Raw genomic sequence first — 44,279 nt, 5'->3', positions numbered from 1 at the left:
GCGTGCTTAATATTGCGTGGTTCGACAGGCTGGGATTAGTGCGTCTCTCATAACCTCAATCTCTCGAACCGCCCGGTGCGGACCCGCATGCCGGGTGGTGTGGCAGGGGAGCGGCCTGTGAAGGCCGTCCCCTATGCCGATGGGCACTGTCCCGCGGAACCGACTCTGTAGGGCGTACATGCCGCAGGCTTGTACGCCGTTGGGCAGTGGGGTGGACAAGGCTTGGCCATGTCCACCCTACTGCTTTGTACCGCGCGTCTTACGGTGTCTGGCGCATACGCCGGCGAAAGGCCCCAGGCGTTTCCCCGCACAACTGCTTGAACAGCTTGGCGAAGGTGGCGCGGTCGGCGTAGCCCACCTGGGCGGCGATCTGTTCCAGGGAGTTGGCAGGGTTGAGCAGGGCCTGTTGCGCGCTGCTGATGCGCAGGCGTTGCAGGTAGTCGTTGGGTGTCAGCCCGGTGCCGGCCTTGAAACGGCGCAACAGGGTACGTGGCGAGCAACTGGCCTGGTCGGCCAGGCGCTTGAGATCGATGCTCTGGCCCTGGTGGCGCTGCATCCATTGCAGCAAGGCGGCCAGCTGGCTGTCCTGCACGGGCTGGGTGGGCAGCAGCGGCGCATAGCGCGCCTGGCTGCCGCGCTGGCTATCGAAGACCAGGGCGTTGGCCACCTGCTGGGCCAGTTCGGCCCCCGCCTGCTGGCCGATCAGGTACAAACACAGGTCCAGCCCGGCCTGAGCTCCGCCCGAGCTGAGCAGGTTGCCGTCATGACAGAGCAGTTGCTCGATCTGCAGTTCCACCTGCGGGAAGCGCCGGCGGAACTGCCCGGCCAGGGCCCAGTGGGTGGTGGCGCGGCGGCCGTCGAGCAGGCCGGTGGCAGCGAGCAGAAAGGCGCTGCTGCACAGGCTGGCGAGCTGTTGGCTGGGCGGGCGCTGGGCCAGCCAGGGTAGCAGCGCGGCATTGCTGCTCAGGGTGCTATCGATGGCGCTGCCAGTGGCCGGCAGCAACAGGCAGTCGGCCGTGGCGGCCAGGCTCAGGTCGCCGTCGACGCGAACCCGGGCGAAGCCGAGATCGACCGCCTGGCCATCCAGGCTAAAGCGCTGTAGCTCGAACTGGGCTTGCCCGGACAGGCTGTTAGCCAAGGCAAAGGCATCCATGGCCATGCTCAGGCTGGAGCAGCGGGTTTGCGGGCAGACGTACAGGGCGATCTTCGGCATGGAAGTGGGCCGGGCAAAGAGTTTGGCGATTATTGACACAAAATTGTCTTTAGCGCCAATCGCACGCAGGCGCTTTTAGCGCAATACTCAACCCAGTCCCAACCTGGAGCCATACCCCATGCGCCATGCCAACGCCGAACTGATCACGCGTTTCTATCAAGCCTTCCAGCAACTGGATGCCGAGACCATGGCCAGCTGTTATGCCGAGGATGTGCGTTTCAGCGATCCGGTATTTACCGATCTGCGTGGTACGGACGCCGGTGATATGTGGCGCATGCTCTGCGCCAAGGCCCAGGGCTTTTCCCTGACCTTTGAGGGCGTGGCGGCGGACGAGTACTCTGGCCGGGCGCGCTGGGTCGCCACCTATGTGTTCAGCCAGACCGGCAAGACGGTGGTCAACCATATCGAGGCCAGTTTCGTGTTTCGCGACGGCAAGATAGTCGAGCATCACGACCGTTTTAACCTGTGGCGCTGGGCCGCCCAGGCCTTGGGTACTAAAGGCCGCCTGCTGGGCTGGTTGCCGCCGGTGCAGAACGCCATTCGCCAGCAGGCGGCCAAGGGTTTGGCGGCCTTTCAGAAGAATCGCTGAGGGCGTCTCTGTTAAGCTCGGCGGTCTTTCTTGCTGGCTGCGGATCTGCGTGATGCCCGACGTAATCTGTGTCGATACCCCTGCTGCTGCCAAACCCTGGTTTGTCTACTTGGTGCGGGCGGCCAATGGCGCGTTGTACTGCGGCATCAGCGACGATCCGCACAAACGTTTTGCCAAGCACCAGAGCGGCAAGGGCGCGCGCTTTTTCCATTCCAGTCCAGCGCAGGCGCTGGTCTACACCGAGGTCTGCGCCGGCAAGGGCGATGCCCTGCGCCGCGAGCGGGCGATCAAGGCCCTGGGCAAGGCGGCCAAGGAAGCGCTGGTTGCTGGCTGCACTGTGTTCACTCCAACGTAAAACCTTTCATTGCCTGAACACGTGACTGGCTGCCAAGCCTCATGCTGCTGGCCGTAAGTCGCTTTCCTTACGCTGAGTCCGCGCAAAAGAATCACACAAGGTCCTGTGGTGGTAGGGACGGTTCTCTCCTCGGTTTCCTTCTTGAGTGGTTTTTGTTGGTTTGCGGGGCCGTGTGTGTCGTGCGGTGATAGGTGGACGATCATCTATTCAGTGTGTACTGTACACATTATGTGTGTGCGAAAAGGACAGCCGGATGCGAAGCAGGGAGGTGATTGAGTTGCTAGAGGCGGATGGGTGGTACGAGGTGGCGGTAAAGGGGAGTCACCACCAGTTCAAACATCTAACCAAGCCTGGGCGGGTGACGGTTCCACACCCTAAGTCGGAGATACCCAAAGGGACGCTGCATAGCATATTGAAAACCGCTGGTCTCAAGTGAGGCCAGCAGCCCCTCTCAAGTGTTCGGCCCGTTGTGTTATCTGGGGCTGCTACGGCGCAGCCCCTTAGTTAAATCGTTAGAGGTTCAGGAAATGAAATTTCCAGTCGTACTGCACAAAGACGCTGATTCGGATTACGGGGTGGTCGTGCCCGATGTGCCGGGCTGTTTTTCGGCAGGAGCTACTGTTTCGCAGGCACTGGAAAATGCGCAGGAGGCGTTAGCCCTGCACTTTGAAGGGTTGGTGGCTGACGGTGATGCATTACCCCAGGCGCAAGAAGTAGACGTGCATCTGGCTGATCCAGACTATGCAGGAGGGGTATGGGCTGTCATCGATTTTGACGTGACGCCCTACCTGGGTAAGTCGGTTAGATTCAACGCCACCCTGCCGGAAAACCTGTTGCAGCGCATTGATGATGTGGTGAAAAAAGATCACCGCTATGCGTCCCGCTCTGGTTTTCTGGCTACAGCTGCATTGCGAGAGCTGTCGGTAGGGTGAGCTTATCTACGCTGTGTAGAGACCGCCTGGCGACTGCTGTTATCGCTGCGGCTGATAACGCGCCATCAGCCTAGGCAGGTAGGCCGCAGCGCTGTGCAGGGTTAAGCTGGGGTCTTACCTACAGTGGCGGAGCCCGTTATGCATGAGTTGATCCTGCACCATTACCCGACTTCACCCTTTGCCGAAAAGGCCCGCCTGATGCTGGGCTTCAAGCAGCTGTCTTGGCGCTCGGTGATGATCCCGCCGATCATGCCCAAGCCGGACCTGACCGCCCTGACCGGCGGTTACCGCAAGACCCCGGTGCTGCAGGTGGGTGCCGATATCTATTGCGACACCGCGCTGATCGCCCGCCGCCTGGAGGCGGAGAAATCCACCCCGGCGCTGTTCCCGGAAGGCCAGGAATTCAACGTTGCCAGCTTCGCCCTGTGGGCCGATACCCAGGTATTTCTGCACGCGGTAAGCCTGGTGTTCCAGCCAGAATCCATCGCGGCGCGCTTCGGCAAGCTGCCGCCGGAGTTTCTCAAAACCTTTGTGGCTGATCGTTCGTCGTTGTTCAGTGGTGGCCTGGCCACGCGTATTCCGCTGGAAGTGGCCAAGCACCAGTGGCCGACCCTGATGACGCGGCTGCAACAGCAGCTTGAGCGCGAGGCGGGAGACTTTTTGTTCGGCGAGCCGTCGCTTGCCGATATATCCATGGCCCATCCGCTCTGGTTCCTGCGTGGCACTCCAGTAACCGCAGGGCTGGTCGATGACTACCCGGCAGTGGCCACCTGGCTGGCCAGGGTGCTGGATTTCGGTCACGGTTCGTTCAGCGACATGAGTGGCGAAGAGGCTGTGGCCATTGCCCGCGACGCCAGCCCGGCGGCTCTGCCGGAGCAGGCTCTGGTCGACCCCAATGGCTTTGCCGTCGGCCAGCAGGTGGCAATTTCCGCCATTGATTACGGCGTCGATGCGGTGGAAGGGGAGCTGGTATTCAGCGGCGCTGAAGAGCTGATCCTGCGCCGCGAGGATCCCCGCGCTGGCACCGTGCATGTGCACTTCCCGCGTATGGGTTTTGCCATCAGGGCGTTGTAAGCGCCAACAACAGGCGGCGTGCCGGGCTGGTGGGCGCGCCGGGCTTTCAGTAAGCGGCGCGCATAGCCTGCGGGTTGTAGCCGTGAATAAGGGTGCCCTTGATATTCAGCAGGGGCACGCCGCGCCCGCCCAGGGCCTTGAAGCGCGCATGGCCGGCGGCATCCTTCTCGATATCGACTTCGCGGTAGGCCACCCGGTCGGCCGCCAGCTGCTCGCGCGCCTTGGCGCAGTAACCGCACCACTGGGTGGCGTACAGCACCACCTCGCCTGGTCGATTGGCCTGCGCCGGCTGCAGCCAGTTCTGCAGTTTGTCCCAGTTCTGATAGAGCGCCAGACAGGCCAGCAACAGGGTGATTTTCTTCATGGACGTTCCTTGGTCTCTGGGCTCGTGGGGCTGTTACGTCAGCTGCGCGCGTTGCAGTTCTGCCAGGCTGAACGGGGCCGGGCTGTCCGGCCAGTCCAGCTGTAGGTTTTCCAGCTCGCGGGCCAGCAGGCTCGCCACCAGCCAGTCGCGCAACCAGCGATGATCCGCCGGGATCACATACCAGGGCGCTGCCGGGCTGTGGCTGGCGCTTAGCTGTTCGACCCAGCGCTGCTGGCGCAGGTCATATTCACGGTAGCTCTGCAAATCGCTGACATGCAGCTTCCAGCGCTTGTGGGGTTTCTCAATCCGCTCGCTGAGACGCTGATGCTGCTCAGCCCTGGAAATATGCAGGAAGCATTTCAGCGGATGCAGCCGTTGCTCTGGCCACTGGTTTTCCAGGGCGGCAATCGCCTGTTGCCGCGCCGGCAAGTCGGCGGCGCTGCACAGCCCATCCAGCGGGTCGCTGATCAGGCCTTCGTAATAACTGCGGTTGAACACCCCGAGCAGGCCGAGGGCTGGCAGGCGGCGTTGGTAGCGCCAGAGAAAGTCATGGCGCAGCTCGCAGGCATCGGGTTGCACAAAACTGTGAATGCGCAGCCCTTGCGGGTCGAAGCTGCTGATCACCCGGCGAATGACGCCGTCCTTGCCCGAGCTGTCGGTGCCTTGCAGGATCAGCAGCAGGGCGTCGCGGCGATTGGCCCAGAGCATGCGCTGCTGGCGGTTAAGCCAGGGCCGCAGCTCGGCCATGGCCTGCTGGGCGCGGCATTTGTCCAGGCCGAAATCCCGCGCCGGATCTTCCCCGAAGGGGGCCGCCGGGTCACACAGGCAGGCGTCCAGCAGGGTGTCGGGCAGACGGGCCATGGCTGTTGCCTCAGCCCTTGCGGCGCTTAAGTTGATCGGTCAACTGCGTCGGCAGGTTGCGAATAACCAGGGTGTCGCTGCTTTCGTCATATTCGATCTTCGAACCCAGCAGGTGTGCCTCGAAGCTGATCGACAGGCCTTCGGCGCGCCCGGTAAAGCGCTGGAACTGGCTAAGGGTGCGCTTGTCCGCCGGAATCTCCGGCGACAGGCCGTAGTCCTTGTTGCGGATATGGTCGTAGAAGGCCTTGGGCCGCTCTTCATCGATCAGCCCCGAGAGTTCGGTGAGGGTCATGGGCTCGCCCAGCTTGGCCTGGCTGCTGGCGTAGCCGACCAGGGTCTTGGTCTTCTCGCGGGCCTGTTCTTCCGGCAGGTCTTCGCTTTCGACGAAGTCGCTGAAGGCCTTGAGCAGGGTGCGGGTTTCGCCCGGGCCGTCGACGCCTTCCTGGCAGCCGATAAAGTCGCGGAAGTATTCCGAGACCTTCTTGCCGTTCTTGCCCTTGATAAAGGAGATGTACTGTTTGGAGTTGGCATTGTTCTGCCACTCGGAAATATTGATCCGCGCCGCCAGGTGCAGCTGGCCCAGATCCAGGTGCTTGGCCGGGGTCACGTCCAGCGCCTCGTTCACCGCCACGCCTTCGCTGTGGTGCAGCAGGGCGATAACCAGGTAGTCGGTCATGCCTTGCTGGTAATGGGCGAACAGCACATGGCCGCCGGTGGACAGGTTGGATTCCTCCATCAGCTTCTGCAGCTGCTCCACCGCCTGACGGCTAAAGGCGGCGAAATCCTGACCGCCGTCGAGGTAATGCTTTAACCAGCCGCTGAAGGGGTAGGCCCCGGACTCTGCGTGGAAAAAGCCCCAGGCCTTGCCCTGCTTGGCGTTATAGCTCTCGTTGAGGTCGGCGAGCATATTCTCGATGGCCTGGGACGCGCCCAGCTCGGTGTCCCGGGCATGCAACACAGCGGGCGTGCCATCGGGCTTCTTGTCGATCAGGTGGACGATGCAGTGGCGGATCGGCATGGAGTACCTGGAAAGCAGATAGGGGAAAGGGTGACAGAGTTTACCTGAGCTGCCTTGCTAAGGTGGAGCGCCGCTTCGGTTCTGTTTCTGGCTTGAAACGCTGGAAATTGCTACATAGAGTGGAGTGAGTGATTTCTACGACCAAGGATGGGCCGATGTCTTCTATTGCTTCCAGTGTCACCCTTCTGGAACCCGCACAACTCGCGCAGCTTGAGTCCTTGATTGATCAAGGGCTCTTCCAGCAGGCGCATGCGCTCGCAGCTGTTCATGGGGACTACCGTCATTGGCGGGGCCCTGCTGCCATGGTGATGGCTTCGCGTCTATCCGCTCACCTTGGCGCTCCACGGCTGGGCGATATCCTGGCCTATCTTGGTTATCGACGTTATCCAGAAGCCGCTGAAACGCGTCTGCGTTACGCGCGTTATCTGCTCGCACGCCGCGGCCAGTTTCGCGCGTGGAGCTTTCTTCAACAGTTCGGCAACTGGATGCCAGAGCCCCCAGCGTTGCGTGCCGAGTGGCTTTCCTTTTCTGCCTACCTGTTTGCCCTGTTGCGCGACTTCACCCGCAGCGCTGCATGTAGCGAGCAAGCCATTGCCCTGTCACCGGAGGATCCATGGCTGTTAGTGGAGCGTGCTTATTGTCTGGAGCAGGAGGACCGTTTTACTGAGGCGCTTGGTTGTTGCGAGCAGGCCCTGCGCCTGGCACCTGGCTTACGGTCAGCGATCATCCAGGCGGCGCAGCTGGAGTGGCAGCTCAACCGTGAGGAGCAGGCGCTGGCTCGCTTGCGTAGTGGGGCTCAGGAATGTGAAAGCAGTGGCCTGTGCGCTCAACTGGTAGACCTGTTGATTGAGTGCGGTGAGTTGAACGAAGCCGAGCATTGGCTGGCACGTTCTGAGGCGCAATCACCCCTGTTGGAAAAAGGCTTGAGCCGTTGGTACGCCGGCAGACGCTGCGATATCGCTAGCCTGCGTGGTGCTTACGCATTGGCGGGCCAGTTGGCGTTGGAGGCCGGTGGACCTTTCTATAGTAAGGTCGCTGAGTATCTGGAAAACCCACAAGGGCGGCGATGTTTACTGCCAGTGAGTTTTGTTCGGCAGCACCATATGACCTGCGCCCCGGCGACGCTTACTGCACTCTCGGTATTCTGGGGCCGGCCGGTGACTCACTTGGAGGTTGCCGAGGAAATCTGCTACGACGGCACCTCTTACCAGGCTGAACGTGCTTGGGCTGAACGAAATGGTTGGTTGGTGCGTGAATTTACTGCTGATTGGGCCACCAGCTGCGCACTGATTGACCGTGGTCTGCCCTTCACCCTTTCTGTGCAATACACCGGCAGCGGTCACTTGCAAGCAGTGGTTGGCTACGACCAGCCGCGGGGAACCCTGCTTATTCGCGACCCTGGGTTACCGCAGTTCGGCGAGTGCCTGGGCGAGAGTCTGTTTACTGCGCAGCGTGCCTCGGGACCCCGTGGCATGTTGCTGCTGCCCGTTGAGCAGGCCAGTCGATTGGAGGGGCTGGAGCTTGCGGAGAGTCAGCTATGGGATATTTATTACCGGCTGCTCAGTGCCCTGGAGGTGCATCGTCGAGACGAAGCCTTGAGTGCATTCGAAGAATTGCGCGCCATTGCCGCAGAGCACCGTCTATGCCTCCAGGCACAGCGTGCCTTGGGCTGGTATGACGGTCGCGAGATGCAAGTGCTTGAAGCCACTGAAGCGTTATTGCAGCGCTTCCCAGATGATTCCAATCTGATTCTTTCCAAGGCCAGTTCACTGAGCCTACTGCAGTCGCGAGGTGTGCAGCTGGCATGGTTGGCACAGCACTGCCAGGCGCGATGGAGCGATCCGTTGATCCTTGTCCGGTATGCCAATTTACTGGGTGATGACGGCAGTCAGGGCGCCACTGTGCAGTATCTGCTGAGCCATGCTTTGCGCCAGGCTCCAGGGCAGGCCCCGGCATGGAACGCTTTGGCCAGCTTGCGCTGGGGTGAGGGGATGCGCGAGCAATCCTGCGAGCTGTATCGCTTTGCTGCCTGCCTGCACGCTACCAACGAGGGTTACAGCAACCAATACCTTCGTGCCCTGCGTTGCCTGGGGCGCACAGAGGAGGGGCTGCACTTCTTGCGCCAGCGTCAGCAGCAGCTAGGCGCTTTGGCTGCTGGCCCCAGCCTTACTCTGAGCGAATGCCTTGAAGAGTTGGGGGATGCTTATGCGGCTCGCCAGGTGCTGGAACAGGCCCTCACGCTGCGCCCGCGTGACCCGGATCTATTGCTTGGTCTGGCAGATTTTTATGGGCGTAATGGTGAACTTGAACTGAACCACCAGCTGCTGTTGCGGGCCGAGTCGTTGAGCCGGCGTGGTGCTTGGTTGCGTGCTGCCGTTATCTACAGCCAGCGCAGTGCAGGGGATCTTCAGCAGGCGCTGGTCTGGTGCCAGGAGGCGGCTGAACTTGAGCCATTGAATCTATCAGTGCATCGCCTTTATGCGCAGTTATTGAGGCAGTCGGCTGGCGAGGACGCCGTCGATACGTATGTGGATGCGCTTGCCATGCGCTTTGAACATCATGCCGGCATTGCTGAGTTTGCTGTTGAGCGGGCGCGGCGGCGCTCTCTCGAAGCCGCCGAGTCTGCTTTGCGCCGCCTTCTCCAAAGCCACCCGCAGAATGCCTGGGCGTTGCGCGAGTTAGCTGTGGTTTTGGCTCGGATGGGGCGTAGTGATGAGGCGCTGAGCATGTGCGTGCGGGCATTGGCTATTGATCCACAGGATACCTACTGCCACTCCACTCACGGTTTCGTTCTGTTGCAGGCTGGGCAGCGTGAGACGGCTCAGGAGGCCTTTCGCCAAGCGCTACAGCGCAGTGCGGACAATGATTACGCCAGCAATATGCTGCTCGATACCTGTGCTAGCCAGGACGATGCTGTGCAGTGTTTGGACTTCGTCCACGTCGAGCTAACTCGCCAAGTGACCTTTGGCGATGGTTGGCTGGCTTATCAGCAGCAGGCGCAAAAGCTCTTGGAACCGCAGGCAGTGTTAGACCAGCTTGGCGAGGCCTTGCGGCAACGCCCTGATCTTTGGCAGCTGTGGGTGGTGGTGGCTCGTCAACAGGTCCTTCAGGGGCATATCGAACAAGCCGAGGCGCTCTTGCAGTCTGCCGTTGAGCGCTTTCCACTGATGCCTCGTCTTGCACTGGAGCGCGCCCAACTGCAGAAAAGCCAGGGGCAACTCATCGAGTGCCGCGCGACGTTGCAAGATAGTTTCCGTATCAATCCCTTGTGGACACCGACTGTTCGCCTCTATGTGGAAAGCCTGCTGGATGAAGGAAATAACCTGGGCGAGGCCGAGGCTCTCTTACGCAGTGTGCTTAGCCGGGCACCAGACAACAGCGAGTTGCGCGCTTATCTGAGCTATGTACAAGGCGAGCGCGAGGCATACGGCGAAGCTGTTCTGGAGGCCGAACGTATTCTGCGCGATGAGCCAGGTAACGCCTGGGTGTGGAATCAGTTAAGGCGTTACAGCGCAGCATTAGACGATGCAGGGCACCCTTTGCGGCTTGCTTGCGAACTGGTCGTGTCGCGCGCCGGTGATGCGGATGCCTGGTTGGCATTGGCTGAGCATGAAGAGGACAGTTCCGGGCGCGAGCGCGCCTTGCGTGAAGCGTTGAAATTCAATCCACGCCACCGTGACGTACACGAAAAACTGTTGGATTTGCTGCTGAAAGCCGAGCGTTACGAGGAGTTGCATGAGCTGCTGGTGGCGCCCTGCTGGGGCGGCGCGACTCCGGTCGAGTTAGCGCTTTTCGGGCCGCGGGCCCTCTATAACAGCGGTAAACACGATGCCGCGATGGCAGACTTGCGGCAGTTACTTGCTCGCCACAGAAACAGTTTTGATGCATGGCGTGAGCTGGCTGATTGGCAAGATAACGCCGGTCATTACTCCGACTATGTCTCCTCGGCCAGGGAGATGGTGCGCCTGGAGCCTAAATTAGCCATTTCCCATGGTTTTCTTGGCCATGCGTTGTTGCTTAATGATCATGGCGAGCAGGCGTTACTGTCGTTCTCACAGGCTTTTAGCCTTGATCCCGGTTATAGCTTTGCCGGCCTTAATGAGTTCGACTTGCTGTTGAAGTACGGCCGTCGCGATGACTGTCGTTCTGTATTGGAGCGCCTGCTGGAGGTATCCAATCCTGCTCCGCCCTCGGTACTTTTAAGGGGCCTGGATTTCGCTCAGGCTTATGACGATCAACAACTTAAGCGGCGGGCTCTTGATCCGTTATGCCGGGATGCGATTAACGCCGAGGCTTGGGCTGATGTGCTCAAGAGGTTTGCCTCAGCAGATCGCGACCCTGAGTTGTGGGGCATTGTGGACCAGGCGGCTTCTGAAGGCGCTTTGCATCATGCTGCAGCGCTGTTCTGGTTAAAGCGCGAAGATGCTCGTTGGTGGCCTGGATCGCTGTGGAAAGGGTTTTGCAGGCTGCTGCTTAACGATTCCAGGCATGCGGCAAAGCATGCCATGTTGGATTTGCTGGCTGAGCGTGAAAATGCCAGCCACCTGCTGGTTCGCACACTGCGGGCCTGCCGTGAGGGGATGTGCAACGATGGCATGATTTGGGGCATGGCCAGCTACGCATTGGCTAATCAGGCTCAGTATTCTTCGATGCTTTATTGGTTATCGGATTGGGCGCAGCGTTCGGATATCCCCGAATGGGGGCTGAATAATCTGGCCTTGGGTTTGCGTGCGCTTGGGCGCGATGAACTGGCCGCGAGCGTATCCCATCGCTCGCTTGAGCATATGCCTGATAACTACGAAGCCATGGTCTGGCTCGCTACGGATGCTGCAAAAAAACAAGATATGGAGGCTTTGCGGGAGTGGCAATTGCGCTACCAGAGTGCACAGTTACGCCCTTATTTTGCGTGCATGCAGCATATTCTGGATGGCTATACCGAGGCCGTGACTCAAGGTGATAGCGCCCAGGCGGTCCGACACTTTGCGAATGCCAAAACAGTTGCTCAAGGTGGTAGACATAGCGCTTATCGGCGCTTGCGTCGTCATTTGGCGTACCGCTTGGCATTTGGTCGGTGTACCCCTGTCTTGCTGGCACCCTGGCGTTATGTGCAACTGCGTTTCGAGTAACTTGCTCCGTAGTAATGGCTTTTACTCAGGTGCTGCGCTGTTTTTCGCTTTAAGGCCGTGAAGCCGCTCAACGACATAGCGCAGATGTATATGCAGTTCGTACAGCTCACTGGAGTAGGACAGTGGCACTTCGACCTGCGCCAGCTCGTCTTCCAGGCGCTCCAGGCGGGCGATTTCGGTGTCCAGATCGTTTGGCAGCATGCCCTTGTACAGTTGCTGGTCGATCTCGCGCAGGTGCTTGTACCAGCGGTAGATGCGTGCGCGGATGCGCCACTGGTAGATCGGCCCCACGGCCTTGAACAGCGGGAACAACAACACCAACAGCGGAATGGCCAGGATGATATAGCGGTCGGCCAGCGAAGCGATGCGGAACGGCAGATAGCGCTGCAGGATCGGCAGACCCTTGTCGTAGTAGTAATCGGCCTCGCCGAGGGTGTTCAGCGACAGCGGCGGTTTGGCCGGATAACTGCCGGCCGGATCAAGCAGGCTGCCGTTTTTCAGCACGATTTTCGCTGCTTCGAGAATCAGCGGTGTGAGTGACGGGTGGAACTCCTCGCCGGCTACCAGGGTGGCAACCGGGCCGAGGGTGACGATGTCGCGGTCCGGGGTGTTGTGCGCCATGTCGAGCATGCCTTCGCCAACCTGCAGCTGGCTCAGGTACGGCAAGCGCGCCAGATAGGCTTCAGCGCGGCGCAGGCTGACCAAGTGCACCTTGGGTTCAGCCGCCAGACGTTGAATCAGCGCATTTTCCGCCGGGCCGATAAAAAAGGCCGCGTCCAGCTTGCCGGCAATCAGCGCATCGGCGGCGCGGTTGCCGCCCAGCTGTTGCCAGCGCTTGGGGTACTGCGCCGGTTCAATACGATTGGCGGCGAACAATGCCGCGGTCACCGCCTGGGTACCGCTGCCCTGGGAGCCGACAGCCAGGCGCAGTTTCATCAGATCGGCCAGGCGCTCGAACTTGACCTTATCGCCGAGAAACAGCCACAGCGGCTCGCGGTACATCACCCCCAGGCCGTTGAGCTTGCCGCGCGCCTCATCGCTCAGGGTCAGTTCCTGGCCGCTCTGTACCAGCGCCAGTTCCACTTCACCCTTCCCAAGTTTGCCCAGGTTGTCCTCGGAGCCTGCACTCTCAACCAGCTCCAGGGTAAAGCCCTGCAACTCCAGCTCGGCCTGCAGGCGCTCGCCAAACGCATGGTAGCCACCACCCACCGCGCCGGTCGCCATACGCGCATGCATCGGTGGCGGCGGCGCGGCGAAGTAGAACAGCGCGCCAACCAGCCCCGCAATTACCGGCACGATCCACAGGTTGGTAAGGATCAGGATTTTCAGGTCATGAAGAATGCGGCGCATGGTCAGTCCTTGTCATTAGCTGGGCTCAGGATAGCCGCAATGACTGATCAAGCTAAATGCCGAGTGTGTTCTGATCAGCTGCTTACGCCAGCCAGGCGCATGCTGCGCCGCTCGCGCCAGCGATCGAGTAACCCGAGCACCACCAGCAAGCCCAGGGCATACCCGGCATCCATACCCAGCATCAGCAGCACCAGGCTGCACAGCAGGCAGCTGAATGCGGCCAGAGCGCGCCAGATACCGCGCAGCAGTACCCAGCCGGCGGCCATGCTGAGCAGGTAGATAGCCACGAAGTTGCCGTTGGCGTAGCGGATCAGGTCGTCCACCGTCAGGTTGAGCACGCTGGCCAGGCTGGCGCACAGGGCGCAGCTGAGGATCACCAGCAAGAGTGCGCGGGCTGGCACACCGTGTTTATTGCGCTGGGCCAGGCTGATCGGCAGCTTGCCCTCGTCGGCCAGGCTCCAGATCAGCCGGGCGAAGCCCTGCATATAGACGTTCATCGAAGCGAAGCAGGCCAGATAGCCCACAGTGGCGGCGATCCAGCGTGCCTGGTCGCCCAGCAGCAGGTCGAGCATACGCGGCATGGATGCAGCATCGGTCTGCACATCGCCGTAGGTATGCAGGCTCAGCACCGCCACTGAACAGGCCCAGTACACCAGGCCGGCCAGCAGCACGCCAAACAGCAGGGCCAGGGGAAAGTCGCGCTCGGGGTTCTTGAATTCCTCGCCCATATGGGTAAAGGCCTCGATGCCGACAAAACACCAGAACATCACCCCCAGCGCCGCCGGTAGCAGATGCCAGGAACCGTTGATGGGTGGCAGCAGTGGCTGGCTGTTGACGGGCAAATCGCCCACCCACCAGATCAGCCCAATGGTGGCGATAATCGCCACGGCTATAGCGCCCTGAATCATCCCGCTGGCCTTGGCCGGGCGCTGGCCGAGCAACAGCATGGCGACGAGGGTGGCCAGTTGGATGGCCAGGGCCTGGCCACGGCTAAGATCGAACAGCGCCTGCCAAAAGCCGCTGGCGATATTCAGCGCCGCCGGCAACCCCACCGGTAGCACGGCGAGAAACAACAGCGCACTCAGCCGCTCCATCCGCGCACCGAAGGCGCGGCCGATCAGGTGCGGCGCGCCGCCGGCATGGGGGAAGTGGCGGCCCAGCTGGGCAAAGGTAAAGGCCACCGGCAGCACCAGGGCGATCAGCAGCATCCAGGCCCATAAAGACGCCTCGCCAGCAGCGGTGGCGGCCAGCGCCGGGATCACGAAAATCCCGGTGCCCAGCAGCGAGGTACTCAGCAGGCCAATCCCTTGTAGCAGGCCCAATTCCTGGTTCAGACGACTCATGTTGTATGCTCTGCGGTTTCGTTCGCCATGTTAAATCGCTCACCTAATTGCAGGCAGCTGGCGAAGCGTCGGCTTTCACCGACGAACTGGCGCAATTGCCCGTCAATTTGCCTTTTCCGAGAGCCCCGCGTGGACAAGTTTGATCAGCAGATACTCGCCCTGTTGCGCGCCGATGCGCGCTTACCCGTCAGCCAGATTGCCCGCGAGGTCAACCTGTCGCGTTCGGCGGTCAGCGAGCGCATTCGTCAGCTGGAAAACAGCGGCGTAATAAGCGGTTATCACGCCCAGGTGGCGGTGCCAGGCAATGGGGCGATCAAGGCCTATCTGGAACTGTTCTACCAGGGCGGGCGCTGCGAGCACTATGTCGAGCTGATGCGCGTGTTCCCCGAGGTGCGCCGTTGCAGCGGCATCAGCGGCGAGACCGATATGCTGGTGTCTATCGAGGCCGCGTCGATGCAACGCCTGAGCGAGATTCGCGGCGAGATCGAAAACTTTCCCGGTATGCAGAAAGTGAAGACCCATATGGTGGTCAAGGATTGGCAGTTTTGACTCAGCCCATGCGCATTCTGCACACCTCCGACTGGCACCTCGGCCAGCACTTTATGGGCAAGACCCGCCAGGCCGAGCACCAGGCCTTCTGCACCTGGCTGATCGAGCAGGTGCGCACGCAGGCCGTCGATGCCATGCTGATTGCCGGCGATATCTTCGACACCGGCGCGCCGCCCAGCTATGCCCGTGAGCAGTACAACCGCTTTATCGTCGAACTGCGCGCGACCGGCTGCGAGCTGGTGGTGCTCGGTGGCAATCACGACTCGGTGGCCATGCTAAGCGAGAGCAAGACGCTGCTGGCGCAATTGGGCACGCGGGTGATTCCGGGCGTCTGCGAGCAGCTGGATGAACAGTTGCTGGTGCTGCATCGGCGTGACGGCTTGCCCGGTGCGATTCTCTGCGGCATCCCCTTTATCCGCCCGCGTGATGTATTGCTGAGCCAGGCCGGGCAGAGCGCCCAGGACAAACAGCAGTCGCTGCAGCAGGCGATCCAGCAGCATTATCAGGACCTCTATGCCCTGGCCGAGGAAAAGCGTGCCGAGCTGGGCGGTGAGCTGCCGATTATCGCCACGGGGCATCTGACCACTGTGGGAGCCAGCGCCAGCGACTCGGTGCGCGAGATCTATGTCGGCAGCCTAGAGGCCTTTCCCACCAGCGCCTTTCCGCCGGCAGCCTATATCGCCCTGGGGCATATCCATCGGCCGCAGAAGGTCGGCGGCCTGGAACATATCCGCTACTGCGGCTCGCCGATTGCCTTGAGCTTCGATGAAGCCAAACAGCAGAAAGAAGTGCTGCTGGTTGATCTGGATAGCAGCGGCTTGCGCCAGATCACTGCGCTGCCGGTGCCGCGTTTTCAACCGTTGCTATCGCTGCGCGGCTCGCTTAAAGAGCTGGACGTGCAGATCAAGCAAGCGGCAGAGCAGGGCAGCGCCGAGCAGCCGGTATGGCTGGAAGTGCTGGTCGGCACCGACGATTACCTGAGCGATTTGCAGCTGCGTATCGCCGCGCTATGCGAGGGCTTTCCGGTGGAGGTGCTGCGTATTCGCCGCGAGCGCGGCAATGCCAGCGCCAGCCTGCCGGGCCAGGCCAAGGAAACTCTGGATGAGCTAAGCGTCGAGGATGTTTTCGCCCAACGCCTAAGTAGCGAAAGCCTGGATGACACCGAGCAGCAGCGCCTGCTGGGGTTGTATCAGCAAGTAGTCAGTGAGCTGCGCGAGGGCGAGGCATGAAGATCCTTAGCCTGCGTCTGAAAAACCTTAATTCGCTGAAAGGCGAATGGAAGATCGATTTCACCGCCGAACCATTCAAGGACAACGGCCTGTTCGCCATTACCGGGCCGACTGGCGCGGGCAAAACTACGCTGCTCGACGCCATCTGCCTGGCCCTGTACCACCGCACCCCGCGGATGAATACGGTGTCGGCCAGTGCCAATGAGCTGATGAGCCGACATACCGCCGACTGTCTGGCCGAGGTCGAGTTCGAGGTCAAAGGCGTCGGCTACCGCGCCTTCTGGAGCCAGCGCCGCGCCCGCGATAAAGCCGACGGTGCGCTGCAGGCACCCAAGGTCGAGCTGGCCGCTGCCGATGGCCAGATCATCACCGACAAGATCAACGAGAAGCTGCGCGAAACCGAGCGCCTGACTGGCCTCGATTTCGAGCGTTTTACCAAGTCCATGCTGTTGGCCCAGGGCGGTTTTGCCGCCTTTCTCGAGGCCAATGCCAACCAGCGCGCTGAGCTGCTGGAAGAACTGACCGGCACCGATATCTACGGGCAGATTTCCCAGCGGGTGTTTGAGCAGTGCCGTGAGGTCAAGGTCGCCCTTGATCAGCTACGCGCCAAGGCCGAAGGCGTCGAACTGCTCAGCGAAGAGCAGCGTATTGAGCTGCAAGCCCAAGCCGAACAACTGGCTGTTGATGAAGCCGCCTTCGGCGCACAGCAAGCCGAATTGCAGCGCCAGCGCCGCTGGTGTGAGGACCTGAGCAAAACCCAGGCTCAGTTGCACGCCAGCCAGCAGGCCGAGCAGGCGGCGCAGCAGGATTTACAACTGGCCCAGCCGCAGCTGGCGCAACTGGCCGCCAGCGAACCGGCACTGCGTTTGCAGCCGCTGCACCATGACTGGCAGCAGGCCCACCAGAGCCTGACGCAGACTGAACAAGGCCTGCAGCACAATGCCGGCGAGCAGCGCCAGGTTGAGCAGGCTATTGCCGAGCACAGCTGGCAGGCCCGCGAACTCAGCGCCTTGCTGCTTGCCGATTGCCAGGCGCAGCGCCAGCAGTTGGCCGAGCGCCTGCAGCAGTTGCAGCAACAACTGGCCGCGCAGCCGCAGCATGGCCGTCTGGGTGAGCAGTTGGGCAGCTGGGGCGAGCAGCTTAAGGCGCGCCAGCAATTGGCCGGGGACATCGCCCAGCTGCAACTCAGCCAGCAGCAGCTACAAGACAGCATCGCCGCGCTGCAGGCGCAGCTGAGCCAGCAAACTGAGCAGCTCGGCAGCGAACAGATTCGCCTGCAGCAGGCCCGCGAGCAGGCAGACACCGCGCAGCAGCAACAGCAGGCGCTGCTGGCCGGGCGCAGTGAGGCGGCCTTGCGTGAGCGCTGGCAGCAGCTGCATATCCAGGGCGGCCTGCTGACTCAGCTGGGCGAATTGGCCACGGCCGGGCAGCGCCTGACGGTCGAACAAACGCAACTGGCCGGCACCCTGGTGGTATTGCGCGAGCAGCATCAGACCAAGGGTGCCGAGGTGGCGCAGTTGCGCCTGAGCTACAAGGACTTGCAGCAGCAGGTGCAGGCCCAGGAAAAACTGCTGGAGCAGGAGCAGCGCATCCAGGCCCTGGAAGCCCATCGCGGCCAGCTGCAAGCTGGCGAGGCCTGCCCATTGTGCGGCTCCGAGTCGCACCCGGCGATCAGCGCCTATCAGGCCCTGGATGTTTCGGCGACCAAGGCGCTGCTCAACAGCAAGCGCAACGAGCTTGAGGCCCTGACCGAACAAGGCCGGCAACTGGCTGGCGAACTGGAAAAACTCGCCGCGCGCCTGGAACAGCAGGAGCAGCAGCTGGAGCGTGGCCAGCAGACCCAAGCCGAGCAGGGCGAACGCTGGCAGGCGCTTAGCGCGCAGCTGGAAAGCCCGTTGGCCGATGCCGTTGCCCTGGCTAAGCAGCAGGCGCAGCAGAGCAGTGAGCTGCAACAGCTGCAGCAGCAACTTGAGCAGCTGCAACAGCTCAATAGCAACCTTGAACAGCGTCAGCAGGCGCGGCTGAGCCTGCAGCAGTTGTGCGGCGAGCTGGAACAGCAGCAGGCGCTTAATCGTCTGCAACTGCAGCAACGCCAGGAGCAGGCCGAGCAAGGCCAATTGCGCCTGCAGCAGTTGCAGGGTGTTGCTGATGAACGCACCGCTAGCCTAAGCCAAGCCCTGGCGTCGTTCGGCTATCAGCTGCCGAACGACGCCAGCGTTTGGCTGGCCGAGCGCCAGGCCGAGTGGCAGCGCTGGCAGCACAATCAGCAGCAAAGCCTGGATTTACAGCGCGAGCTAAGTGAGCTGGACCATGGCCTGCAGAGTGCAGCTCAGTTGTCTCAACTCTGGCAGCAGCGTTGGAGTACCCTGAATCTGGCCGAACAGTCGGCCTTGGCCAAGCCCGCCGATGCTCAGGCGGCCTTGCAGCAGGCGCAGGTTCAGCTGGAAGAGACGCAGCGCCGTCAGCAGCAGTTGGCTGGTAGTCGCCAGTCTTTGGTCAATCGCCTGCAGGAGGAACAGTTGCGTCTGCAGCAGGCCGAGCAGCAGTGGACGGCGGCTCTGGTCGCCAGTCCCTTTAATGCTGAAGCCGATTATCTAGCTGCCCTGCTGGATGAGGCGCAGCGCGCTGCGTTGCAGCAACTGCGTCAGCGTCTGGACAAAGCCCTGAGTGATGCCCAGGCCCTGGCAAGTGCCGCCGCTCAGCAATTGGCCGCGCTACAGGCCAGCCCGGCAACCTCACTCGATCTTGCGCAGCTGGACGAACAGTTGCTCGCCCTTAACGCCCAACTAAAAGCCCTAAGCGAGCACCAGGGCGAAATCCGCGCTCAGCTGCAGGGCGATGATGCGCGCCGGCAAGGTCAGCAAAACCTGTTTGCCGCGATCAGCGCCAAGCAGGGTGAATACGATCTGTGGCAGCAACTTAACAGCCTGATCGGCTCGGCCGATGGGGCCAAATACCGCAAGTTCGCTCAGGGCCTGACCCTGGATCATCTGGTCTACCTAGCCAACCAGCAGCTCGAACGCCTGCACGGTCGCTACCAGTTGGCGCGGCGTAGCAGTGGCGAACTGGAGCTGGAGGTGATCGACACCTGGCAGGCCGATGCAGCGCGTGACACCAAGACCCTGTCTGGCGGTGAGAGCTTTCTGGTCAGCCTGGCGTTGGCCTTGGCGCTGTCCGATCTGGTCAGCCACAAGACCAGTATCGACTCGCTGTTTCTCGATGAAGGCTTCGGTACCTTGGATGGCGAAACCTTGGAAGTGGCCCTGGATGCCCTGGATAACCTCAATGCCAGCGGCAAGATGATCGGCGTGATCAGCCATGTCGAGGCGCTCAAGGAGCGCATCCCCGTGCAGCTGAAAGTGCACAAGGGCGTCGGCATGGGTTACAGCGGCCTGGATAAGCGCTTTGCGGTCAAACCACGGGAGAATTGATCCCAGTGTTGGGTTTGCCATGCAGGTTAATGCTTGGTCTCAGTCAGGCGCAGGCGCATGATCGTGCTTCACTCGAACGAGTATTGCCGCATGGCCAAGCCTCCCGCTGTACCTCCTTCTGCCTCTGCGCTGGGGCGCTTTCTTACCCTGGCCGGCACCGCTACGCGCATTGGTGGTGGCCTGCTGGGGCAAAGCCTGCGGCCAGGGCGTAGCGGCATCGACTGGCAGCCGGTGGGCGACCTGCTCGGCGATGTGCTGGGGGAGATGAAAGGCCCGGTACTCAAACTCGGGCAGATGGCGTCGCAGTGGCAGGACATCCTCCCCGAGCCCGTGGCGGCGGCCCTGGGCCAGCTGCAGAACCGCGTACCGGCCTTGCCCTTCAGCGCTCTGCAGGGCCATTTGCAGCAGGTGTATGGCGCGGACCTGGGGCAGTTCTTTCAGCATATCGACGAGCAGCCCTTTGCTGCCGCCTCCCTGGGCCAGGTGCACCGTGCGGTGGCCCTGGATGGTCGGGCGCTGGTGCTCAAGGTGCAGTACCCCGGAATTGCCGAGATCTGCGCGGCGGATCTGCGCCAGCTGCGCCGTTTGCTGCCGTTGGGGCGCTTGTTCCGTGCACCGGCCAAACAGCTGGAAGGGGTGTACCAGGAGCTGGTGGCGGTGATCACCGCCGAGCTCGATTACCCCGCCGAGATGCAGCGCCTGCAGCGTTTTCGCCAGCACTTCGCCGACTGGCCAGGCTTGCGTCTGCCGCAGCCCCAGGAAGACCTTTGCCGGCCTGGGGTGCTGGCCCTGAGCGAGGAGGCTGGCTTGCCCTTTGCCGAGGTCAGCCAGGCCAGTGCCGAAGTGCGCGAGCGTTTGGCCCTGACTTTGGTGCGTTGGCTAAGTGCCCAGGCCTTTGAACTGGGCCTGCTGCATGCCGACCCGCACCCCGGCAACTTCGCCTATACCACCGCGGGTGAGTTGGTGGTGTATGACTTCGGCTGTGTGCAGGAACTCTCTGCAGAATTGCTGGCCGCTTACACCCAGACCTATCAGGCCCTGCAGGCGCGCGACGGCGAACAGCTGGAAAGCGCCTTCCAGGCCCTCGGCACGCGCCAGCCGCAATCGACCACGCCTTATGGCTTGTACCGTCAGCTGCATGGTCTGCTCGGGCCGTTGTTGCAGCCCGGTGCGCACTGGGATTTTGCCGCCACGCCCTTGCATGAGCAGATCCAGCGTCTGCTGCCGGATGTACTGGGGGCGCTCGGCAGCCTGCAACCGGCCCCGGCCACCTTGCTGGTCAACCGCACGCTGGAAGGGCATTACTGGAATCTCAGCCGCCTGGGCGTGGCGCTGCCGGTGGCCGATTTGCTGCAGGTGCAGATGGCCACCCGCTGAGCTGCCGATAGGGCTGCTTAGGGGTTGCGGCGGGTGACAAGACTGGGCGCTAACGTATCAGTGGCTCATCGGGCAGTGCGTCGGGGACTTCCAGCTGATAACGGCCCTGTTGCAGATCGTCGAAATAGCGCTGGTAGCGCCCGCTGTCGCGGTAGTGCTGCAGGCGTTTGTTGAAACGTTCGAGCAGCGCCGGGCTGCCTTCCAGGCTTTTTGGCAGCATCAGGTAGCTGAGGTTGACCAGCAAGGGTTTGGGGTGATGGGTGATCTTGGCCATATCGGCGTCGCTGAAGTGGTTACGCAGGGCGGCATAGCCCACGTTGATTTCCTGCGGATAGAGCACCACCCGCTCCTTGAGCAGTTTCTCGAAGTTCTGCAGATCGCTGGAAACCCGCTCCATTTTCACCTTGCCCTCGGCGAGAAAGGCGTCGAAGTCCGGGCCGTAGCTGTATTCCAGGCCGCCGCCCAGGGTCATGCCGGTGAGGTCGTCAAAGCGCTGCCAGTCAAAGGGCAGGCTTTTCAGGTGAAAGAACACGAACTGTTCGTCGAGCAGCGGCGCGCTGAAGAGAAAATCTGTCTCGCGCTCGGCCTTGTGCATCCACACCGCGCTGGCATCGAAACGCCCCGCCGCAGCGGCGGAATAGGCGCGGGGCCAGGGCAGAAACTGGAACTCGACGCGATAACCTTCATCGGCGAACAGGTCGCTGATCAGGTGGGCGACCACGCCGTTATGTTTCAGCTCGCTGGACAAATAGGGCGGCCAGTCGCCGACGCTGATATTGAGCACGCGCTGTCCACTGGCCTGGGCCGCCAGGCTCGGCAGTAGGCACAGTGCGACGAACAGGTTCTTCCACTTCATTAAAACCCCTTAGTTGCAACCGGGATTACGACGATGCATCTGGTAGTGGCGCAGTATTACCACCTCGGTGGCAAGGATGAAATGCCATCAATACTTCATCAAAGCGTCATTCTGTGGGTGAAGACTGCTGCGGATTTGTTCAATCCCCCTGTCTTTGCATAAGGATAGTTGCTGTGCTGCGAGTCCCTGCGTTTTGTGCGCTTTTAGCCCTGGCTCCGTTGGTTACGGCAATGGAGCTGAAGCCTCTTGCGTTGTACCGGAGTGGCTTTGCCGCCGGCACCGAAATTGTCAGTGTGCAGGCCTCGAGTATGCGCGTGATTGTTTCCAACAGCGCAGAAGGGCTGGTGGATATTCTGCAACTCGACCCGGCCAAGGGCCTCAATCGCATCGCCCGCCACAGCCTGGTGGCGGCAGGCGCGGGGGAAATTACCTCGGCAGTTTTCCACCCCAGCGAAGACCTGTTCGCCGTTTGCATCCGCAACAGCGATGGCCTGAAAAACGGCCGGGTCGAGTTCCGTGCGGCGGCCGATGGCAAGTTGCTCAACACTGTGGAAATTGGCATCTGGCCGGACAGCCTGGCGTTTTCGCCCAAGGGTGATTTTGTCGTGGTGGCCAACGAAGGCGAAGGCTATGTGCGCGACGGCGAGGGTTTGCGCAGTGGTGAAGGGTCGATCAGCCTGATCGACCTGCGCGGTGGCGTGGTGGCGGCCAAGCACAGCCTGATCACGCTGCCGGACCTGGCCGGCCTCGAGGGCGCGACCCAGGCCGAGCACCAGCGTCTGCTGGAGCGGGAAATCGACGGTGAAGAGCTGAAAGTGCCCTTCGGTACCAGCCCGGAGCATATCGAGCCGGAATACGTGACCTTCAGCCCCGACGGCGCGCGCGCCTATGTCAGCCTGCAGGAGAACAACGCAATTGCCGTGGTTGATGTGCTGCAAGGCAAGCTGGACAAGGTGTTTGGCGTTGGCACCGTGCGTCATGCCGCGGATATCGTCGATGACGGCAAGTATGAGCCGACTGCCGAGCTGTTCGCCCTGCGCGAGCCGGATGCCCTGGCGGTGAGCGCCGATGGCCGCTACCTGATCAGCGCCGATGAGGGCGATACCGACCCGAAAATCGCCAAAACCAAGGCCGGCCTGCCCAGCGGTGGTGGGCGTACGGTCAGCGTGTTCGACGCCATAAGCGGCAAGTTGCTCGGCGATACCGGCAGCCAGCTCGATGATATGGCCGCCGAGGCCGGCGTTTACCCGGATGTACGCAGCCCGAACAAAGGCAGTGAGCCAGAAGGTGTGGTGAGTTTTGATGCCTTTGGCAAACGCCTGGCGGTGGCTACCCTGGAGCGCGCCGATGCCCTGGCCCTGATCGACCTGGACCAAGCGGCGCAACCCAAGGTGCTGCAGGTTATCGGCACCGGTGAAGGCGCAGGTTCCGGCCTGTTGGCACCGGAAGGTCTGGCCCACGTTGAACACAACGGTCGGCATTTCCTCGTCACCGGCCTGGAGAAGAGCGGCAACGTCGCGCTGTTCGAATTGCTCAAGTAAGACGCAGCAGTCTGACCCTGTAGGGTGCGCCGGCGCACCACGCGTTCGTGGGTGCCGAGGCACACCCTACCTAGATTTTCCAGGCCGCCAGTTCCCTGTCAACGCTGGCCCCACTAGAGTGTGCAGCGCAATTCTGCGCGTATCCGGATGCAATCCGGGGCGCTTTGCTGGCCGTAGCTCTGTTCCCGGATTACATCCGGGCTACGTTAAACGCGCTATCGCGCTGCCATCCTACGACCAGCGTGCTTTGCGCCAGCTCTGTTGCTGCTCGGGCGGCTGGAAGGTCCAGGCGACAAAGCGGCTCTGCTTCTGCCCCTGGGCCATTTCCACGGTTTGCACTTGCAGCGCACCGGCCTTTTTCAGGGCGCTATAAACGCTCGGCAGGTTGCCGGCCTTGGAAATCAGGCTACTAAACCACAGCACCTGCTGGCCGACCTCGACACTTTCCGTGATCAACTGGCTGACAAAGGCCACTTCGCCACCCTTGCACCACAGCTCCGCCGCCTGGCCGCCAAAGTTCAGCACCGGCAGTTTGCGCTTGGGGTCGAGTTTGCCGAGGTTGCGCCATTTGCGTTTGCTGCCGCTGCTGGCTTCTTCCGCGCTGGCGTGGAAGGGCGGGTTGCACAGGGTCAGATCGAAGCGCTCATCGCGTTGCAGCAGCCCTTGGAAGATATGCGAGCTGTCGCTCTGCTGGCGCAGCTCGATGGCTTCGCTCAGCCCCGGGTTGGACTGCACGATGGCCTTGGCCGAGGCGATGGCGCTGGCGGCGATGTCCGTACCGAGAAACTGCCAGGCATATTCGCGGTTACCCAGCAGCGGGTAGATGCAGTTAGCCCCCACACCAATATCCAGCGCCCGCACCTGGGCGCCGCGCGGTATCTCGCCGCCATTGCTGTTGGCCAGCAGGTCGGCCAGGTAATGCAGGTAATCGGCGCGGCCGGGGATCGGTGGGCACAGATAATCCGCCGGAATATCCCAATGATTGATGCCATAGAACTGCTTGAGCAGCGCCCGGTTGAACACCTTGACCGCCGCCGGGTTGGCAAAGTCGATGCTCTCATTGCCATAGGGATTGATGATCACAAAGGCCGCCAGCTCGGGGCTGGTCTTGATCAGCGCGGGGAAGTCATAGCGCCCCTGGTGGCAATTGCGCGGGTGCAATTGGCCCTTGGCCGTATCGGGCGCACCGGTGCTGGGCTTGTTCGGGACAGGGCTCGGTGCGGTGGGTTTACGGCTGGGGCGTTTCGGCGGCAGGGACATGGCAGGCGGATCTAAGGCTTGGGGGGCGGGATTTTCCCACAGGCGGGCGCAGGTTGCTTGTCGATAGCAGTAAATCAGCCGCGTGACTGATTACGTCAGACCCGAAAGTGGCCTCAGGGATAACCCAGCACACTCTTGATCTGCCCCAGATTGGCGGCAATCCACTGCGGGTCGATTGGCCCCCAGTTGCGAATAACATAGTGCCCGGCGTTATTGCGTTCGCCGCTTTCCTGCTCGAAGGCGCAATCGATATCCAGCTCGGCCAGGGCGCTTAGAGTGTCCTGGGCGGTGCGCCGCGGCATGCCGGTGGCGGCGATCAACGCGGGCACGCTGCAGGCGTTGCCGCTGTCGACCAGCCAGGCCACGTACAGCCTGCGGTAGAAACTGGTTCTGGTTTTACTGATTTCCATGGCGTTCCTTACAGAAAAACGGACGCCACCGGGGCGTCCGTTTACCGTGCAGATTACAGGGCGTAGATGGCGATATAGCTCAGCGCGCCAGCGATATAGCCGGCAAAGGCCAGGCCGCTGACGTACTTCACGTACCAGATAAAGTTGATTTTCTCCATGCCCATGGCTGCCACACCGGCTGCCGAGCCGATGATCAGGCAGCTGCCGCCGGTACCGGCGCAGTAGGCGAGCATTTCCCAGAAATTGCCATTGACCACAAAGTTGCTCAGCCACGGCAGCTCGCTGGCGGCGCTGCTGGCCAGGACTTCCGGGCTGATCAAGGGATACATCTTCATGGCACCGGCCACCATCGGTACGTTATCCACCACGGCGGAGAGCAGACCGATGGAGATGGCGATGGTGTAGATGTTGCCCAGGCTGTCTTTCAGGTAGGTGGCGACATCGATCAGGTGGCCGGCGGTGGACAGGCTGGAAACCGCCAGCAGGATGCCGAGGAAGAACAGCACGCTGGTGACGTCGATGCGACGCAATACGCCGACCACCGAGAGGGGGTCCTTGTCTTCGCTGTTCTTGCTGCGGTGGATGATTTCGGTGGTGACCCAGAGGATGCCTAGGCCGAACAGGATGCCCATATAGGGCGGCAGATGGGTGATGGTCTTGAACACCGGCACGAAGATCAGCGCGCCCAGGCCCATCACGAATACCAGGTTGCGTTCGAATGGGGTGGTCGGGTCGCGGCGGCTTTCACGGCTTTCCTTGTGCTTGGGCGGCTTGATATCGCCCTTGAGTACAAAGCTCATGATGGTCAGCGGTACCAGCAGGCAGATCAGGCTGGGGATAAACAGTTTGACCACGATACCGCTGGCGGTGACCTGGTTGCCGATCCACAGCATGGTGGTGGTGACGTCGCCGATGGGTGACCAGGCACCGCCGGAGTTGGCCGCGATCACCACGATGCCGGCGTAGAACCAGCGCTCTTTCTGATCGTCGATCAGCTTGCGCAGCAGCGAGATCATGACGATGGTGGTGGCCAGGTTATCCAGGGCGGCCGACAGGAAGAAGGTGATCAGCCCCACCAGCCACAGCAGGTGCACGCGCTTGTTGGTGCGAATGCGGTCGGTGATGACCTTGAAACCTTCGTGGGCGTCGATCAGTTCGACGATGGTCATGGCCCCCATCAGGAAGAACAGGATTTCCGAGATTTCGCCCAGGTGGTGGCGCAGTTCGGTAACCACGTAATGGGTGGTGTCATTGCTGCCGTGTGCTAGGGCGGCTTCGATCAGCGGAGTGATGCTGTTCGCGCCTAGTACCAGCACTGTCCAGGCCAATACGGCAGTGAGCAGGGCCGAAGCGGCTTTGTCGATCTTGAGTGGATGTTCCAGGGCTATGCATAGGTAGCCAAGGACGAAAATTAACGCCATTAACGCATACATGGTTGGGGGTCCAGTTTGGGAGGTTTAGAAAGGGAAGGGCATAAATTTTTACAATTGCGCAAAGATGCCTGATTTTCACCCAAATTGGCAGGGCCTTCCTGCGTGTATGCGACCTCTAATTAGTACCGCTACTTAAGCAGCATCGTTCACCGTCTGGGTCGGGGCTGCCTGCGGCCGGGGTGGGGCGGCGAACGCCAGGGCGATGGCCAGCAGCGGCATGATCAGATTGAAAAAGCAGTAGGGCAGGTAGGTCAGGGTGGATACGCCGAGGGTCGCGGCCATATAGGCACCGCAGGTGTTCCAGGGGATCAGCACCGACGTCAGGGTGCCGCCGTCTTCCAGGGCGCGGGACAGGCAGACCGGTGCCAGACCGCGCTTTTCGTACTCGGCGCGGTACATGCGGCCCGGCAGCACCAGGGCGATGTACTGGTCGGCGGTGATGATATTGGTGCCGATGGTGGTGGCAATGGTGCTGGCGATCAGGCTGCTGGTGCTTTTCGCCAGATGCAGGGTGCTTTGCAGCAGACGCTGCAGCAGGCCGAGCTTTTCCAGTACGCCGCCAAAGCACATGGCGCAGATGATCAGCCACACCGTGGTGAGCATGCTGGCCATGCCGCCCTTGGACAGCAGGCCGTCCAGCTCCGGGTTGCCGCTGCTCGACTCATAACCGGCGAACAGCGCGGTCCACAGGGTTTTCAGCGGGGCCAGGGCTCCGGCCGCAGGGTCGGCCAGGCGCGCGATAACATCCGGCTGGAACAGCAAGGCGAACACCGCGCCGAGCAGGGCGGCGAGAAAGATTGCCGGAAAGGCCGGCCACTGACGCACGGCGAGCAGCAGCAGGAAGGCCACCGGCAGCAGTAGGTGCCAGCCCAGGCTGAACTGGCTTTCCAGGGCGGTCAGCACCTCGGAGATACGGCCGGTGTCGTGGCTGCCGTCGGCTTGTTGGCCGAGAACGAAGAAAATCCCCAGGGTAATCAGCAGCGCTGGGGTGGTGGTGTGCGCCATATAGCGGATATGGGCGAACAGGTCGGCTCCGGCGGCGGCCGGGGCCAGGTTGGTGGTGTCCGACAGTGGCGACAGTTTGTCGCCGAAATAGGCCCCGGAAATAATCGCCCCGGCGCTGATTGCCGGGTCCAGGCCCAGGCCTGCCGCCACGCCCATCAGGCCGATGCCCAAGGTGCCTGCGACCGTCCAAGAGCTGCCGATGGACAACGCGGTGAGGGCGCAGATCAGGCAACTGGTGACATAGAAATATTCCGCCGAAATCAGCTTGAGGCCCAACCAGATCATGGTCGGCACCGTGCCGGCCAGAATCCAGGTGCCGATCAGCGCGCCGACCGCCAGCAGGATCAGGTTGGCCTTCATCGCCATCTGGATGCCGGCGAGAATGCCTTCTTCGATCTCGACCCATTTCAGGCCGTTCTTCAGCCCGACCAGACCGGCGACCAGGGCCGCGCTCATCAGGGCAATCTGGTTCGGCCCGCTGGAGGAGCTGTCGCCGTAGAGGTAAACGGAGAGGCCCAGCAGCAACACCAGCACGCCAATCGGCAGCAGGGCGTCGAGCAGGGAAGGGGAGCGTGCGTCAGTCATGTACGTACCGGCCAATCAGCAAAACTGTGGGAGGGGCTTCAGCCGCGACAGCCGCGGCTACGACTGCATGGATGCAGAAGGTAGAGCGAAGCAGGATGCCAGAGCCGAAAGCCCCTCCCACAAAAAAAGAAACCCGCGCCGATTAAGGCGCGGGCTTGCGGGTGTTGCCAGTGGATCAGAGCGCGGCGATCTTGCCGCGCTGCTCAACCATTTTGCTCAGGGCTTGCTCGGCCTCGGCCAGCTTGGCGCGCTCTTTATCGAGCACTTCGGCCGGCGCCTTGGCGACGAAGCCTTCATTGCTCAGCTTGCCGCCGACACGCTGCACTTCACCGCTCAGACGGGCGATTTCCTTGTCCAGGCGCGCCAGCTCGGCGTCCTTGTCGATCAGCCCGGCCATCGGCACCAGCACCTGCATATCGCCGACCAGAGCGGTGGCGGACATCGGCGCTTCTTCGCCCACTTCCAGCACGCGCACCGATTCCAGCTTGGCCAGCTTGTTCAGCAGCGGCGCGTTGTCGGCCAGGCGACGCAGGTCTTCCGTGCTGGCGTTCTGCAGGATGATATCGATGCGCTTGGCCATGGAGATTTTCATCTCGCCACGGATCTGCCGCAGGCCGAGCATCAGCTGCTTGACCCACTCGATATCGCCTTCGGCGGCGGCATCAATGCGGCTTTCATTGGCCACCGGCCAGGCCTGCAGCATGATGGTTTCACCACTGACACCTGCTTGTGCCTTGATGCGCTGCCAGATTTCTTCGGTGATAAACGGCATAAACGGATGGGCCAGACGCAGCGCCACTTCCAGCACGCGGATCAGGGTGCGGCGGGTGCCGCGCTGACGTTCTATCGGCGCGGTTTCGTCCCACAGCACGGGCTTGACCAGCTCCAGGTACCAGGCGCAGTACTCGTCCCAGATAAACTCGTAGAGCGCCTGCGCGGCCAGGTCGAAGCGGAAGACATCGAGTTGGCGGGTCACTTCGGCTTCGGTGCGTTGCAGCGAAGAGATGATCCAGCGATCCACCGAAGACAGCTCGACCGGCTCACCATTGACGCCGCAGTCCTGGCCGTCGGTGTTTTCCAGCACGAAGTTGGCGGCGTTCCAGATCTTGTTGCAGAAGTTGCGGTAACCCTCGACCCGGCCCATATCGAACTTGATATCACGACCGGTGGAAGCCAGCGCCAGGTTGGTAAAGCGCAGGGCGTCGGTGCCGTAGGCGGCGATACCGTCCGGGAACTCGGCGCGGGTCTGCTTGGCGATTTTCTCGGCCAGCTTGGGCTGCATCATGCCGCTGGTGCGTTTCTCCAGCAGCTCGTCGAGGGTGATGCCATCGACGATATCCAGTGGGTCAAGCACGTTGCCCTTGGACTTGGACATCTTCTGGCCCTGGCCATCACGCACCAGGCCGTGCACGTAGACGGTCTTGAACGGGATCTGCCCGGTCAGGTGGGTGGACAGCATGATCATCCGGGCGACCCAGAAGAAGATGATATCGAAGCCGGTAACCAGCACATCGGTAGGGTGGAAGGTCTTCAGTTCGGCGGTTTGTTGTGGCCAGCCGAGGGTAGAGAAGGTCCACAGGCCGGAGCTGAACCAGGTGTCCAGTACGTCTTCATCCTGGCGCAGGTTGGCATCGCCCAGGTTGTGCGTGGCGCGTACTTCCGCCTCGTCACGGCCAACGTAGACGTTGCCGGCGTCGTCGTACCAGGCCGGGATGCGGTGGCCCCACCAGAGCTGACGGCTGATGCACCAGTCCTGGATATCACGCATCCAGCTGAAGTACATGTTTTCGTACTGCTTGGGCACAAACTGGATTTCACCGCTCTCGACCACGGCGATGGCTTTTTCGGCCAGCGGCTTGGTGCTGACATACCACTGGTCGGTCAACCACGGCTCGATAATGGTGCCGGAGCGGTCGCCCCTAGGGACTTTCAGATTATGGTCGTCGATTTTATCCAGCAGGCCGGCTGCTTCAAACGCTGCGACTACCTGTTTGCGCGCTTCGAAGCGGTCGAGGCCGGCATATTCTGTCGGAATTTTGAGGCTTGTCGAGTCGATGAAGTAGGTGTCCATGTGAACACCATTGTGATGATCGTCCTCTTTCATTTTAAGAGTGGAGCGATCTGGTAACTCCAGTTGCGATCCGGGTGTAATGACCAATTCAGCCGTGTGCAGAATTGCGCCATTGCGATCAAGTATGTTGATCAGCGGCAGGTTATGGCGCTTGCCCACTTCATAGTCGTTGAAGTCATGGGCTGGGGTGATCTTCACGCAGCCGGTGCCGAACTCGGGGTCGCAGTAATCGTCGGCGATGATCGGGATACGCCGCCCAACCAAGGGAAGCTCGACGAAGGTGCCGATTAGGGCTTTATAGCGCTCGTCTTCCGGGTGAACGGCTACGGCGCTGTCGCCGAGCATGGTTTCCGGGCGAGTGGTGGCGACGATCAGGTAATCCTTGCCGTCGGCGGTTTTGTTGCCGTCGGCCAGCGGGTAGCGCAGGTTCCACAGGCTGCCTTTCTCGTCGTGGTTTTCCACTTCGAGGTCGGAGATGGCGGTGTGGAACTTGGTGTCCCAGTTGACCAGGCGCTTACCGCGGTAGATCAGGCCGTCTTTATGCAGACGCACGAAGGCTTCTTTAACCGATTCGGACAAGCCGTCGTCCATGGTGAAGCGTTCGCGCGACCAGTCCACCGAGCTACCCAAACGACGGATCTGCCGAGTGATGGTGCCGCCGGACTGCTCCTTCCATTCCCAGACTTTCTCCAGGAACTTCTCGCGGCCCAGGTCGTGACGACCAATGCCGTCGGCGGCCAGCTGGCGCTCTACCACCATCTGGGTGGCGATACCGGCGTGGTCGGTGCCCGGCTGCCATAGAGTGTTGCGGCCCTGCATGCGGCGCAAACGAATCAGGCAGTCCATGATCGAGTTGTTGAACCCGTGACCCATATGCAGGCTGCCGGTGACGTTCGGCGGCGGGATCATGATGGTGTAGGGCTCGCCTGCACCCTGCGGAGCGAAATAGTTGTTCGCCTCCCAGTTCTGGTACAGGGCGGTTTCAATGGCGTGCGGCTGGTAGGTCTTGTCCATGCGCGGCGGGACCCTTATGACGGCTAGACGGAAAAGCCGGCAAGTATAGCGGGGATGGCCTATGTGACGTAAGAACCTGCCCACGATCTGCTGCGCGTCGGCTAAACGGCGTTGAAAACGGTCCGGGAGGCCGCTTGCGGCTAGCGCGCTTTAGCGCGACCCGAAGGGCGAGTGAAGCGAGTAATGCTCATTTACAGCTCGTAAACTCCGCTTGATTCGCTACGCTCACCCTTCGGGCCAGCCTGCGGCTGTTACTTCGCTTCGCTGCGTTTCTCGGCCGTTTTCGCCACCGTTTATCTCTAGCTCGCGAGATCGTACGCAGATTCTACGGCCGAGCGTGGTGGGGCTGACTGGTGGGCGTAAGGCTATTTGGGCCACTCGTAGCCCGGATGCAATCCGGGGCGGCGACCTCCTGGGTTGCGCTGGAGCACTACGGACGACTATTTGCGTGGTGGCAGCAGACGGCTTAGACGCGCCTGCAGGCGGCGTTTCAGCTCGGCCTCGATCTGCGGTACGAAATCGTCGATCACGTCCTGCAGGATCAACTCGGCGGCGGCGCGCAGCTCGCTGTCCAGGCGGTTCATTTCGCTGTCGCGGCTGATGCTTTGCGCAACCGTATCGCGCAGGCTGGGTGCAGGTGCAGGTGCAGGTGCAGGTGCAGGTGCAGGTGCAGGTGCAGGTGCAGTACTGGACTGTGCAGGGCGGATTCCCGGCAAAGGCGGTGGGGTGACGATCTCCGAGAGCAGGGGGATGCTGTCCGGATCGATTGACTCGATCAGCAGCGGCGGCTCAAGGCCTTCGTCGCCCAGCAGTTGGCGGATCGACTCCAGGTCGTTCAGCAGCTGAGCAGGTTTTTGCGGCGGTTTGGGGTTGTCCATGGTGTGCAACTAGAGTTCGACGCGTTTGGGATCATACCCGCGCTGGCGATAACTGCGGAAATTCTCCCGGCAGGCGGTCAGCAGATCGGGTTCCTGGTTGACGATTTCAATCACCCGGCTAAAGCGCTCGACATGGGGCGACAGGGTGCTACCCAGGTTGATCAGCACGCCCTGCTGGTTTGCAGGCTCGTCGTCCAGGCCAATTGTCACTGGGGCCTGCGGATTGTCCTGATGCAGGTCGTGGGGGACAAAGCTTTCGGCCTTGAAACGCCACAACAGTTCATCCAACTCACTGCATTGCTGCGCATCGCTGCCGCGTAGAAACACCGGCAGGCCGGCGCGCCAGGCTTTCATCGCCAACTGGCAGGCCGCGCGCAGGCGTTCGGTCGGGGTGGCGGTGGAGAGAACGTAAAATTCTATTCGAGGCATGGCGGCACAGTTCGGCGTTATTTGCAGGAGCGGCTTGCTGACAGGCGCGCAGCTTACCAGTCAATCGCGGTCAAGACCGCTCCTACAATGCGCCTGGGTTCAGGCGTTACTGCGATCCAGCAGGTACTGCGTCAGCATCGGCACCGGCCGACCAGTTGCGCCTTTTTCCTTACCGCCGCTGATCCAGGCGGTGCCGGCGATATCCAGGTGCGCCCAGTTGTAGGCCTTGGCGAAGCGCGACAAGAAACAACCAGCCGTAATGGTGCCGGCTTTTGGCCCGCCGATATTGGCGATGTCGGCGAACGGGCTATCAAGCTGTTCCTGGTATTCGTCATACAACGGCAGCTGCCAGGCGCGGTCGTCGGCGGTCAGGCCGGCGCCGAGAATCTGCTGCACCAGTTCGTCGTTGTTACCCATCAGACCGGACACATTGCTGCCCAGGGCGACGATACAGGCGCCGGTGAGGGTGGCGATGTCGATCACCGCTTGCGGCTTGAAACGCTCGGCATAGGTCAGGGTGTCGCACAGCACCAGGCGGCCTTCGGCGTCGGTGTTGAGGATTTCCACGGTCTGCCCGCTCATGGTGGTGACGATATCGCCAGGGCGAGTCGCGCCGCCGCTGGGCATGTTCTCGGCGCAGGCCAGCAGGCACACCAGGTTGATCGGCAGTTGCAGTTCGAGCACGGCCTTGAGGGTGCCGAATACGCTGGCGGCACCGCACATGTCGTATTTCATCTCATCCATGCCGGCCGCGGGCTTGATGCTGATGCCGCCGGTGTCGAAGGTGATGCCTTTGCCGACCAGGGCGTAGGGCTTCTCGGTTTTCTTGCCGCCCTGGTAGTTGAGCACGATCAGCCGTGGCGGCTGGTCGCTGCCCTGAGCGACGGCGAGGAAGGCACCCATGCCCAGTTCCTTGAGCTTCTTCTCATCAAGGATTTCGACTTTAAGATTCTTGTAGGCCTTGCCCAGGGCCTTGGCCTCTTCGGCCAGGTAGCTGGGGTGGCACAGGTTCGGCGGCAGGTTGCCCAGATCGCGGGTCAGGGCCATGCCGGCGGCAATTGCCTGGGCCTGGCGAGCGGCGCGCTCGACATCGGCCTGGTCAGCCTTGTCGCTGAGCAGGGTGAGTTTCTTCAGGGCGCTGGCGTCGGCCTTCTGGCTTTTGAAACGGTCGAACTGGTAACCGCCATCGGCCAGGGTTTCCACCATCAGGCGGGCCTTGCCATAGGCATCGCGGCCTTTTACCTGGAGGTCCTGCAGGGCCAGGGTGGCATCGCCGCCGCCGAGGGTTTTCAGTACGGCATAGGTGGCGGTGAGCAGTTTGCGCAGTTGGCGGTCAGACAATTCGCTGTCCTTGCCGCTGCCGACCAGTAGAATCCGCTCGGCCTTGAGACCGGCCAGGTTATGGGCCAGCAGAGTCTGGCCGAGTTTGCCGGCCAGATCCCCGCGTTTAAGCAGGGCGCTGATGGCTCCGGCGCTGGCCGCGTCAACGGCTGTACCGATTTCGCCGAGCTTGCGGCCTTCACCAACAGGGATAACCAGGGTGGCGGTTTTTAGTGTTTCTGGGCGAACGCTTTTAACAATAAATTCCATTACGTGGTGTCCCCAAGACAACGAGTCGGTATTGCAGGATAATGCCGGCTATTTTTCCGATGGTTCATCTTTCAGGTGAGCCGGCAAGCAGTGCGGCTAGTTTGCTCGTAGCCGCCTGAGCCTGACAACCCTGGAGCGTCTGGTTTGATTGTCTTCCGTTATTTGTCCCGAGAAGTGTTGGTGACCTTGAGTGCGGTAAGTGCCGTGCTGTTGGTGATCATTATGAGTGGTCGCTTTATCCGCTATCTGGCCCAGGCGGCCCAGGGCCTGCTTGATCCCGGGGTGCTGCTGCTGATCATGGCGTACCGGATTCCCGGCTTCCTGCAGCTGATTCTGCCGCTGGGGCTGTTCCTCGGCATTCTGCTGGCCTATGGGCGTCTGTACCTGGAAAGCGAGATGACCGTGCTCTCTGCCACGGGCATGAGCCAGCAGCGTCTGTTCGTCTACACCCTCGCACCGGCCACGCTGGTGGCGCTGCTGGCGGGCTGGCTGAGCCTGGGCCTGGCTCCCCAGGGGGTCGAGCACGTAGCGCGGATTCTCAATCAGCAGAGCGCCATGACCGAACTGGATACCCTGGTGCCAGGGCGTTTCCAGTCGATGAAGAACGGCTCGCGGGTGACCTATTCCGAGGAATTGTCCGATGATCGCGGCGAACTGGCCGGGGTGTTTATTTCCGAGAAGCGTTTCTCCACGGCGGGTGACAAGGAGCGCGGTATTTCCGTGCTGGTTGCCGAAACCGGGCGTCAGGAGCTGCAGGCCGATGGCAGCCGTTACCTGATCCTGGAAAACGGCTACCGCTATGACGGCAACCCGGGCGAAGCCAATTATCGCGCCATCCGTTACGACACCTATGGGGTGTTGTTGCCCAAGCCTGAAGTGGTCGCCGACGTGACGGACCGCGAGGGGATTGCGACCCGTCAGCTGCTGGGTAGCAAGGACGGGCGTCTGCAGTCCGAATTGCAGTGGCGTCTGTCGATACCCGTGTTGGTGTTCGTGGTGGCCTTGCTGGCGGTACCGCTGTCGCGGGTCAATCCGCGCCAGGGGCGCTTTCTCAAGTTGCTGCCGGCCATCCTGCTGTATATGGCCTACCTGGCCGTGCTGATTGCGGCGCGCGGTGCGGTGGAAAAAGGCAAGATCCCGCCGGCCCTGGGGTTGTGGTGGGTACATGGGGTGTTCGCCCTGGTTGGCGTGCTCCTGCTGTACTGGGAGCCGTTGCGCTTGAAATGGGCCGCCCGCGGCGTGGCTAAGGAGATGGCCCGTGGTTAAGTTGGATAGATACATCGGTGCCCAGGTGTTCGTCGCCATTCTCGGCGTGCTCGGAATCATCGTCGGCCTGGCCCTGCTGTTCGCCTTTATCGATGAACTGGGCGATATCGAAGGCAACTACAGCCTGCTCGATGCGTCCGGCTACGTACTGCTGACTGCGCCGCGGCGCATTTACGAGATGCTGCCGATGGCGGCGCTGATCGGCTGCCTGATCGGCCTCGGCTCCCTGGCCAGCAACAGCGAACTGACCATCATGCGCGCGGCCGGGGTGTCCATCGGGCGCATCGTCTGGGCCGTGATGAAGCCGATGCTGGTGCTGATGCTGGTCGGCGTGCTGATCGGTGAGTACCTGGCTCCTTATAGCGAGAACAAGGCCCAGGCCGGACGCGCCATGGCCCAGGGCAGCGGCGATGCGCAGAGCGCCAAACGTGGCCTGTGGCACCGCCAGGGGCAGGAGTATGTGCATATCAACGCGGTACAGCCCAATGGCGTGCTGTTCGGCGTAACCCGCTACCGCTTCGATGATGAGCGCCGTATGCAGTCGGCCAGCTTCGCCCGCCGCGCCCAGTACCAGGGCGATCATTGGCAGCTGGAAGACGTGGTGACCACGCATTTCCGTGAGCGCAGCAGTGAAGTCATCGAACAGGCCAGCGAGCGCTGGGATGTCGAGCTGACCCCGCAGCTGCTCGGCACCGTGGTGCTGGCCCCGGATGCGCTATCGGTGAGCGGGTTGTGGCGTTATATCCACTACCTGGCAGAGCAGGGCCTGAATAATGGCCAGTACTGGCTGTCGTTCTGGACCAAGGTGCTGCAGCCGTTGGTGACGGCGGCCCTGGTGCTGATGGCGATTTCCTTTATCTTCGGCCCATTACGCTCGGTGACCCTCGGCCAACGCGTATTTACCGGCGTACTGGTGGGCTTTACGTTCCGCATCGCCCAGGACCTGCTCGGGCCTTCCAGTCTGGTATTCGGCTTCTCGCCGTTGCTGGCGGTGCTCACCCCGGCGGCGATCTGCGCCCTTGCCGGCGTCTGGTTGCTGCGCCGCGCCGGTTAAACCGCTGCAAGAAAAAGCCGGCTACGCAGGTGATGCGTAGCCGGCTTTTTTATGGCTATGTACCCGTTAACTGTTGCCAGCAGTACTCGCGGGTGCTGCGAACCCTGTAGGAGCGGGCCATGCCCGCGATGTTTTTCTATTGAGCCACGATCCGCGGGCAAGGGCTAGGCGTCCCCCCCGCTCCTACAAGGGTTGAGCATGCCGACAACAGCCAACTCAGACAGAGCCTTTTTTATAGCCATGCCATTCATGGCAGCTACCCTTCGGGCCTTTGCCGGGCGAGGTGAAGGCTGCCCTGGGCCTTCTGGCGGGCGTCGAATTACTTCTTGTGGATGTTCTTCGGCAACTGCACCACTTGGCTGCCCGAGTAGATGTCATGCCAGCTGCGCTTCTGCTTGTCCCACAGTACCCAGAGATAGCCCAGGCCGAGCAGCAGCCATGAACCGATGGCGACCAGAAAACGTAGCATCGCCTGCCACAGGCTGATGGCCGTGCCGTCGGCGTTCTGGATGCGCAGGCCCCAGACCTGCATGCCCAGGGTCTGGCCGTTGTGGGTCCAGAACTTGGCGAAGAAGCCGAACAGGCTGAAAAACAGCAGGGTGGACAACAGCGGGTCGCCGTCCAGCGCGCCGGCGTCGGACATCTGCTTGAGCTGCGCCTCGCCGTAGAAGCCCATCAGGATCAGCTTGTAGATAAAGGTCACGACGATCAGCAGGGCGATGCACAGCAAAAAGTCATAGAACAGGGCGGCCAGGCGGCGGGTCAATCCGGCGCTGGGGAAGTCACCCTGCGGGCGCAGCTGGTGTTTCGGCATGGTCGGCTCTTTACTCAATCGGCTAGCGGAATGGCGGCAACAATACGGCATTTGTGGGCATAAAAAACGGCCGGCAGCCATTTTTCACCTCGCCTGGCGGCGGCCCCTAAGGTGACCGCCATGGGTGGGCGAGCATAAAAAAACCCTGATGTTGCCATCAGGGGTTTTGCAAAGCGGCAGGGTTATTCCTGAACTTGAACTTCGTCAGCCTGCATGCCTTTCTGACCTTGAACAGCGATAAAGCTGACTTTCTGGCCTTCTTTCAGGCTCTTGAAGCCGTTGCCTTGGATCGCGCGGAAGTGCACGAACAGATCCGGCCCGCTTTCAGGAGTGATAAAACCAAAACCTTTCTCGTCGTTAAACCACTTGACGGTACCGCTCTGACGATTCGACATGTTGTGTTTCCTTGAACCTGGAGTTGATGACAGCCGCCACTCGATATGAGGGGCTCAATACTGGTTGCAAGGAGATGTGCGACGTCGAGCGGGATGTAGCGGATCTGGGTGATCTACTGCACCAGGTCACGATTTTCGGCGACCCATGCAAACACAGTGGGCAAAACTCTACGCCAACTCCCAGGCAAATGCCAAGCCCCTGCAGGGTGTGCAGTTGTTGGGCTGTAGGTGTGCTGTGCACGCCGCGGATCATGTAATTTGCGCGCAGTCTGGCGGATCCAGAGAAGCGCTATGGGGCCGCTGTTTTGATGTGTCGTGACTTTATCGCAGGCAATAAAAAAGGCCTTGAAACTCAAGGCCTTTCTTCGAATCTATGGTGCCGGGGGAGACTCGAACCAGGCGCTTAAAGTGGCGTTTTTGATGGGCTTCTTTCCTGTGTTGTTTTCGATCTACTCACAAATCTACTCACTATTTTAGGTGCTGCAGTTGCGTGAGCTTCTGGGTTGTCGAGGTGCTGGCTGGAGATGTGCTCAGATGTGAGCACATCTGCTCACATCTGCCCGGGCCACCTTCCTGGCGGCGGGCTCTAATTTCCCCGGTAGGGGCAGCGTGCGCATCGAGTTAACAAACTTAACGAATGGTAAACGCCGAGATGTTAAGAGTTAACAAATCGAATGGACCTATCAAATGCATGAAGCCCTAGAGCCATGAGGCTTTCGGGCATTTGCTGATTTGATTTGCTGATTAACAAATTGTTAACAGGGGGATTTTTTCTGCGCATGGGTTTTTGCGTGGTCAGGTGTAAAATCTCTTTTGATCCTCGAAATACCCCCCCTCTATCAACATTACTCGGGCTCCGACAGCAGGCAGTTGATGGCCCGAGCGCGCGCGTCACGGTCAAATCCACGCTCGTCTAGCTCTACCGGGTTCTTGAACCAGTCTTGGATGTCGCTGACCGAGCCTTCCGGCCGATCATCTTGAGCCGTCCTTCTGATGCATTCATCCATGCCCGGGTTGACGACGTGGAAGGTCGCATGCGCCAGCTGGTACTTCTCGATATGTCTTTGTGCCGGCCGGGTGTGGATGATCCATGCCGACCCACCGCGCGACGCGAGAAGCATGTCGATCACCGCTTCACGGGCAGCAAAGGCGGCGTCTTTGACCAACCCCGTCGCCTTATGGCTTCGACCTGCGCCAAGCGCCTGGGCGAGCTGGTCGTAATCAACGACCACATCACCGTCTGCTTTGCTCAACTGCACAAAGGTGGACTTGCCGGCACAGGTTGGACCGATAACGATATGGATCATTGTTGCGGGCTCCATGGTATTCAGCTTGCTTGAGTGTCTTCTTACCTCTAGGCGCTTCACCGAGTCATGGCACGGTTTGCACAGCGGCTGCCAATTGGATTGCTGCCAGAACAGGTCCTGATTGCCGCGGTGATCTACGATGTGATCCACTACTGTCGCAACTTCTACTCTGCCTTTTTTCTGGCAATAGACACATAACGGGTTATGAGCCAGGAATGTCTCTCTTGCCCTCTGCCAACGGGATCCATAACCGCGTTCTGCAGTGGTTTTCCCCTGCCTCCAGCTATCAGGATTCACCTGCGCAAGCTGGCGGCCCTTACTCTCTTTAACCCTCGGTTTGAGGGTGGTTAATCTGGCCATTATTCGGCACCTCAATGTTAGATGCTTGAAAGAAGGGGCAGCCCATATCTGCGGCCGTCCACAATGCAAGGTGCTGCGCTCAGATCTGAGCGCATCGGTGAAATCGGTCTATCTTCATCCTCTACCCGTGAATACACTGGAATCGGCCGGATCGCCCGCAGGCTCCGGGGTTTCGGGTTTCTGTGAAGATGCAAGAGCAGCCATCTTTGTGCTGGCGGCTTGGTGTGATCGGCGGAAGTTTTCGCCGATTCCTTCCAGGGGCTCAGTAGAACCACAGGACCATCGCGGATCGGTGACCATGAGTGACCGGCATCACTCGATGAAATAACGGGGCAGGGAAGAGGCAGGCCGCGCCATGCAGTCGATCAGCGCAGACCCAGTCTCCGTCTTGGCCCAGAATAATCAGGTCGCCGCCTGAGTAGGTGGCCTCGGGTGATAGCTGCAGGGATAGGGTCAGTCGGCGTTGTACCTGGGCGCTGCTGTCCGGGTGCCAATTGAAGTGCCCGGCCTGGCCGTAGCTCACCAGCCTGGCGGCCTCTACCATCTTCAGCTCTGGTATGCCGAACGATTGTGATGCCTCCGCGATGTACGGGCCGAGGCGGCGCATCAGCCAGGTGAACGAGGCGGCGGCTGGGTTGAACATAGCCTCCTTCGCGATGTATCGATCAGGGTCTACCACAGCAGTGCCTGTTGGGCTGGTTACCAACCCTTCCCTCGACTCGAGCTTGCTGAGCTGAGTTATCAGCCGGCGGCATTCTTCTGGCTTCAAAACGGGGGGCGTCTGAACCTTCAGCGATCCAGTGGAAGGGCGTTCGCCAGCGGCATAGGCTGTGTCTACTGCATGCATCTGAAACCCAATTCGGGCGAAGTGTTCGAATTTAGGCATCGTTCACCTCCACACCCAACTCGGCGGCAAGCGCTTCGGCCAATGCAGTGCCGAACTGATCGAGGGTCGCCAGCCGGTCAAGGTCACCGGCTTCGTAGTGCGCGGCCGAGGCGTGCAAGGCCAACCGCTGAAAGTCTCGGCCGCTCATCCAGTCGGCGTTCTGACCGATCAGCCGGCCAAGCGCGTTCAAGACTTCGTTTTCGTTGTCAGTCATTGGCGTGCCTCCAGTGCTTCAAGGCGCAAGGCCAGGCCCTGCATAGTCAGCTCGGCGACGGTCAGCCTGTCCTGCAGATCCTGGATCAGCTCCAGGGCATCGGCCTGCTCTGCGTCGAGCTGTTTAAACCGCGGGGCCAGGGCCAGCACCACGCCCCTTGCCAGAATTTCCAGATCGGTATGGTTCATAGGGATCACCAGGTCGCGCCGGTCATGTAGCCGACAGCCCCATCGGCGGGCTTCCAGTTCACATAACGAGTGATTCGGAATGCGCTGGTGTTCGTTTGGAACATCGAAACGAGTTCGCCGACCAGCTCACCGCTAGAGTCGAGCACGCCCAGGGCTGCGGATTGTGAGCTTACGATTTCGAGGCCGTTATCGTCGGCGATCAGGATGCGGCTGCAATCGAGAATTGCAATTTCGTCATCAGGCACGCTGCGGTGGGCGACGTGCGCGATGCCGGCCAAGTCGCCGCCACGTGCGCCGCTTGATTCGAAGCCAGCAGCGAAGAGCTTTACGCCAGCACGGGGGCTGGTCAGGATCACGGCGCTGCCAAGGTCGCCATCGAAAGCGTCGATCAGCGCGGCCACATCGTTGGCTGCGTTGCTCGAGCCGGTGCCGGGGGTGACGCCGTGCAAAATGCCGGCGGGTGATTCGCTGCTCCCCGCTACTGCGCTGTAAAAGCCTTGGCTTTCGGCTTCAGCGACCGCGCGCGTAAGTTCACCCGTGACGGCAAAATCGAAGTCATAACCCTTGATAAGCATGTCAGATATCGGAATGATGCCGCCAAGCTTACGCCCGGGTAGGCGGGCGTTTTCGTAAGTAGTCGAGCTGACAGGATATGCACCTCCTTCGCCGATGAATCCGACCTGGCTTTCTCCGGTCTGCAGCAAAGTATCTGTCTCGAACGGCACGCGGCGCATTGGCGACACAGCACGAATTTGCGCCAGCAACGAACGGCGTTCGGCCAGGGCGATCAGCTCGCGGTAAGCGCTTCTCAGCTCGGGGCTGATTGAACCCGAGGTTAACGCCCAGGTTTTGAGGATTTTCACCGGCCCAGATTCGGGCCCGGCTTTGGCGGTGGCTACCGCAATCGCTTGGGACGATTTGCCATCGGCGGCTGCCATGTATTGCAGCGCTTTAACCAGGTGCTGTGCATTTTGCATTAGGTATTCTCCTTCGCCTGGGTAATCCGGGCGTTAGGACAATCGTCCGCCGGTACACCTTGGTGGGCGATGTAGGGAGTGGCGCGTCCGTGCGCATTCGTGAGCATCAATCGTCGGTCACCTCGGCCTCGAGCAGCAGGCGGGCCAGTTCTGAGAGTGGGTACTCAATGCGTCCGGACAATTTGCGAAAGCGCAGAGGCCGGTGCATTCCGCGCCAATTTCTCAACGTGCCAGGCTCCCGGCCCAGCAGCCGGGCGGCGGTACGCTCGGTCACGTAGCCGTCCCAGCTCACGAACCAGCCGGTTTGCTGGCAGGCGCTACGCAGAGCGTCCACACGCACTTCGACGGGATCAGCCGGTAGGAGTTGGCCGCATGCTGGGCAGACGCAGGTCATTGGGTGCGCTCCGCTGGGGTTTGTTCGTAAAACTGCTTCGGGCTGGCGACAGCGGCGACAGTGGCGACACGCCGCGTATTTGCTGGGGCGGTGATTGGCGACAGGCTGGCGACAGGTGGCGACACGTCCGGGGCCTTGTTCAGTTTGTCGCCACTTGTCGCCAGGGTGTCGCCGCAGCTAAAGCCTTGGTGGGCCTGGGCTGTCGCCGTTGTCGCCACTGTCGCCAGCGGGTTGAGGTCGAACTGCTTTCCGTCGCTGGTCAGAAGTTGGTGATGGTCGACCAAGATGGCCAGCAGGTTGTCACGCTGGGCCGCGCTCTTGCGGACAAACCGGGGCCCTTCGCGTTGCAAGGCGCGGGCGTCAAATGTCAGCCACTGATTAACTTGCAGCCACTCCAGCAGCACAGCAGCCTGTTGCAGCTTGGGGTTTACCGCTTCGCTGTCGGTGTAGCGCGCCCACTCGGCCAGGCTGTGCCGCACCAGCACGGTGGCGCGGCGCATGCACTCGCCATCTATCTGCTGCTGACCCTCAAAGCACGCAAACACGGCGGCCAGGCGGCGCACCAGCTCACCAGCGCGCCCTGCAAAGGGGCGCAGGTTGGCGAACTTGCCCAGCGGGGATTGCTCGCCCTCCACTTCGTTATAAAAGTCCAGCCAGTCGCCGGCGGCTTCATCGTCCAGGTCCAGCACCGGCGGCGATACTTCGCCCGTCTGCGGGTCAATTGCGGGCGGGGTTGCGTTGATGGCCTCGCAGCGCGCCCAGTAGCGCTGCAGGCGTGGGTCGGCATATGCCTTGCGGTTGAGCTGATCCGCAGTCAGAAAGCGGGTGCCGGCCAAGCTGGGAGGGCTGGCGAACAGGAAGCGCGGCAAAAAACCTTGGCCACGCAACAACGGATCATCCAGCGCCGAGGCTACCGTCACCGCTTGCGCCAGTAGATGCATGCTCAGGCGGCGGTTGTAGGCAAACCCTGAGCCCTCAGCGTTGCCGTGCGAACGGGTGCGCTCGAATGCGCCAGTATCGAACGCCTTTACCAGGCCGCCCAGGGTGGCGGCCCGGGTGTCGGCCTTGAGCGATGCGCCGCCCAGAACCTGCCCCCCTTCGTCAGTGTCCCAGGATGCAGACGATGCGCCCCGGATCATGTCGCCGGCGATGCGTTCATAGGTGGCGTCGCTGTACTGCGTGCGCGGATCGAAGGGCAGCGGGTGCTCGGCATTGAACTGCTCAAGCGCCTTACCCTTCAAGCCCGCGGCCATGTTGGTGATTTCGTCACAGGCTTTGCGGTGCTCGGTGCGGGCTTTTTCCTCGGCTTCGTCGACGATCTTGAACGCCTGGCGACGAGTCTCGCTTTTGCGTTCGCCAGAGTGGCCCAGGGTCAGCAGGAACATCGTGCACGGCATGCCGCCTGGGTGGTGGATGTGGGGCGCGTTCACTCGCGTTTGCGCCAGGTATACGCCCGCCCCGATAACACACTGACCAGCTAGCGCCAGCGGGGCTTGCACATGCTCGGCAATCGCTTGGGCTGCGTCGCGCATAAGCGGCGGCAGCGCGTCCAGGGGGTAAGGGGCCGCGGCTTCCAGGTCGGGCTGCAGTGGCCGCGGTTCAGGTGCCGGGGTGCTGGCCCGTTTTTCAAGCTGCCGACGGTAGGCTTCGCTCTCGGCGATCAAGGCCTGGGCGTGCGCGTCGCCGCGGATTACGTCCGCCAGGTCAGGGTTGTGGTCAAGAATACCCATTACGCGGTCCTCTTCGGCGGCTTGAGCTTGGTCAGATTTGGGCAAGCCGATCCCGTCGGCGCATGAGCGCCGTTTTTCTTAGTCATGGCTTAAGCCCTCAGTTGTGCGAGGCGCAGGCGCGCTTTGGCGTTGTCCTGGCTGAGCATTTGGTGAGCGTTGCCCGCAAACCCTGCCTGCTCGATGTGGAGCTCGACAGCCGGGAAGGCAGTAGTGATGCGCTCCAGTGCTTCGGCGGCTTCGGTCTCACTGGCGAACGGTCCACACAGCCCGTACGGGTAGCGCGGGCTGTCAGAGTGCTGAACGTAGTGGTACAGGGTGAAGCCGCCAGCTTGGGTGAAGATGCTCATTGCGCACCCCCTTTGCTATCCATGGATTCGGCTATCTCGACTTGACCGCACAGCTCATAGCCAGCCATAGCCACCAGGTCAGCGATGGCCGCGACGGCGTGGTGTAAGCCGTTGATGTTTTCCTCGGTCAGGTCGTGTTCGCAGCCATCACAACCCAGCAGCTCGGAGATGGTTTTCAGGCCCATGCCGGCTTGGGCCAGGGTGCTGCCGAGCTTATTGGCAATGCGGGGAAGGTCGCTCACTGGGCACCCCCTGCGGTTTCTTGCGCGTAATCGAGTTGGGCGGTCAGCTCGCTGGCTCGCTCTGCCAGGTACTCGCGCCATTCGGAGGCGGCGTTAAGGCCAAGGTCCGAGAGATGGCGGGTATCAAGCAACCCACTGCGGATGCCGTCGCTCATCTCTGCGAAAGCGTCGGGGTAGGCTTTGCGGATGGCACGCAGGGTGGCGGCAAGCATATCCAGCTGC

The 44,279-nt window shown here is 61.3% G+C and carries 40 protein-coding genes; 13 read left to right on the top strand and 27 right to left on the bottom strand.

Annotation, left to right across the window (positions count from 1 at the left end):
* Window positions 1-259: 259 nt before the first annotated feature.
* Window positions 260-1,213 (bottom strand): GlxA family transcriptional regulator, encoded by a 954-nt coding sequence (locus tag VMP31_RS16105; protein ID WP_325508714.1) that lies wholly within the window; start codon window positions 1,211-1,213, stop codon window positions 260-262.
* A gap of 118 nt (window positions 1,214-1,331) precedes the next feature.
* Here VMP31_RS16105 and VMP31_RS16100 point away from each other — a divergent pair, with 118 nt between their 5' ends.
* From VMP31_RS16100 to VMP31_RS16080, 5 genes are all read left to right on the top strand, one after another.
* Window positions 1,332-1,802 (top strand): nuclear transport factor 2 family protein, encoded by a 471-nt coding sequence (locus VMP31_RS16100; protein WP_325508712.1) that lies wholly within the window; start codon window positions 1,332-1,334, stop codon window positions 1,800-1,802.
* Window positions 1,803-1,854: 52 nt separating this feature from the next.
* A complete protein-coding gene (locus VMP31_RS16095; protein ID WP_325508711.1) occupies window positions 1,855-2,157 on the top strand; it encodes a GIY-YIG nuclease family protein in 303 nt (100 codons plus the stop codon).
* A gap of 253 nt (window positions 2,158-2,410) precedes the next feature.
* Window positions 2,411-2,593 carry a type II toxin-antitoxin system HicA family toxin gene (locus VMP31_RS16090; RefSeq protein WP_325508710.1) on the top strand — a complete coding sequence of 61 codons (183 nt, stop codon included), beginning with the start codon at window positions 2,411-2,413 and terminating at the stop codon, window positions 2,591-2,593.
* Between the two features lie 91 nt (window positions 2,594-2,684).
* Window positions 2,685-3,089 carry a type II toxin-antitoxin system HicB family antitoxin gene (locus VMP31_RS16085; protein WP_325508709.1) on the top strand — a complete coding sequence of 135 codons (405 nt, stop codon included), beginning with the start codon at window positions 2,685-2,687 and terminating at the stop codon, window positions 3,087-3,089.
* Window positions 3,090-3,227: 138 nt separating this feature from the next.
* Window positions 3,228-4,163 (top strand): glutathione S-transferase family protein, encoded by a 936-nt coding sequence (locus tag VMP31_RS16080; RefSeq protein ID WP_325508708.1) that lies wholly within the window; start codon window positions 3,228-3,230, stop codon window positions 4,161-4,163.
* A 46-nt stretch (window positions 4,164-4,209) separates the two neighbouring features.
* On the opposite strand, the gene VMP31_RS16075 is transcribed toward VMP31_RS16080, so the two are convergent.
* Genes VMP31_RS16075 through yejK form a run of 3 tightly spaced genes read right to left on the bottom strand, consistent with a single transcriptional unit; the run spans window position 4,210 to window position 6,406 of the window.
* Entirely contained in the window at window positions 4,210-4,527 is a 318-nt protein-coding gene (locus VMP31_RS16075) for a glutaredoxin family protein (RefSeq protein ID WP_325508707.1), read from the bottom strand.
* Window positions 4,528-4,560: 33 nt separating this feature from the next.
* Window positions 4,561-5,388 carry a hypothetical protein gene (locus tag VMP31_RS16070; protein ID WP_325508706.1) on the bottom strand — a complete coding sequence of 276 codons (828 nt, stop codon included), beginning with the start codon at window positions 5,386-5,388 and terminating at the stop codon, window positions 4,561-4,563.
* 10 nt (window positions 5,389-5,398) lie between these two features.
* On the bottom strand, window positions 5,399-6,406 hold the full coding sequence (gene yejK / locus VMP31_RS16065; protein ID WP_325508705.1) for a nucleoid-associated protein YejK: 1,008 nt from the start codon (window positions 6,404-6,406) through the stop codon (window positions 5,399-5,401).
* A gap of 155 nt (window positions 6,407-6,561) precedes the next feature.
* On the opposite strand from yejK, the gene VMP31_RS16060 reads away from it, so the two are divergent.
* Window positions 6,562-11,532 (top strand): tetratricopeptide repeat protein, encoded by a 4,971-nt coding sequence (locus tag VMP31_RS16060; protein ID WP_325508704.1) that lies wholly within the window; start codon window positions 6,562-6,564, stop codon window positions 11,530-11,532.
* Between the two features lie 21 nt (window positions 11,533-11,553).
* Here the strand turns inward: VMP31_RS16060 and VMP31_RS16055 are convergent, their stop codons facing one another.
* Window positions 11,554-12,882, bottom strand: a complete 1,329-nt coding sequence (locus VMP31_RS16055) for a TAXI family TRAP transporter solute-binding subunit (RefSeq protein ID WP_325508703.1) — start codon at window positions 12,880-12,882, stop codon at window positions 11,554-11,556.
* A 74-nt stretch (window positions 12,883-12,956) separates the two neighbouring features.
* On the bottom strand, window positions 12,957-14,225 hold the full coding sequence (gene yjeH, locus VMP31_RS16050; protein ID WP_325508702.1) for an L-methionine/branched-chain amino acid transporter: 1,269 nt from the start codon (window positions 14,223-14,225) through the stop codon (window positions 12,957-12,959).
* 129 nt (window positions 14,226-14,354) lie between these two features.
* On the opposite strand from yjeH, the gene VMP31_RS16045 reads away from it, so the two are divergent.
* From VMP31_RS16045 to VMP31_RS16030, 4 genes are all read left to right on the top strand, one after another.
* The gene (locus VMP31_RS16045; protein WP_325508701.1) at window positions 14,355-14,774 is read left to right on the top strand and encodes an Lrp/AsnC family transcriptional regulator; all 420 of its coding nucleotides are present in this window, start codon (window positions 14,355-14,357) and stop codon (window positions 14,772-14,774) included.
* An 8-nt stretch (window positions 14,775-14,782) separates the two neighbouring features.
* Complete coding sequence (sbcD, locus tag VMP31_RS16040) at window positions 14,783-16,003, top strand: exonuclease subunit SbcD (protein WP_325508713.1); 1,221 nt, start codon at window positions 14,783-14,785, stop codon at window positions 16,001-16,003.
* Window positions 16,000-19,434 (top strand): AAA family ATPase, encoded by a 3,435-nt coding sequence (locus tag VMP31_RS16035; protein ID WP_325508700.1) that lies wholly within the window; start codon window positions 16,000-16,002, stop codon window positions 19,432-19,434. Before sbcD ends, VMP31_RS16035 begins: the two co-directional genes overlap by 4 nt.
* A gap of 90 nt (window positions 19,435-19,524) precedes the next feature.
* Window positions 19,525-20,811, top strand: a complete 1,287-nt coding sequence (locus tag VMP31_RS16030) for an AarF/ABC1/UbiB kinase family protein (protein WP_325508699.1) — start codon at window positions 19,525-19,527, stop codon at window positions 20,809-20,811.
* A 49-nt stretch (window positions 20,812-20,860) separates the two neighbouring features.
* Here the strand turns inward: VMP31_RS16030 and VMP31_RS16025 are convergent, their stop codons facing one another.
* Window positions 20,861-21,667: a substrate-binding periplasmic protein gene (locus VMP31_RS16025; RefSeq protein WP_325508698.1), complete on the bottom strand. Its 807-nt coding sequence runs from the start codon at window positions 21,665-21,667 to the stop codon at window positions 20,861-20,863.
* 230 nt (window positions 21,668-21,897) lie between these two features.
* Between VMP31_RS16025 and VMP31_RS16020 the strand changes: the two genes are divergently transcribed.
* Window positions 21,898-23,208: a choice-of-anchor I domain-containing protein gene (locus VMP31_RS16020; RefSeq protein ID WP_325508697.1), complete on the top strand. Its 1,311-nt coding sequence runs from the start codon at window positions 21,898-21,900 to the stop codon at window positions 23,206-23,208.
* A gap of 231 nt (window positions 23,209-23,439) precedes the next feature.
* Here the strand turns inward: VMP31_RS16020 and rlmF are convergent, their stop codons facing one another.
* The 8 genes from rlmF to VMP31_RS15980 all read right to left on the bottom strand — a co-directional run bounded on the left by rlmF (window position 23,440) and on the right by VMP31_RS15980 (window position 33,883).
* Window positions 23,440-24,468, bottom strand: a complete 1,029-nt coding sequence (rlmF, locus tag VMP31_RS16015) for a 23S rRNA (adenine(1618)-N(6))-methyltransferase RlmF (protein WP_325508696.1) — start codon at window positions 24,466-24,468, stop codon at window positions 23,440-23,442.
* A gap of 113 nt (window positions 24,469-24,581) precedes the next feature.
* Window positions 24,582-24,878, bottom strand: coding sequence for a winged helix-turn-helix domain-containing protein (locus VMP31_RS16010; RefSeq protein ID WP_325508695.1), 297 nt, complete (start codon window positions 24,876-24,878; stop codon window positions 24,582-24,584).
* A 53-nt stretch (window positions 24,879-24,931) separates the two neighbouring features.
* Entirely contained in the window at window positions 24,932-26,311 is a 1,380-nt protein-coding gene (gene nhaD, locus VMP31_RS16005; RefSeq protein WP_325508694.1) for a sodium:proton antiporter NhaD, read from the bottom strand.
* A 132-nt stretch (window positions 26,312-26,443) separates the two neighbouring features.
* Complete coding sequence (nhaC, locus tag VMP31_RS16000) at window positions 26,444-27,901, bottom strand: Na+/H+ antiporter NhaC (protein ID WP_325508693.1); 1,458 nt, start codon at window positions 27,899-27,901, stop codon at window positions 26,444-26,446.
* Between the two features lie 175 nt (window positions 27,902-28,076).
* Window positions 28,077-30,986, bottom strand: a complete 2,910-nt coding sequence (locus VMP31_RS15995) for a valine--tRNA ligase (protein ID WP_325508692.1) — start codon at window positions 30,984-30,986, stop codon at window positions 28,077-28,079.
* A gap of 440 nt (window positions 30,987-31,426) precedes the next feature.
* Complete coding sequence (locus VMP31_RS15990) at window positions 31,427-31,864, bottom strand: DNA polymerase III subunit chi (protein ID WP_325508691.1); 438 nt, start codon at window positions 31,862-31,864, stop codon at window positions 31,427-31,429.
* A gap of 9 nt (window positions 31,865-31,873) precedes the next feature.
* Entirely contained in the window at window positions 31,874-32,293 is a 420-nt protein-coding gene (locus VMP31_RS15985; protein ID WP_325508690.1) for a DNA polymerase III subunit chi, read from the bottom strand.
* Between the two features lie 99 nt (window positions 32,294-32,392).
* A complete protein-coding gene (locus VMP31_RS15980) occupies window positions 32,393-33,883 on the bottom strand; it encodes a leucyl aminopeptidase (protein ID WP_325508689.1) in 1,491 nt (496 codons plus the stop codon).
* Between the two features lie 144 nt (window positions 33,884-34,027).
* On the opposite strand from VMP31_RS15980, the gene lptF reads away from it, so the two are divergent.
* Together lptF and lptG are read left to right on the top strand one after the other, a co-directional pair.
* Window positions 34,028-35,149: an LPS export ABC transporter permease LptF gene (gene lptF, locus VMP31_RS15975; RefSeq protein WP_325508688.1), complete on the top strand. Its 1,122-nt coding sequence runs from the start codon at window positions 34,028-34,030 to the stop codon at window positions 35,147-35,149.
* A complete protein-coding gene (gene lptG, locus VMP31_RS15970) occupies window positions 35,142-36,203 on the top strand; it encodes an LPS export ABC transporter permease LptG (protein WP_325508687.1) in 1,062 nt (353 codons plus the stop codon). Before lptF ends, lptG begins: the two co-directional genes overlap by 8 nt.
* 319 nt (window positions 36,204-36,522) lie before the next feature.
* On the opposite strand, the gene VMP31_RS15965 is transcribed toward lptG, so the two are convergent.
* From VMP31_RS15965 to VMP31_RS15910, 12 genes are all read right to left on the bottom strand, one after another.
* Window positions 36,523-37,017 (bottom strand): RDD family protein, encoded by a 495-nt coding sequence (locus tag VMP31_RS15965; RefSeq protein WP_325508686.1) that lies wholly within the window; start codon window positions 37,015-37,017, stop codon window positions 36,523-36,525.
* A gap of 182 nt (window positions 37,018-37,199) precedes the next feature.
* Window positions 37,200-37,412 (bottom strand): cold-shock protein, encoded by a 213-nt coding sequence (locus VMP31_RS15960; protein ID WP_325508685.1) that lies wholly within the window; start codon window positions 37,410-37,412, stop codon window positions 37,200-37,202.
* 845 nt (window positions 37,413-38,257) lie between these two features.
* Window positions 38,258-39,079: an HNH endonuclease gene (locus tag VMP31_RS15955; RefSeq protein ID WP_325508684.1), complete on the bottom strand. Its 822-nt coding sequence runs from the start codon at window positions 39,077-39,079 to the stop codon at window positions 38,258-38,260.
* Window positions 39,080-39,341: 262 nt separating this feature from the next.
* Window positions 39,342-39,965, bottom strand: a complete 624-nt coding sequence (locus VMP31_RS15950; RefSeq protein ID WP_325508683.1) for a 2OG-Fe(II) oxygenase — start codon at window positions 39,963-39,965, stop codon at window positions 39,342-39,344.
* Window positions 39,958-40,179, bottom strand: coding sequence for a hypothetical protein (locus VMP31_RS15945; RefSeq protein ID WP_325508682.1), 222 nt, complete (start codon window positions 40,177-40,179; stop codon window positions 39,958-39,960). Before VMP31_RS15945 ends, VMP31_RS15950 begins: the two co-directional genes overlap by 8 nt.
* A complete protein-coding gene (locus tag VMP31_RS15940; protein ID WP_325508681.1) occupies window positions 40,176-40,367 on the bottom strand; it encodes a hypothetical protein in 192 nt (63 codons plus the stop codon). The genes VMP31_RS15945 and VMP31_RS15940 overlap by 4 nt, the downstream gene beginning before the upstream one ends.
* Before the next feature lie 5 nt (window positions 40,368-40,372).
* Window positions 40,373-41,344: a phage major capsid protein gene (locus VMP31_RS15935; RefSeq protein ID WP_325508680.1), complete on the bottom strand. Its 972-nt coding sequence runs from the start codon at window positions 41,342-41,344 to the stop codon at window positions 40,373-40,375.
* A 106-nt stretch (window positions 41,345-41,450) separates the two neighbouring features.
* Window positions 41,451-41,678, bottom strand: coding sequence for a hypothetical protein (locus VMP31_RS15930; protein ID WP_325508679.1), 228 nt, complete (start codon window positions 41,676-41,678; stop codon window positions 41,451-41,453).
* A gap of 56 nt (window positions 41,679-41,734) precedes the next feature.
* Window positions 41,735-43,468 (bottom strand): DUF3987 domain-containing protein, encoded by a 1,734-nt coding sequence (locus VMP31_RS15925; RefSeq protein ID WP_325508678.1) that lies wholly within the window; start codon window positions 43,466-43,468, stop codon window positions 41,735-41,737.
* A gap of 89 nt (window positions 43,469-43,557) precedes the next feature.
* A complete protein-coding gene (locus VMP31_RS15920) occupies window positions 43,558-43,815 on the bottom strand; it encodes a hypothetical protein (protein WP_325508677.1) in 258 nt (85 codons plus the stop codon).
* The gene (locus VMP31_RS15915; RefSeq protein ID WP_325508676.1) at window positions 43,812-44,057 is read right to left on the bottom strand and encodes a hypothetical protein; all 246 of its coding nucleotides are present in this window, start codon (window positions 44,055-44,057) and stop codon (window positions 43,812-43,814) included. The genes VMP31_RS15920 and VMP31_RS15915 overlap by 4 nt, the downstream gene beginning before the upstream one ends.
* Window positions 44,054-44,279, bottom strand: a 226-nt coding sequence (locus tag VMP31_RS15910; RefSeq protein ID WP_325508675.1) for a hypothetical protein, incomplete at its 5' end; no start/stop codon positions are given. The genes VMP31_RS15910 and VMP31_RS15915, both read right to left, overlap by 4 nt.

It is taken from the genome of Pseudomonas sp. (genome assembly GCF_035512415.1).
Taxonomy (GTDB): domain Bacteria; phylum Pseudomonadota; class Gammaproteobacteria; order Pseudomonadales; family Pseudomonadaceae; genus Aquipseudomonas.
Note: the sequence above shows the minus strand (reverse complement) of the source record. Positions and strands in the feature narration are given on the sequence as shown.

Coding starts and splice junctions, on each gene's coding strand:
- VMP31_RS15985 (WP_325508690.1), bottom strand. CDS start 32,293: ATGCCTCGAATAGAATTTTACGTTCTCTCCACCGCCACCCCGACCGAA.
- nhaC (WP_325508693.1), bottom strand. CDS start 27,901: ATGACTGACGCACGCTCCCCTTCCCTGCTCGACGCCCTGCTGCCGATT.
- VMP31_RS16070 (WP_325508706.1), bottom strand. CDS start 5,388: ATGGCCCGTCTGCCCGACACCCTGCTGGACGCCTGCCTGTGTGACCCG.
- sbcD (WP_325508713.1), top strand. CDS start 14,783: ATGCGCATTCTGCACACCTCCGACTGGCACCTCGGCCAGCACTTTATG.
- VMP31_RS16025 (WP_325508698.1), bottom strand. CDS start 21,667: ATGAAGTGGAAGAACCTGTTCGTCGCACTGTGCCTACTGCCGAGCCTG.
- VMP31_RS15925 (WP_325508678.1), bottom strand. CDS start 43,468: ATGGGTATTCTTGACCACAACCCTGACCTGGCGGACGTAATCCGCGGC.
- VMP31_RS15960 (WP_325508685.1), bottom strand. CDS start 37,412: ATGTCGAATCGTCAGAGCGGTACCGTCAAGTGGTTTAACGACGAGAAA.
- VMP31_RS16075 (WP_325508707.1), bottom strand. CDS start 4,527: ATGAAGAAAATCACCCTGTTGCTGGCCTGTCTGGCGCTCTATCAGAAC.
- VMP31_RS15955 (WP_325508684.1), bottom strand. CDS start 39,079: ATGGCCAGATTAACCACCCTCAAACCGAGGGTTAAAGAGAGTAAGGGC.
- VMP31_RS15945 (WP_325508682.1), bottom strand. CDS start 40,179: ATGACTGACAACGAAAACGAAGTCTTGAACGCGCTTGGCCGGCTGATC.
- yejK (WP_325508705.1), bottom strand. CDS start 6,406: ATGCCGATCCGCCACTGCATCGTCCACCTGATCGACAAGAAGCCCGAT.
- VMP31_RS16095 (WP_325508711.1), top strand. CDS start 1,855: ATGCCCGACGTAATCTGTGTCGATACCCCTGCTGCTGCCAAACCCTGG.
- VMP31_RS16055 (WP_325508703.1), bottom strand. CDS start 12,882: ATGCGCCGCATTCTTCATGACCTGAAAATCCTGATCCTTACCAACCTG.
- VMP31_RS15995 (WP_325508692.1), bottom strand. CDS start 30,986: ATGGACAAGACCTACCAGCCGCACGCCATTGAAACCGCCCTGTACCAG.
- VMP31_RS15990 (WP_325508691.1), bottom strand. CDS start 31,864: ATGGACAACCCCAAACCGCCGCAAAAACCTGCTCAGCTGCTGAACGAC.
- VMP31_RS16035 (WP_325508700.1), top strand. CDS start 16,000: ATGAAGATCCTTAGCCTGCGTCTGAAAAACCTTAATTCGCTGAAAGGC.
- VMP31_RS16090 (WP_325508710.1), top strand. CDS start 2,411: ATGCGAAGCAGGGAGGTGATTGAGTTGCTAGAGGCGGATGGGTGGTAC.
- VMP31_RS15980 (WP_325508689.1), bottom strand. CDS start 33,883: ATGGAATTTATTGTTAAAAGCGTTCGCCCAGAAACACTAAAAACCGCC.
- nhaD (WP_325508694.1), bottom strand. CDS start 26,311: ATGTATGCGTTAATGGCGTTAATTTTCGTCCTTGGCTACCTATGCATA.
- VMP31_RS15965 (WP_325508686.1), bottom strand. CDS start 37,017: ATGCCGAAACACCAGCTGCGCCCGCAGGGTGACTTCCCCAGCGCCGGA.
- VMP31_RS16030 (WP_325508699.1), top strand. CDS start 19,525: ATGGCCAAGCCTCCCGCTGTACCTCCTTCTGCCTCTGCGCTGGGGCGC.
- VMP31_RS16085 (WP_325508709.1), top strand. CDS start 2,685: ATGAAATTTCCAGTCGTACTGCACAAAGACGCTGATTCGGATTACGGG.
- VMP31_RS15950 (WP_325508683.1), bottom strand. CDS start 39,965: ATGCCTAAATTCGAACACTTCGCCCGAATTGGGTTTCAGATGCATGCA.
- VMP31_RS15940 (WP_325508681.1), bottom strand. CDS start 40,367: ATGAACCATACCGATCTGGAAATTCTGGCAAGGGGCGTGGTGCTGGCC.
- VMP31_RS16010 (WP_325508695.1), bottom strand. CDS start 24,878: ATGGAAATCAGTAAAACCAGAACCAGTTTCTACCGCAGGCTGTACGTG.
- VMP31_RS16020 (WP_325508697.1), top strand. CDS start 21,898: ATGGAGCTGAAGCCTCTTGCGTTGTACCGGAGTGGCTTTGCCGCCGGC.
- VMP31_RS16105 (WP_325508714.1), bottom strand. CDS start 1,213: ATGCCGAAGATCGCCCTGTACGTCTGCCCGCAAACCCGCTGCTCCAGC.
- VMP31_RS16060 (WP_325508704.1), top strand. CDS start 6,562: ATGTCTTCTATTGCTTCCAGTGTCACCCTTCTGGAACCCGCACAACTC.
- VMP31_RS16080 (WP_325508708.1), top strand. CDS start 3,228: ATGCATGAGTTGATCCTGCACCATTACCCGACTTCACCCTTTGCCGAA.
- VMP31_RS16100 (WP_325508712.1), top strand. CDS start 1,332: ATGCGCCATGCCAACGCCGAACTGATCACGCGTTTCTATCAAGCCTTC.
- yjeH (WP_325508702.1), bottom strand. CDS start 14,225: ATGAGTCGTCTGAACCAGGAATTGGGCCTGCTACAAGGGATTGGCCTG.
- VMP31_RS15935 (WP_325508680.1), bottom strand. CDS start 41,344: ATGCAAAATGCACAGCACCTGGTTAAAGCGCTGCAATACATGGCAGCC.
- VMP31_RS15920 (WP_325508677.1), bottom strand. CDS start 43,815: ATGAGCATCTTCACCCAAGCTGGCGGCTTCACCCTGTACCACTACGTT.
- rlmF (WP_325508696.1), bottom strand. CDS start 24,468: ATGTCCCTGCCGCCGAAACGCCCCAGCCGTAAACCCACCGCACCGAGC.